The 54,459-nt window shown below is 68.5% G+C and carries 61 protein-coding genes and 1 tRNA gene (1 of these 62 only partly in view); 39 read left to right on the forward strand and 23 right to left on the reverse strand.

What is annotated here, in order from left to right:
* The 5 genes from fabF to BLR21_RS13755 form a co-directional block, all read right to left on the reverse strand.
* Window positions 1-302, reverse strand: the beginning of a protein-coding gene (gene fabF / locus BLR21_RS13735; RefSeq protein ID WP_090006231.1) for a beta-ketoacyl-ACP synthase II. It extends 934 nt beyond the left edge of the window; 302 of the gene's 1,236 nt are visible here — the first part of the coding sequence; its start codon is at window positions 300-302; its stop codon lies beyond the left edge, outside the window.
* Window positions 299-535, reverse strand: coding sequence for an acyl carrier protein (locus tag BLR21_RS13740; protein WP_030474507.1), 237 nt, complete (start codon window positions 533-535; stop codon window positions 299-301). The genes fabF and BLR21_RS13740 overlap by 4 nt, the downstream gene beginning before the upstream one ends.
* Before the next feature lie 46 nt (window positions 536-581).
* Window positions 582-1,559 carry a beta-ketoacyl-ACP synthase III gene (locus BLR21_RS13745; RefSeq protein WP_090006232.1) on the reverse strand — a complete coding sequence of 326 codons (978 nt, stop codon included), beginning with the start codon at window positions 1,557-1,559 and terminating at the stop codon, window positions 582-584.
* Window positions 1,556-2,485, reverse strand: a complete 930-nt coding sequence (locus BLR21_RS13750) for an ACP S-malonyltransferase (protein WP_090006233.1) — start codon at window positions 2,483-2,485, stop codon at window positions 1,556-1,558. Before BLR21_RS13750 ends, BLR21_RS13745 begins: the two co-directional genes overlap by 4 nt.
* A gap of 194 nt (window positions 2,486-2,679) precedes the next feature.
* The gene (locus BLR21_RS13755; RefSeq protein WP_090006234.1) at window positions 2,680-3,879 is read right to left on the reverse strand and encodes a PucR family transcriptional regulator; all 1,200 of its coding nucleotides are present in this window, start codon (window positions 3,877-3,879) and stop codon (window positions 2,680-2,682) included.
* Between the two features lie 121 nt (window positions 3,880-4,000).
* Between BLR21_RS13755 and BLR21_RS13760 the strand changes: the two genes are divergently transcribed.
* From BLR21_RS13760 to BLR21_RS13770, 3 genes are all read left to right on the forward strand, one after another.
* Window positions 4,001-5,557: an alpha/beta hydrolase gene (locus BLR21_RS13760; protein WP_256334673.1), complete on the forward strand. Its 1,557-nt coding sequence runs from the start codon at window positions 4,001-4,003 to the stop codon at window positions 5,555-5,557.
* A gap of 205 nt (window positions 5,558-5,762) precedes the next feature.
* A complete protein-coding gene (locus tag BLR21_RS13765) occupies window positions 5,763-6,533 on the forward strand; it encodes a mechanosensitive ion channel family protein (protein ID WP_090006236.1) in 771 nt (256 codons plus the stop codon).
* A gap of 155 nt (window positions 6,534-6,688) precedes the next feature.
* Window positions 6,689-7,732 carry a glucose-1-phosphate thymidylyltransferase gene (locus BLR21_RS13770; RefSeq protein ID WP_090006237.1) on the forward strand — a complete coding sequence of 348 codons (1,044 nt, stop codon included), beginning with the start codon at window positions 6,689-6,691 and terminating at the stop codon, window positions 7,730-7,732.
* On the opposite strand, the gene BLR21_RS13775 is transcribed toward BLR21_RS13770, so the two are convergent.
* Together BLR21_RS13775 and BLR21_RS13780 are read right to left on the reverse strand one after the other, a co-directional pair.
* Window positions 7,729-8,769 (reverse strand): winged helix DNA-binding domain-containing protein, encoded by a 1,041-nt coding sequence (locus tag BLR21_RS13775; protein ID WP_090006238.1) that lies wholly within the window; start codon window positions 8,767-8,769, stop codon window positions 7,729-7,731. The two genes, BLR21_RS13770 and BLR21_RS13775, sit on opposite strands and share 4 nt — an antisense overlap.
* 9 nt (window positions 8,770-8,778) lie before the next feature.
* On the reverse strand, window positions 8,779-9,867 hold the full coding sequence (locus BLR21_RS13780; protein ID WP_090006239.1) for a phytase: 1,089 nt from the start codon (window positions 9,865-9,867) through the stop codon (window positions 8,779-8,781).
* 55 nt (window positions 9,868-9,922) lie between these two features.
* Between BLR21_RS13780 and pnuC the strand changes: the two genes are divergently transcribed.
* From pnuC to BLR21_RS13795, 3 genes are all read left to right on the forward strand, one after another.
* Window positions 9,923-10,546 (forward strand): nicotinamide riboside transporter PnuC, encoded by a 624-nt coding sequence (pnuC, locus tag BLR21_RS13785; RefSeq protein ID WP_090006240.1) that lies wholly within the window; start codon window positions 9,923-9,925, stop codon window positions 10,544-10,546.
* Entirely contained in the window at window positions 10,543-11,715 is a 1,173-nt protein-coding gene (locus BLR21_RS13790) for a M14 family zinc carboxypeptidase (RefSeq protein ID WP_090006241.1), read from the forward strand. The genes pnuC and BLR21_RS13790 overlap by 4 nt, the downstream gene beginning before the upstream one ends.
* A 164-nt stretch (window positions 11,716-11,879) precedes the next feature.
* Window positions 11,880-12,650: a GNAT family N-acetyltransferase gene (locus BLR21_RS13795; RefSeq protein ID WP_218130868.1), complete on the forward strand. Its 771-nt coding sequence runs from the start codon at window positions 11,880-11,882 to the stop codon at window positions 12,648-12,650.
* A 6-nt stretch (window positions 12,651-12,656) separates the two neighbouring features.
* On the opposite strand, the gene BLR21_RS13800 is transcribed toward BLR21_RS13795, so the two are convergent.
* Both BLR21_RS13800 and aceE read right to left on the reverse strand, forming a co-directional pair.
* A complete protein-coding gene (locus BLR21_RS13800) occupies window positions 12,657-13,115 on the reverse strand; it encodes a hypothetical protein (protein WP_143027714.1) in 459 nt (152 codons plus the stop codon).
* 190 nt (window positions 13,116-13,305) lie between these two features.
* The gene (gene aceE / locus BLR21_RS13805) at window positions 13,306-16,065 is read right to left on the reverse strand and encodes a pyruvate dehydrogenase (acetyl-transferring), homodimeric type (protein WP_090006243.1); all 2,760 of its coding nucleotides are present in this window, start codon (window positions 16,063-16,065) and stop codon (window positions 13,306-13,308) included.
* 319 nt (window positions 16,066-16,384) lie between these two features.
* On the opposite strand from aceE, the gene BLR21_RS13810 reads away from it, so the two are divergent.
* The 8 genes from BLR21_RS13810 to BLR21_RS13845 all read left to right on the forward strand — a co-directional run bounded on the left by BLR21_RS13810 (window position 16,385) and on the right by BLR21_RS13845 (window position 21,207).
* The gene (locus BLR21_RS13810; protein WP_030474520.1) at window positions 16,385-16,816 is read left to right on the forward strand and encodes a DUF3052 domain-containing protein; all 432 of its coding nucleotides are present in this window, start codon (window positions 16,385-16,387) and stop codon (window positions 16,814-16,816) included.
* Window positions 16,817-16,892: 76 nt separating this feature from the next.
* Window positions 16,893-17,357, forward strand: a complete 465-nt coding sequence (locus BLR21_RS13815; protein WP_090006244.1) for a peroxiredoxin — start codon at window positions 16,893-16,895, stop codon at window positions 17,355-17,357.
* 37 nt (window positions 17,358-17,394) lie between these two features.
* A tRNA-Val gene (locus BLR21_RS13820) sits at window positions 17,395-17,466 on the forward strand.
* 210 nt (window positions 17,467-17,676) lie between these two features.
* Window positions 17,677-18,039: a hypothetical protein gene (locus BLR21_RS13825; protein WP_090006245.1), complete on the forward strand. Its 363-nt coding sequence runs from the start codon at window positions 17,677-17,679 to the stop codon at window positions 18,037-18,039.
* A 48-nt stretch (window positions 18,040-18,087) separates the two neighbouring features.
* The gene (locus tag BLR21_RS13830) at window positions 18,088-19,290 is read left to right on the forward strand and encodes a cytochrome P450 (RefSeq protein WP_090006246.1); all 1,203 of its coding nucleotides are present in this window, start codon (window positions 18,088-18,090) and stop codon (window positions 19,288-19,290) included.
* A gap of 13 nt (window positions 19,291-19,303) precedes the next feature.
* Window positions 19,304-19,789, forward strand: coding sequence for a GNAT family N-acetyltransferase (locus BLR21_RS13835; RefSeq protein WP_090006247.1), 486 nt, complete (start codon window positions 19,304-19,306; stop codon window positions 19,787-19,789).
* Between the two features lie 86 nt (window positions 19,790-19,875).
* The gene (locus BLR21_RS13840; protein WP_143027715.1) at window positions 19,876-20,169 is read left to right on the forward strand and encodes a hypothetical protein; all 294 of its coding nucleotides are present in this window, start codon (window positions 19,876-19,878) and stop codon (window positions 20,167-20,169) included.
* Window positions 20,170-20,178: 9 nt separating this feature from the next.
* Window positions 20,179-21,207, forward strand: coding sequence for a saccharopine dehydrogenase family protein (locus BLR21_RS13845; RefSeq protein WP_090006249.1), 1,029 nt, complete (start codon window positions 20,179-20,181; stop codon window positions 21,205-21,207).
* On the opposite strand, the gene BLR21_RS13850 is transcribed toward BLR21_RS13845, so the two are convergent.
* Complete coding sequence (locus tag BLR21_RS13850; RefSeq protein ID WP_030474527.1) at window positions 21,197-21,403, reverse strand: CsbD family protein; 207 nt, start codon at window positions 21,401-21,403, stop codon at window positions 21,197-21,199. The two genes, BLR21_RS13845 and BLR21_RS13850, sit on opposite strands and share 11 nt — an antisense overlap.
* A 188-nt stretch (window positions 21,404-21,591) precedes the next feature.
* Here BLR21_RS13850 and BLR21_RS13855 point away from each other — a divergent pair, with 188 nt between their 5' ends.
* Genes BLR21_RS13855 through BLR21_RS13895 form a run of 9 tightly spaced genes read left to right on the forward strand, consistent with a single transcriptional unit; the run spans window position 21,592 to window position 25,372 of the window.
* The gene (locus BLR21_RS13855; RefSeq protein WP_090006250.1) at window positions 21,592-22,149 is read left to right on the forward strand and encodes an RNA polymerase sigma factor; all 558 of its coding nucleotides are present in this window, start codon (window positions 21,592-21,594) and stop codon (window positions 22,147-22,149) included.
* On the forward strand, window positions 22,140-22,682 hold the full coding sequence (locus BLR21_RS13860) for an anti-sigma factor (RefSeq protein WP_090006251.1): 543 nt from the start codon (window positions 22,140-22,142) through the stop codon (window positions 22,680-22,682). The genes BLR21_RS13855 and BLR21_RS13860 overlap by 10 nt, the downstream gene beginning before the upstream one ends.
* A 4-nt stretch (window positions 22,683-22,686) precedes the next feature.
* Window positions 22,687-23,034, forward strand: a complete 348-nt coding sequence (locus BLR21_RS13865) for an Asp23/Gls24 family envelope stress response protein (protein ID WP_030474530.1) — start codon at window positions 22,687-22,689, stop codon at window positions 23,032-23,034.
* Window positions 23,035-23,036: 2 nt separating this feature from the next.
* The gene (locus BLR21_RS13870; RefSeq protein ID WP_245816392.1) at window positions 23,037-23,321 is read left to right on the forward strand and encodes a hypothetical protein; all 285 of its coding nucleotides are present in this window, start codon (window positions 23,037-23,039) and stop codon (window positions 23,319-23,321) included.
* A 57-nt stretch (window positions 23,322-23,378) separates the two neighbouring features.
* A complete protein-coding gene (locus BLR21_RS13875; protein WP_090006252.1) occupies window positions 23,379-23,819 on the forward strand; it encodes an Asp23/Gls24 family envelope stress response protein in 441 nt (146 codons plus the stop codon).
* Window positions 23,820-23,830: 11 nt separating this feature from the next.
* A complete protein-coding gene (locus BLR21_RS42485; RefSeq protein WP_090006253.1) occupies window positions 23,831-24,007 on the forward strand; it encodes a hypothetical protein in 177 nt (58 codons plus the stop codon).
* Between the two features lie 2 nt (window positions 24,008-24,009).
* Window positions 24,010-24,321, forward strand: a complete 312-nt coding sequence (locus BLR21_RS13885; protein WP_090006254.1) for an Asp23/Gls24 family envelope stress response protein — start codon at window positions 24,010-24,012, stop codon at window positions 24,319-24,321.
* Entirely contained in the window at window positions 24,318-24,836 is a 519-nt protein-coding gene (locus BLR21_RS13890; protein ID WP_090006255.1) for a DUF6286 domain-containing protein, read from the forward strand. The genes BLR21_RS13885 and BLR21_RS13890 overlap by 4 nt, the downstream gene beginning before the upstream one ends.
* On the forward strand, window positions 24,833-25,372 hold the full coding sequence (locus BLR21_RS13895) for a hypothetical protein (protein ID WP_090006256.1): 540 nt from the start codon (window positions 24,833-24,835) through the stop codon (window positions 25,370-25,372). The genes BLR21_RS13890 and BLR21_RS13895 overlap by 4 nt, the downstream gene beginning before the upstream one ends.
* A 125-nt stretch (window positions 25,373-25,497) precedes the next feature.
* On the opposite strand, the gene lipA is transcribed toward BLR21_RS13895, so the two are convergent.
* The 3 genes from lipA to BLR21_RS13910 all read right to left on the reverse strand — a co-directional run bounded on the left by lipA (window position 25,498) and on the right by BLR21_RS13910 (window position 27,915).
* Window positions 25,498-26,499, reverse strand: coding sequence for a lipoyl synthase (gene lipA / locus BLR21_RS13900; RefSeq protein WP_090006257.1), 1,002 nt, complete (start codon window positions 26,497-26,499; stop codon window positions 25,498-25,500).
* A 220-nt stretch (window positions 26,500-26,719) separates the two neighbouring features.
* Window positions 26,720-27,610 (reverse strand): oxidoreductase, encoded by an 891-nt coding sequence (locus BLR21_RS13905; RefSeq protein WP_090006258.1) that lies wholly within the window; start codon window positions 27,608-27,610, stop codon window positions 26,720-26,722.
* Window positions 27,607-27,915, reverse strand: coding sequence for a hypothetical protein (locus tag BLR21_RS13910; RefSeq protein WP_051768591.1), 309 nt, complete (start codon window positions 27,913-27,915; stop codon window positions 27,607-27,609). Before BLR21_RS13910 ends, BLR21_RS13905 begins: the two co-directional genes overlap by 4 nt.
* An 89-nt stretch (window positions 27,916-28,004) precedes the next feature.
* Between BLR21_RS13910 and BLR21_RS13915 the strand changes: the two genes are divergently transcribed.
* The 3 genes from BLR21_RS13915 to BLR21_RS13925 all read left to right on the forward strand — a co-directional run bounded on the left by BLR21_RS13915 (window position 28,005) and on the right by BLR21_RS13925 (window position 30,225).
* A complete protein-coding gene (locus tag BLR21_RS13915; RefSeq protein ID WP_090006259.1) occupies window positions 28,005-28,595 on the forward strand; it encodes a TetR/AcrR family transcriptional regulator in 591 nt (196 codons plus the stop codon).
* 67 nt (window positions 28,596-28,662) lie between these two features.
* Window positions 28,663-29,346, forward strand: a complete 684-nt coding sequence (locus BLR21_RS13920; protein ID WP_143027716.1) for an SDR family NAD(P)-dependent oxidoreductase — start codon at window positions 28,663-28,665, stop codon at window positions 29,344-29,346.
* A 273-nt stretch (window positions 29,347-29,619) separates the two neighbouring features.
* On the forward strand, window positions 29,620-30,225 hold the full coding sequence (locus tag BLR21_RS13925) for a response regulator transcription factor (RefSeq protein ID WP_030474540.1): 606 nt from the start codon (window positions 29,620-29,622) through the stop codon (window positions 30,223-30,225).
* Window positions 30,226-30,443: 218 nt separating this feature from the next.
* Here BLR21_RS13925 and BLR21_RS13930 read toward each other — a convergent pair whose 3' ends face one another.
* A complete protein-coding gene (locus BLR21_RS13930) occupies window positions 30,444-31,541 on the reverse strand; it encodes a sensor histidine kinase (RefSeq protein ID WP_090006261.1) in 1,098 nt (365 codons plus the stop codon).
* Window positions 31,542-31,970: 429 nt separating this feature from the next.
* Between BLR21_RS13930 and BLR21_RS13935 the strand changes: the two genes are divergently transcribed.
* From BLR21_RS13935 to ilvN, 3 genes are read left to right on the forward strand one after another with little or no spacing between them, the layout of a single operon-like run.
* Entirely contained in the window at window positions 31,971-32,786 is an 816-nt protein-coding gene (locus BLR21_RS13935; RefSeq protein ID WP_030474542.1) for an AfsR/SARP family transcriptional regulator, read from the forward strand.
* Window positions 32,787-32,805: 19 nt separating this feature from the next.
* Window positions 32,806-34,512 carry an acetolactate synthase large subunit gene (locus tag BLR21_RS13940; protein WP_256334674.1) on the forward strand — a complete coding sequence of 569 codons (1,707 nt, stop codon included), beginning with the start codon at window positions 32,806-32,808 and terminating at the stop codon, window positions 34,510-34,512.
* The gene (gene ilvN / locus BLR21_RS13945; protein WP_090006263.1) at window positions 34,512-34,778 is read left to right on the forward strand and encodes an acetolactate synthase small subunit; all 267 of its coding nucleotides are present in this window, start codon (window positions 34,512-34,514) and stop codon (window positions 34,776-34,778) included. The genes BLR21_RS13940 and ilvN overlap by 1 nt, the downstream gene beginning before the upstream one ends.
* Before the next feature lie 77 nt (window positions 34,779-34,855).
* Here the strand turns inward: ilvN and BLR21_RS13950 are convergent, their stop codons facing one another.
* Entirely contained in the window at window positions 34,856-35,338 is a 483-nt protein-coding gene (locus tag BLR21_RS13950) for an SRPBCC domain-containing protein (protein WP_051768599.1), read from the reverse strand.
* 161 nt (window positions 35,339-35,499) lie between these two features.
* On the opposite strand from BLR21_RS13950, the gene BLR21_RS13955 reads away from it, so the two are divergent.
* From BLR21_RS13955 to BLR21_RS13965, 3 genes are all read left to right on the forward strand, one after another.
* On the forward strand, window positions 35,500-35,925 hold the full coding sequence (locus BLR21_RS13955) for a nuclear transport factor 2 family protein (RefSeq protein ID WP_036013177.1): 426 nt from the start codon (window positions 35,500-35,502) through the stop codon (window positions 35,923-35,925).
* 21 nt (window positions 35,926-35,946) lie between these two features.
* Window positions 35,947-37,026 carry an acyl-CoA dehydrogenase family protein gene (locus BLR21_RS13960; RefSeq protein WP_090006264.1) on the forward strand — a complete coding sequence of 360 codons (1,080 nt, stop codon included), beginning with the start codon at window positions 35,947-35,949 and terminating at the stop codon, window positions 37,024-37,026.
* 246 nt (window positions 37,027-37,272) lie between these two features.
* On the forward strand, window positions 37,273-39,021 hold the full coding sequence (locus BLR21_RS13965; protein WP_090006265.1) for an MFS transporter: 1,749 nt from the start codon (window positions 37,273-37,275) through the stop codon (window positions 39,019-39,021).
* A 115-nt stretch (window positions 39,022-39,136) separates the two neighbouring features.
* Here the strand turns inward: BLR21_RS13965 and BLR21_RS13970 are convergent, their stop codons facing one another.
* Window positions 39,137-39,610, reverse strand: coding sequence for a hypothetical protein (locus BLR21_RS13970; RefSeq protein ID WP_090006266.1), 474 nt, complete (start codon window positions 39,608-39,610; stop codon window positions 39,137-39,139).
* A gap of 143 nt (window positions 39,611-39,753) precedes the next feature.
* Here BLR21_RS13970 and BLR21_RS13975 point away from each other — a divergent pair, with 143 nt between their 5' ends.
* On the forward strand, window positions 39,754-41,232 hold the full coding sequence (locus BLR21_RS13975; RefSeq protein WP_090006267.1) for an amino acid adenylation domain-containing protein: 1,479 nt from the start codon (window positions 39,754-39,756) through the stop codon (window positions 41,230-41,232).
* Window positions 41,233-41,280: 48 nt separating this feature from the next.
* On the opposite strand, the gene BLR21_RS13980 is transcribed toward BLR21_RS13975, so the two are convergent.
* Both BLR21_RS13980 and BLR21_RS42490 read right to left on the reverse strand, forming a co-directional pair.
* Window positions 41,281-42,321 (reverse strand): ketoacyl-ACP synthase III family protein, encoded by a 1,041-nt coding sequence (locus BLR21_RS13980; RefSeq protein WP_030474551.1) that lies wholly within the window; start codon window positions 42,319-42,321, stop codon window positions 41,281-41,283.
* Between the two features lie 9 nt (window positions 42,322-42,330).
* A complete protein-coding gene (locus BLR21_RS42490; protein WP_030474552.1) occupies window positions 42,331-42,576 on the reverse strand; it encodes an acyl carrier protein in 246 nt (81 codons plus the stop codon).
* 151 nt (window positions 42,577-42,727) lie between these two features.
* Between BLR21_RS42490 and BLR21_RS13990 the strand changes: the two genes are divergently transcribed.
* Window positions 42,728-43,180, forward strand: coding sequence for a hypothetical protein (locus BLR21_RS13990; protein WP_176929623.1), 453 nt, complete (start codon window positions 42,728-42,730; stop codon window positions 43,178-43,180).
* A gap of 63 nt (window positions 43,181-43,243) precedes the next feature.
* On the opposite strand, the gene BLR21_RS13995 is transcribed toward BLR21_RS13990, so the two are convergent.
* Window positions 43,244-44,080: an NAD(P)H-binding protein gene (locus tag BLR21_RS13995; protein WP_090006270.1), complete on the reverse strand. Its 837-nt coding sequence runs from the start codon at window positions 44,078-44,080 to the stop codon at window positions 43,244-43,246.
* A 143-nt stretch (window positions 44,081-44,223) separates the two neighbouring features.
* On the opposite strand from BLR21_RS13995, the gene BLR21_RS14000 reads away from it, so the two are divergent.
* The gene (locus tag BLR21_RS14000) at window positions 44,224-45,432 is read left to right on the forward strand and encodes a cytochrome P450 (RefSeq protein ID WP_176929624.1); all 1,209 of its coding nucleotides are present in this window, start codon (window positions 44,224-44,226) and stop codon (window positions 45,430-45,432) included.
* 47 nt (window positions 45,433-45,479) lie between these two features.
* Here the strand turns inward: BLR21_RS14000 and BLR21_RS14005 are convergent, their stop codons facing one another.
* Together BLR21_RS14005 and BLR21_RS14010 are read right to left on the reverse strand one after the other, a co-directional pair.
* Window positions 45,480-46,886, reverse strand: a complete 1,407-nt coding sequence (locus BLR21_RS14005; RefSeq protein ID WP_090006272.1) for an MFS transporter — start codon at window positions 46,884-46,886, stop codon at window positions 45,480-45,482.
* Complete coding sequence (locus tag BLR21_RS14010; RefSeq protein ID WP_090006273.1) at window positions 46,883-48,007, reverse strand: epoxide hydrolase family protein; 1,125 nt, start codon at window positions 48,005-48,007, stop codon at window positions 46,883-46,885. Before BLR21_RS14010 ends, BLR21_RS14005 begins: the two co-directional genes overlap by 4 nt.
* A 122-nt stretch (window positions 48,008-48,129) precedes the next feature.
* On the opposite strand from BLR21_RS14010, the gene BLR21_RS14015 reads away from it, so the two are divergent.
* A complete protein-coding gene (locus BLR21_RS14015) occupies window positions 48,130-49,344 on the forward strand; it encodes a cytochrome P450 (protein WP_143027717.1) in 1,215 nt (404 codons plus the stop codon).
* Window positions 49,345-49,358: 14 nt separating this feature from the next.
* Window positions 49,359-50,372, forward strand: a complete 1,014-nt coding sequence (locus BLR21_RS14020; protein WP_090006275.1) for an MDR family NADP-dependent oxidoreductase — start codon at window positions 49,359-49,361, stop codon at window positions 50,370-50,372.
* Between the two features lie 47 nt (window positions 50,373-50,419).
* On the opposite strand, the gene BLR21_RS14025 is transcribed toward BLR21_RS14020, so the two are convergent.
* Window positions 50,420-50,749, reverse strand: coding sequence for a hypothetical protein (locus tag BLR21_RS14025; RefSeq protein ID WP_143027718.1), 330 nt, complete (start codon window positions 50,747-50,749; stop codon window positions 50,420-50,422).
* A 99-nt stretch (window positions 50,750-50,848) separates the two neighbouring features.
* On the opposite strand from BLR21_RS14025, the gene BLR21_RS14030 reads away from it, so the two are divergent.
* Both BLR21_RS14030 and BLR21_RS14035 read left to right on the forward strand, forming a co-directional pair.
* On the forward strand, window positions 50,849-51,607 hold the full coding sequence (locus BLR21_RS14030) for an SDR family NAD(P)-dependent oxidoreductase (protein ID WP_030474561.1): 759 nt from the start codon (window positions 50,849-50,851) through the stop codon (window positions 51,605-51,607).
* Window positions 51,608-51,637: 30 nt separating this feature from the next.
* Window positions 51,638-52,870: a cytochrome P450 gene (locus tag BLR21_RS14035; protein WP_030474562.1), complete on the forward strand. Its 1,233-nt coding sequence runs from the start codon at window positions 51,638-51,640 to the stop codon at window positions 52,868-52,870.
* Between the two features lie 51 nt (window positions 52,871-52,921).
* On the opposite strand, the gene BLR21_RS14040 is transcribed toward BLR21_RS14035, so the two are convergent.
* Window positions 52,922-54,340, reverse strand: a complete 1,419-nt coding sequence (locus tag BLR21_RS14040; protein ID WP_176929625.1) for an alpha/beta fold hydrolase — start codon at window positions 54,338-54,340, stop codon at window positions 52,922-52,924.
* Window positions 54,341-54,459 lie beyond the last annotated feature (119 nt).

Genomic DNA, 54,459 nt, shown 5'->3' on the forward strand with positions numbered 1-54,459 from the left:
TGGCGGTCGACGGTGTCGTCGTCGTGGCCCGCGTCGGACCACGCCTGGCGGGACGCGACGATGGCGACCTGCTCGGAGCGGTCCAGGCGGCGTGCCTCTACTCGGGGGAGCACCTCGGTCGGGTCCACCACGAGCTGCGACGCGATCTTGACCGGCAGGTCGTACTTCTCGACCCAGTCGTGGGTCATGGGGCGAACCCCGCTCTTGCCGGCCAGAAGGGCGTCCCAGGTGGACGTGACATCACCACCGAGCGGGGTGGTGGCACCCAGCCCGGTGATGACGACCTCGATGCCCGAAGTCACTTGTTGCTGGTGATGTAGTTCACCGCGTCACCAACGGTCTTGAGGTTGGCCAGCTCGTCGTCCGGGATCTTCACGCCGAACTTGTCCTCCGCCTGGACGGCGATCTCGACCATCGACAGCGAGTCGATGTCGAGGTCGTCCACGAAGGACTTGTCAGCGGTGACGTCGTCGGCGGCAACGCCGGCGACCTCTTCGACGATCTCGGCAAGGCCGGACAGGACGTTCTCGCTCACTGAAGTTCCCTTTCGATTGAAACGATGGAAAAACTCTGGGTGGTACTCATGGGCACCGGACCACCTGTCCCGCGTAGGACAGGCCCGCGCCGAAACCGACCATCAGCACCACGTCTCCGGAGGAGATCTCGCCCGCCGACCGCATGTGGTCCAGCGCCATGGGGATCGAGGCCGAGGAGGTGTTGCCGGATTCGACGATGTCTCGAGCGACCTTCAGGTCCTCGCGCGCACCATTCTTGCGCAGGCGCTTGGCGATCGCCTCGATGATCCTGAGGTTCGCCTGGTGCGGGGCGAAAACGTCCACATCGGACAGTTCGACCCCTGCGAGTTCGGCTGCGCGGATCGCGACCGGCGCGACCTGCGTGGTCGCCCACCGGAAGACCGTCTGGCCCTCCTGGTGGATGAACGAGTCGCGGTCGTCGATCCTGATGACCTCGGACATCGAGCCGTCCGAGCCCCAGGCGACGGGGCCGATCTCGTTCGTGTCGCCGGCGCCGACCACGACGGCACCCGCGCCGTCCGCGAAGATGATCGCGGTCGAGCGGTCGTCCTGGTGGGTCCAGTCGGTGAGCTTCTCCGCGCCGATGACGAGGAAGTTGCGCACCGAGCCGCCGCGGACGATGTCCGCCGCGGTCGCGACGGCGTAGCAGAAGCCCGCGCACGCGGCGTTCAGGTCGAACGCGGCCGCGGCCTGGATGCCGATCCTGGTGGCGACCTGAGCTGCGGCGTTCGGGATGGTCGACGGCATGGTGCACGTCGCCACGATCACGCCGCCGATGTCGGCGGGCGTGAGGCCCGCGTCCTCGATCGCCTTGGTGCCCGCGATGACGGACATGTCGACGACGCCCTCGTCCTTCGCCGCCACCCGCCGGTTGACGATGCCGACCCGCTCGCGGATCCACTCGTCCGAGGTGTCCATGCGCTGGGCGAGGTCGTGGTTGCTCACCACGGTCTCGGGCTGGTAGCTGCCGAGTCCGAGGATGCGGCTCCCCGCGACTGCCTGCGGGGCCCGGAAGGTCGTCACTGAGTGGCTCCCACGGCGTCGAAGAGCTCCGTGACCTTCTCCAGCTGGTCGGGCGTCTTCAGGGCGAGGGTCGCGGTGCCCTTCATCGCACGCTTGGCGAGACCCGTCAGCACGCCGGCGGGCGGCAGCTCGATCGAGCCGGCGATGCCCTTCTCGACGAAGGTGGCCTGGCAGAGGTCCCAGCGAACGGGGCTCGTGACCTGGGAGACCAGGCGCCGCAGCACCTCGGCGCCCTCGGTGACGACCTGACCGTCCTTGTTGGACACCAGCGGCAGCGACGGGTCGTGCGTGGCGACTTCGGCGGCACGTGCGCGCACCGCGTCTTCCGCGGGCGCCATGTACCTGGTGTGGAACGCGCCCGCGACCGCGAGCTTGCGGATCTTCGCCGGGCCCGGCGGGTTCGCCGCGAGCTCGTCGAGCGCGGGGTGCGGACCGGCCGCGACGATCTGGCCCGCGCCGTTGCGGTTGGCGGGCACGAGACCGAGCTCCTCCAGGCGGGCGAGCACCTCCGGCTCGTCGCCGCCGAGTACCGCGGCCATGCCGGTCGGCTCCAGGGCGCACGCCTGTGCCATCGCGGCACCGCGCACGGCGGCCAGCGCGACGGCGTCGTCGGCGCTGATGACGCCCGCGACCGCGGCGGCGGCGAGTTCGCCGACCGAGTGACCGCCGACGATCACGGCGGAGGGCAGTTCGACGCGGCGGCGCAGCTCACCGAACGCGAGTACGGCGAGAGCCACGACGAGTGGCTGGGTGATCGCGGTGTCGACGATCTCGTCGGCCTCCGCGGTGGTGCCGAGACGCACCAGGTCCAGGCCCGTGATCTCCGACCACGTGCGCACCTGCTTCTCGGCCCCCTCCAGTTCGAGCCAGGGGGCGAGCATGCCGGGCGTCTGGGACCCTTGTCCGGGCGCGAGGAGTGCGATCACGTCGATTACTAAAGCTGGTGAACCCACCGGTACCCCATGCTGGGAAGAACGAAGTACTGCGATCGTATTTGTAGAGACCCTACAAAAGTGTCGGTCAGGGGAACGCTCCGCGACGTAAGCCCAGCTCAGGGCGGTGGAGGGTCGTTTGGCCCTCACCCTAACGGATGTGTGCGAAGTCCGTCACAGGCCGCTCGCTACCACAGGCCACGGGACCGCGCCAGGCGTCCTACAGACAATGCGACGCGAAGCACAAGTGCGTCTCGAGCGTCATGTGCATTTCTTCCCGTCATTTCCTGAACACGCCGAAGGCGATATCTGACCGTGTTCGGGTGCACGAAGAGTCTTTTCGCGCACGTCTCCAGCACGCCACCGACCTCCAGGAAGGCGTCCACGGTCTCCAGCAGCGCGCCGCCCGCGTCCTCCAGCGGCCGGGCGACCCTGTCGACGAGCTGCCACTCGGCCTCCGGATCGCCGGCCAGCGCCCGTTCCGGCAGCAGGTCGAGCGAGCGGACGGGGCGCGGGGCGGCGGGCCAGCCCACCACGGCACGCAGCCCGCTCAGCGCGTCGCTCGCACTGCGATGGGCCTCGGCGAGGCTGGCCACGGTGGGCCCTGCCACGACCGGGCCCTCGCCGAACCCCTCGGAGATGCGGCCCAGCACGTCCTCGCCGGTCTCCGTCGGGCCGCCGAGCACGACCACCAGCCGTGAGCCCTGCACGGACAGCAGCACCGGACGGCCCGCGCGGGCCGCCTTGCTGCGCACCGAGTAGATGATCGCGGGCGGGTCCTCGCCGCCGGGTTTGCCGACCAGGACCGTCGCCTCCAGCGCCGGGTCCCAGCCGAGCGCGGCGGCACGGGACAGCAGCGACTCCTCCGGGTCGCCACGCACGACACCGTCCACGACCAGCGCTTCCAGCCGCGCGTCCCAGGCACCGCGCGCCTCGGCGGCCGCCGCGTAGGAGGTGGCGGCCGAGAAGGCGATCTCCCGCCCGTACCGCAGCACGCCCTCCATCAGCAGCGCGCGCTCCGCCTCGTTCGCCGCCATCAGCGGCATCTGCTCCTCGAACAGCTCCAGCGCTATCCGGACCAGCTCGACGGTCTGGCGCAGGCTGACCCAGCGGGAGATGTCCTTGGGGGCACTGCGGAACGCGTCCGCGGTCAGCCGGATCGCCTGCTGCCGGTCGTGCAGCCACTCCACGAACCCGGCCACGCCGTTCTGGATCAGCAGCAGGACGCTCGCACGCTGGTCGGCGGGCATCCGCGCGAACCACGGCAGGCGCCGCTCCATCTCGGCCACGCTGGCGGTCGCGAGCGAGCCCGATGCGCGTTCGATCTTGCGCATGGTGCGGGCGGAGAGCGTCGGCGGGTGCTCCTCCTTCGCCTTGCTGCTGGTCATACCCGCAGCTTAGGCGTTCGGGCGGACATCACCGGGATGGGTGACAGAACCCATGTACCTGATTGAACCGCCATACCTTCGGGCAGCAGAGGTCATGTTCGTCCGGCGCGGAGGTTTCGTCTTGCGTAGGTTCCCGGCACTCGCCCTAGGGGTCGTCGCTCTGCTGACCACGAGCACGACCGCCTCCGCTGATCCACCCGATCCGCTCGCCGAGTTCCACTCCCAGGCGGTCACCTGGGCGCCGTGCGAGGGAAAGCTCGCCGAGCTGGAATGCGCGACGCTCCTCGCGCCGCTCGACTACGCCAAACCGGCCGGCGACAGGATCAACCTGACGATCAGCCGCAAGAAGGCCGTGGCGGCCGATCGCCGTCGTGGCGTGCTGTTCACCAATCCGGGTGGACCTGGTGGGTCAGGTCTCGGACTGCCGCTGTTCCTCGGGAAGTCCGAACTCGCCCAGGTCCACGACGTGATCGGCATCGACCCGCGTGGCGTCGGCGGTTCGACGGCGCTGAACTGCCGCACCGTGCCCGCGATCGCCGCGCCGGAGTCGCGGCCCGCGGACAGCGAGTTCGGCAAGTGGGCGGCCGAGGCACGCGAGGCCGAGGAGGCCTGCCAGAAGTCCGGTGGCGGGATCCGGCCGTTCATCAGCACCGCGAACACCGCGCGGGACATGGACGTCGTGCGCGCCGTGCTGGGCGAGCAGAAGATCAACTACCTGGGTTACTCGTACGGCACGTACCTGGGCGCGGTGTACGGGACGTTGTTCCCGAGCCGGCTCGACCGCAGCGTGCTCGACTCGGCCGTGCACCCGGAGTGGATCTGGCACGAGCAGTTCCGCCAGCAGGCCGTCGCCTACCGCAAGGACGTCGAGATGTGGGCGTCGTGGGTGGGGGAGCGCAACGAGAAGTTCGGGCTGGGCAAGTCGCGTGACGAGGTGCTGGCCGAGGTCGAGAAGGTCGCCGCGAAGCTGCACGCGATGCCGGTCGGCGAGCACAACCGCTCCTCCTTCGACGGCGCGATGGGCGTCGGTGCCCGCTACCGTCCACTGTGGTCGGACCTGGCGTCGATCGTGACGAAGCTGCGGTCGGGGGAGACGCCGGCGAACGCCGAAGGCGCCAAGGCCGGGCAGGTGCTCGCGAGGACCGGTCTGAACGAACTGCGGTCGGGCGTCTTCGACACCGTCACCTGCGAGTCGGACTGGCCGACCGACCTGCACAACTACTACGAGGACATGCGGATGTTCCGCGAGCGCTACCCGTACGGCTTCGGCATCGTCCGGGCCGCGCCCATGACCTGCACGTTCCGCTCGTTCACGCCGCCGGAGCCGCCGGTCAGGATCGTGCGCAACGGCTACCCGATCGGCGTCGTCGTGCAGTCCGAGGGTGACACGCAGACCCAGTACGCGAGCGGGCCGGCGATGGCGCAGCGGCTCGGGCACAACCTCATCACCGTCACCGACGAGGGCAAGCACGGCCTCTACAACGGTGGCAACAAGTGCGTCGACGACAGGGTCAACCGGTACCTGGTCGACGGGGCGCTGCCCGGCAGCAGTTCCGAGTGCACCGGCGACCCCCGGCCCGAGGTGCCGAAGGACGGCCAGGGAGGCGCCGCGCCGACGTTGTCACCGGAGGGCATCCAGGCCTATCTGGACGGCCGCGGCTTCTCCGCAAGGCCCTAGAAATGTGGAAGCGCCCACCACAGAGCGTGGCGGGCGCTTCCCTCTCCCCGGTCCCCACCGGTAGTTCCACTCTGGACTGTATTGCGACGAATATCCACGTCAGCCACCCTTTCGTGTAGCAGTGTCGAAGTTGTGGAGCGGTGTGATCCACGAAACGATCAGCGCGTCTGATCTTCACTCACCGCAACTTGTTCAAGGAGGGCCCGTGGGCTCGCAAATCACCGAGGGCCTGGGCCAGGCGTGGGCGATGGTCGCCACGTTCGTGCCGAAGCTGCTCGGCTTCCTGGTCGTTCTGGTCATTGGCTGGTTCATCGCCAAGGCACTCGCCAAGGGTGTTCAGTTCCTCCTCAAGCGCGTCGGCTTCGAGAAGCTCGTCGACAAGTCGGGCCTCAACGGCGCGATGCGGCAGTCGTCGATGGACGCGTCCGGTCTGATCTCCAAGATCGTGTACTACTTCGTGCTGCTCATCGCGCTGCAGCTGGCGTTCGGCGTCTTCGGCGCCTCGAACCCGGTCAGCACGTTGCTCAACGAGGTCATCGCGTACCTGCCGCGCATCGTCGTGGCGATCATTCTCGTGATCGTCGCGTCGGCCATCGGCACCGCGCTCAAGGGTCTCGTCACCGGTGCGCTGGGCCAGCGCTCGTACACGAAGCTCATGGGCAACATCACCTACGGCTTCGTGATGGCGCTCGGCATCATCGCGGCGCTCAACCAGCTGGGCATCGCGATCTCGGTGACCATGCCGGTCCTGATCGCCGTGCTCGCCACCATCGCCGGCGTGATCGTCATCGGTGTGGGTGGCGGCCTGATCCGCCCGATGCAGGCGCGCTGGGAGGGCTGGCTGGCCCGCGCACAGGAGGAGGCGCAGACCCAGTCGCCGATGCCTCGTGCGTCGCAGGAGATGCCGCAGACCGTGGGCGGCCGGATGGGTGACATGACGACCCCTCCGTCGGGCACCCCGATGTCTGACAAGTAGATTTTGGGAAAGTAGTCCTACCTCGTAGGAAGGGGCGCTGCGCGAACATCTCGCGCAGCGCCCCTTCTTCGTGTTCTGACAGTTCTCCAGTTCCGGTCCAGTGCCCGCACGCAGCCTCGTGTCCACCCGAACTGTTCCGTCGCGGTGGAGGACCTATGAAAGCCCTTGTGCTGTCCGCGGGCGTACGCCCGGCCGGATACTCGCTGCCTCGGCAGATCGTCCCCATCGCGAACAAGCCGGTGCTCGAGTACGTCGTGGAGAACCTGCGGGACGTCGGCATCACCGACATCGGCATCGTCGTCGGCGATGGTGCGCAGGAGATCTCCGAGCTGTTCGGCGACGGCTCGTACCTCGGGGTTTCCCTCACCTACATCCAGCAGGACACGGCTCTGGGCCTGGCGCACTGCGTGCGGATCGCCCGGCCGTTCCTGGGTGACGACGACTTCGTGATGTACATGGGCGACAACGTGCTGGTCGAGGGCATCGGCCAGATCGCCGACGAGTTCGCGCGGCTGCGGCCGTCCGCCCAGGTGCTCGTGGACAAGGTGGAGAACCCGCGGCTGTACGGCGTCGCGGAGGTGGACGAGAACTCGCGCGTGACGCGGTTGGTCGAGCACCCGCAGGAGCCGCGCAGCGATCTCGCGATGATCGGCGTCTACTTCTTCACGTCCGCGATCCACGCCGCCGTCGACGCGATCGAACCGTCGTGGCGCGGCGAGTTCGAGATCACCGACGCGCTGCAGTGGCTGGTGACGCACGAACGTGACGTGCGGGCGCGGATGTACTCGGGGTTCTGGAAGGACACCGGGAAGGTCGAGGACGTGCTGGAGTGCAACCGCGAGCTGCTGATGGGGCTGCGGACGGACATCCAGGGCATCGTCGACGACGAGTCGCGGCTGATCGGTGACGTCGTGGTCGAGGAGGGTGCGCGCGTGGTGCGGTCGTGCATCGTCGGGCCCGCGATCATCGGCGCTGGGACGCTGGTCCAGGAGTCGATCATCGGGCCGTACACGTCGATCGGCGCGGACTGCCGGATCGTCGATTCCGGGCTGGCCGACTCGATCGTGCTGAACGAGGCCACCGTGCACAACGTGTCCGGGATCGAGACGTCGCTGATCGGGCGCCGGGCCCGCGTCGGCTCCGCGCGCCAGCTCCGGCTGGTCGTCGGCGACGGCGCGCACGTCGAGGTCGCCGCCTAACCTCGAACCCAGTCCTGAAGGCGGTCGCACTCCTCGGCGACCGCCTTCTGCCTGCTCCTCGGTTGCGCGTCGATGTACTCGACGGAGATGGTGCGCTCCTTGGAGATGGACCAAGTGGCGACCACGTAGCCGTCGACGAGGACCGTGGGCTTGCCGCCGATGACGACGCCGAGCCGGTCGTCCGCGATGACCCTCCTGCGGTCGGCGTGGGCGAGCAGGATGTTGTCGAACTCGGGCAGAAGCCGCACCGGGACAGGGGTTTCCGGGCCGGGGCGCGGGGCGTCGGGGAGGTCGAAGAGCTCCTTGCCCGCCTCGTTGCGGAACGTCACGAGCCGCGGCCGCAGTGCCGCGAACGTCTCGGCGAGCCTGGTGAGGCCGGACCACTGCTGGGCGTCCATCACGGTGGCCGGGCCGAAGGCCCCGAGGTAGCGCAGGACGAGCTCTTCCTTGTCCATGGCGTTCTGGGGTTGGCCCAGCCAGTTCTCGACGGTCGTGCAGACGGCCCTGCCGCTGCTGTGCCACAGGCCGCGCGGCGGAAGCTGGACGAGGGCGAGCTTGTTGCGCAGGGCGTTGCCGAGGACGGTGTGCTCGCGGTCTGGCCAGCGTTCCTTGAGCTGCCTGCCCGCGTCCGCGGTGCCCTGCGGGGTCTCGTCGAGGATCTTGCGGCCCGCCTCGGCGATCTCGTCGAAGTCGAGGCCCTTCAGGCGGGCGGCGAACGGCCCGCTCTGCAGTTCGCGGTCGAGCTTGAGCTGGGTGTGGGGCCGCAGGCCGAGCGCGTCCCGTGCGCTGACCAGGTGGATCGTGCCGCGCATCAGGAGCATGCGGACGGCTTCGCGGTTGGTCAGGAGGTCTTCGAGCTCCTTCGGCTGGAAGTTCCGGAGGCGAGTCCAGAGGCCGACGTAGGGCGACTTCGGTTCCTGCGCCTGGATGCCGAAGAGGTGCTCGATGGTGGCGAGCGCGCTCATGTCGGCGCGCTCGCGCAGCAGCTGGCGTTCGATCAGTGCTCTGTTGAGCTGGTCCTGGCTGAGCGTCCCCATCGGGACAGACTAGAACCTGAAGAACGCGAATCCGGTGCCGTTCGGGCGTTCTCCGTCGTGGACGACCAGGAGATTGAGCTTGCCCAGCACGATGTCGGCGCCGTCGGAGTGCTCGACGTCAGCGACCTTGAAGTCCTGCAGCGGCTTCATGTCCGCCGTGCGGTACGCGACGAACCGCGAGTCACCCTGGCTGGACGCGAGCAACACGCCGTCCGCGATCGTGAGGCCCTCGGCGTCCGCTTCGAGCCACCTGCCGCCGAAGCCGGGGTTCGGGCCGTCCGGTTCGCACTCCTCGGTCTCGGGGTTGTACTTCTGCGGCGCGCCCCACGTGCGGACCTTGTCGACGAGCTGCGGCTTACCGAAGCCGTTGGAGCGCAACGGGATCCGCCAGATGCCGACCTCCTCCTGGGCGGCGTAGAGGGTGTTCGTGCGTTCGTCGATCACCATGCCCTCGACCTGCGGGCCCTCGCCGGGCTCGCCGCACACGGTCCAGCTCTTGCCGTCCGGCAGGGTGAAGGTGCTCGGAAGGTCCAGAGTGGACACCTTCCTGGTGTCGTACCGGGCACCCTTCACGACCTGGAGGAGCGCGATGCTGGTCTCGTTGCGGCGACTGGTGACGACGACGTCCTTGCCGCCGACGTGCCCGGCTGCCAGGCCGTAGACGGTGTGCTGGTCGTCGACCTCGGCCTCGGATTTGGAGAACACCGGCTTGGTGGCGGGGTTCGTGACGTCCCGCGCGCCGCGTTCGTCCACTTGGAACACCCGGATGCGGTCACGGCCGCGGTCGCTGACGAACGCCAGGTCGCCGTGCACGTCGACGTTGTTGAAGCGGCCGGGCTTCGCGTCGGGCGTCGGCGGCAGCGGTGCCGGGTAAACGCCGATCGTGCGGCCGTTCAGGTCGAACGCCGCCAGGCCGCCTTCCTTCAGCGTGCCCAGGACCACACTGCGTTCGGTGTTGCGCGGGTTCACCCAGATGGCAGGGTCGTCCGCGTCGGCGGGCTCCTCGAACGTCTGCGTGATGACCGTCGGTGTGATGACGGGCGTCGCGGGAGCGGTGAGGAACAAAGGCACGAGCGCCAGTGCTAAGGAAGATGACATGGTGGGACCGTAGGAAACACCGGTGTACTGCGACTGAACCGCGGGGGAACAAACCGTGTGGTACGAGTGGGGACTGACGATCTTCGGCCAGAAGATCGCGTACACGGAGCTGGCCGGGCAGGTGCTGGCGCTCGCGGTCGTGTTCCTGGCGCAGCGCCGTTCACTCCTGACCTGGCCCGTCCAGCTGGTCTCGGTCGCACTGCTCTTCACCGTCTACCTGTCGGCACACCTGGGCGGCCTGGCCACCAGGCAGGTCGCCGTCGGTGCGATCGCCGTCTACGGCTGGTACGCGTGGGTGCGCCGCCGTGACCCGGTCTTCGGCGTGGTGGTGCGCAAGGGTTCCCGGCGCGAACGGCTCGCGATCGCCGGTGCCTTCGTCGTCGGCACCGTCGCGTTCGCGCTGGTGCTGGACGCGCTGGACGCCTCGTGGGCGCCGTGGCCGGACGCCGCGATCTTCATCGGCACGATCCTGGCCTTCGCGTTGCAAGGCCTCGGGCTGGTGGAGTTCTGGCTGGTGTGGCTGGTGGTCGACGCCGTCGGCGTGCCGCTGCAGATCCAGTCGGGCCTGTACTTCAGCGCGTTCGTCTACGTGATCTTCGCGGGCCTGGTCATCCACGGTTTCGTCGACTGGAACCGCACCGCCCGCCGGTTGACACAGGCGGCAAAGTCTCCCCTATGAGGGGACTGTTGATCGCTCTGCTGACCGCTGTCTCGTCGCTGGCAGCCGTTCCGGCCGTCGCCGCGCCCGCGCCGCGAACCGGATTCGAGCTCACCGGCAAGTGGACCACCGAGTCCGAGGAACAGGCCTACCTGCGCGCCACGGGCCTGCCTGTTTCCCAGATCGGGACGACCGCCCAAGGCCGTCCCATCCAGCTCGTGCGCGTGGGCTCCCGCTCCGCGCGCACGGTGGTTCTCTACATCTGCTCCCAGCACGGCGACGAACCCGCCGGCCGCGAGGCGTGCCTGATCCGCATGCGCTCCCTGCCGCGTTCGTCCGGCGTGACCTACCTCTTCGTGCCGAACGCCAATCCGGACGGCCGCGTCGCGAACACCCGCGGCAACTCCGCCGGCCTCGACATCAACCGAGACCACCTGCTACTCCGCACCGCCGAGGCACGCGCGATGGCCTCCGTGATCCGCGACTGGCAGCCCGACGTCATCCACGACCTGCACGAGTTCGGTCCTTCCGAGCCCTACTACGTGAAGGACGTCCTCTGGCTGTGGCCGCGCAACCTCAACGTCGCTGACGGCGTGCATTCGCTCTCGGAGACCCTGTCCCGCTCCTACGTGCGGCCGTCCGTCGAGGCCGCTGGGCGCACCTCCGGCGTGTACGGCATCTACGTCGACCCGGTGACCGGCGAGCCCATCCGCCAGGTCGCGGGCGACGGTCAGGAACGCATCCTGCGCAACACGGGCGGGTTGAAGCACGGTATGGGCCTGTTGCTCGAGACCAACGTCGACAACACACCGCTCTTCCGCGTCGACTCGCACCTGAAGGCGCTGGACGGCACGCAGTCGTTCGTCGGCTCGAACCGCTCGGCGATCGAAGCCGCCACCGCTGCCTCCCGCGCGGTCCGGTCCGGCCCGGTGTACTTCGGTGGCGCCGACAACCAGGCCCCGGATCCCTCGGACGTGGTGACCACCCCGCCGTGCGGTTACGTGCTGACCGGGGCCCAGTACCGCGAGGTGCAGGACGAACTGGCCCTGCACGGCGTCAGGTCCCAGTACCTCCGGGGCGGCGACCGCATCGTGCCGCTGAAGCAGGAGGCCCGCGCCCTGGTCCCGCTGCTGCTGGACGCCCGAGCCGACGGCCCCCTCCTGCACGCCCGACCAGTCGCCCAGTGCTGACCCAACTGATATATCGGTCGCTTTGACCAGCGCCTTAGCAATGACACTTTGGACTTCGTCCGCAAAAGACTCATTGCTAAGGCCCGTCGGGGCGTCGGCAACTGATATATCGGCGGACTGATATATCGGTCGCGGCCCCCTTCCGCACCTGATCCGATGGCGGCATGAACGACGACCTGCCGGCCCGGATGGAGATCAACCTCGCCGAGCACGCCTGCCACCTCCACCGTCACTTGCCGGGCGCGACCGTCACCGAGACGAGTGATCTGCTGATCGCGGACAGTGGCCTGCCGGACGACACGTTCAACATCGTCGCCAGGGCCCGCTTCGGCGCCGACGCCGCCGAACGCGTCGCGCGGACCGTGAGCGAGATCGCGGCGATCGGACGGCCGTTCTCGTGGTGGGCCGGCCCCGGCTCGACGGGCCTGGGCGAGGTGCTGACCGCCGCCGGCCTGACCCCGTCCGAGACCGAGACGGGCATGTGGCTCGACCTGGGCGGCAAGGTGCCCGGGGCGTCCGCCGAAGGTCTCGACATCCAGCCCGTCCGCACGCCGGACCAGTTGGCTGACTACGCCGCGGTGCTGTCCGCGAACTGGGACCCGCCCGCCGCCACGGTCCGCGAGTTCTACGCCGCCGCGGCGGTCCCTGCGCTGACCAGCCGAGCCCGCTACCTCGTCGGGTACGTGGCGGGCCGGCCGGTCTGCACGGCCGAGGTGTTCATGCACGCCGGAGTCGCGGGCATCTACAACATCACGACGCTCGCCACCGACCGTCGGCGCGGCTACGGCAGCGCTGTCACGGTCGCCGCGCTGCACGTCGCGCGTGCGGATGGCTTCCGGACCGCTGTCCTGCAGGCGTCCGCGGACGGCGAACCCGTCTATCGGCGCCTCGGGTTCGCCGCCTGCGGTCAGTTCACGGAGTACGCCCTGGGCTGAGAGGTGCTACGGGCGCCAGAACTCGCGCTCCGGGATGGCGTCCCTGGTGACGTTCACACCGGGGCTGCACGTCGCCTCCGGGGCCTGCGACTGGCAGACCTGGATCTTGAGACGGTCGAAGCCCCCGACCTTGTCGGGATCCCCGATGGGGAAGTTGAAGGGCACGTTCTCCCCCGGCGACGCGGTCCGGGTGTCGCTGTCGATCTTCGTGGCGCCGGCGTAGGCGGTGAAGACCACCGTCGTGGAGTTGACGCCGCCGAAGTCCTCGACGTAGCCCCTGAGGGTGCTGGTGCGGTTGCCCCAGGTGATCGCGCCGACGCTCACCCCGGCCTCGAACTTGTCGGACACGTCCCAGGTGTCGTTGGGCCACGCGCTCGCCTGGGCCTGGCCCGTCACGACGAACGGCAGCGCCAGCGCGACCGCGACGGCCGCCCCCGCGACCCGCCTGGTCAGTGATGCGTTCATGATCTGCTCCCCTTCGATCAACACTCCGATGCGTGGAGTGACAGGGAAAGCACGCTCCGGCAGTGGCGTCGGATGCCCGCGGGCATCCGGGATCACTCGGATGCAGCAACGAACGGACTGAGGGGCCGTCCCGCGCGGTGGCGGAACGGCCCCTCAGATCGCCTCACGGCGTCTCGACCGGCTGCGGTGACTACGCCAGACCAGCGTCCGACGTCGACGGCCCAGCGGCCTGCACGTCGTCGATGCGGTACTTGCGAGCCGCCTCGACGACCTTGGACTGCTCGACCTCGCCGCGCCGGGCCAGGGCGGCCAGCGTGGCGACGACGACGGACTCCGCGTCCACCAGGAAGTGGCGGCGGGCGGCCTGGCGGGTGTCGGAGAAGCCGAAGCCGTCCGTGCCCAGGGTCGTCATGTCGGTCGGGACGTACGGGCGGATCAGGTCCGGGATCGCCGACGCCCAGTCGGACACGGCGACGACCGGGCCCTGCACGTCCTTGAGCACCTGCGTCACGTACGGCACGCGCGGCTCGGCGTCCGGGTGCAGCAGGTTGTGGCGGTCGGTGTCGACGGCGTCGCGGCGCAGCTCCGAGTACGACGTCGCGGACCACACGTCCACCGATACGCCCCACTCTTCGGCCAGCATCTGCTGCGCCTTGAGAGCCCAGGGAAGGCCCACACCGGAGCCGAAGATCTGGGCACGGGGGCCACCGGTCTGCGGGCCGTCCTGGTACTTGTAGAGGCCCCGCAGGAGGCCTTCCACGTCCAGGCCCTCCGGCTCGGCCGGCTGCACGTACGGCTCGTTGTAGACCGTCATGTAGTAGAAGATGTTCTCGGCGTTCTCGCCGTACATCCTGCGCAGACCGTCCTTGACGATGTGCGCCACCTCGAAGGACCACGCCGGGTCGTACGAGATCACGGCGGGGTTCGTGTGCGCGAGCAGCAGCGAGTGGCCGTCGGCGTGCTGGAGACCCTCACCGGTCAGCGTGGTGCGGCCCGCGGTGGCACCCAGCACGAAGCCGCGCGCCATCTGGTCCGCCGCCGCCCACAGGCCGTCGCCCGTGCGCTGGAAGCCGAACATCGAGTAGAAGATGTAGATCGGGATCATCGGCTCGCCCTGCGTGGCGTAGGACGTGCCGACCGCCGTGAACGACGCCGTGGAACCCGCCTCGTTGATGCCCTCGTGCAGGATCTGGCCCTGCTCGGACTCCTTGTAGGCGAGCATCAGGTTGGCGTCCACCGAGGTGTACGCCTGGCCGTTCGGGTTGTAGATCTTCTGCGTCGGGAACATGGAGTCCATGCCGAACGTCCGTGCCTCGTCCGGGATGATCGGCACGATGCGCGGGCCGATCTCCGGGTCCTTCGCGAGGTCGCGGACGAGCCGGACGAACGCCATCGTCGTGGCGACCTCCTGCTTGCCGGAGCCGCGCTTGATGCCGTCGTAGACCTTGTCGCCCGGCAGCACGAGCGCCTTGGACTTCGTGCGGCGCTCGGGCAGGAAACCACCCAGCTGACGGCGGCGCTCCAGCATGTACTGGATCTCCTGGTTGTCCTGCCCGGGGTGGTAGTACGGCGGCAGGTACGGGTCCTTCTCGAGCACCTCGTCGGAGATCGGGATGCGCAGGCTGTCCCGGAAGCCCTTGAGGTCGTCCAGGGTCATCTTCTTCATCTGGTGCGTCGCGTTGCGTGCCGCGAAGTGCTTGCCGAGCGAGTAGCCCTTGATCGTCTTGGCGAGGATCACGGTCGGCTGGCCGACGGTCTCGGTCGCCGCCTTGTAGGCCGCGTAGACCTTGCGGTAGTCGTGGCCACCGCGCTTGAGGTTCCACACCTCGTCGTCGGTCATCGGGTCGACGAGCGCCTTCGTCCGCGGGTCGCGGCCGAAGAAGTGCTCCTTGATGTACGCGCCGTCGTTCGCCTTGTACGTCTGGTAGTCGCCGTCGGGCGTGTTGTTCATCAGGTTGACGAGAGCACCGTCACGGTCGGCGTGCAGCAGCGCGTCCCACTCGCGGCCCCAGACGACCTTGATGACGTTCCAGCCGGCGCCCCGGAAGAACGACTCCAGCTCCTGGATGATCTTACCGTTGCCGCGGACCGGGCCGTCGAGGCGCTGCAGGTTGCAGTTGACCACGAACGTCAGGTTGTCGAGCTGCTCGTTCGCCGCGAGCTGCAGCAGGCCGCGCGACTCGGGCTCGTCCATCTCGCCGTCGCCGAGGAACGCCCACACGTGCTGGTCGGACGTGTCCTTGATGCCGCGGTCACGCAGGTAGCGGTTGAACCGCGCCTGGTAGATCGCGTTCATCGGGCCGATGCCCATGGAGACCGTGGGGAACTCCCAGAAGTCCGGCATGAGGCGCGGGTGCGGGTACGACGGCAGGCCGCCACCCGGACCGGCGTGCGAGTACTCCTGGCGGAAGCCGTCGAGCTGGTGCTCGCTCAGCCGGCCCTCGAGGAACGCGCGGGCGTACACACCGGGCGAGGCGTGCCCCTGGATGAAGATCTGGTCGCCGCCACCGGGGTGGTTCTTGCCGCGGAAGAAGTGGTTGAAGCCGACCTCGTAGAGCGACGCGCTGGACGCGTACGTCGAAATGTGTCCACCGACACCCACGCCGGGCCGCTGCGCGCGGTGCACCGTCATCGCGGCGTTCCAGCGGATCCACGCACGGTAACGACGCTCCACCTCCTCGTCACCGGGGAACCACGGCTCCCGCTCGGTGGGGATGGTGTTGACGTAGTCGGTGCTGATCAGCGACGGCATGCCGACCTGGTTCTCACCAGCGCGTTCGAGCAGACGCAGCATCAGATAACGAGCCCGCTGCTGACCGCCGCCCTTGAGCACCTCGTCGAACGACTCGAGCCATTCCGAGGTCTCTTCGGGGTCGATGTCCGGCAGGTGCGCTGCCAGACCGTCGCGAATGACACGCACCCGCTCGGGGCCGGTGTTCTGCGGGCTCAAGGTGTCTCCTCGGCTTCGTTGGCGGTACTCGCGCTGGCCCGGAAACCGTGCCACGCACCCCTATCGTTGTCCTTGCGCGACGACTTCGTCATGGCTACCGGTCGGTAGTTCTGGATCGTGTCGCTCACGCGCGCGCGATAAGAGGTATGTAGAGCGTGCCTCATGCCAGTGCGGAGATCTGCACAGGGGTGCCTGTTACGGCGTGTCACGTGGTCAACAGTTGCGCCGGAGGTAGCTGACAGTGTTCGCTAGCCCGAGTAACGGACTCTGGCGGCAGTCTTAGGGCTGTCGCTCTTGCGTAGTTGGAGGAGTGAAAACCGTGGTCGCCGCGGAAGACGCCGGCAAGATCGGCGTCGCCGAGAAGCTCGGGATCGAATCGGGCATGGTCGTCCAAGAACTCGGCTGGGACGAGGACGTTGACGACGCCTTGCGTGCCGCTGTCGAGGAACAGAGCGGGGGCGACCTCCTCGACGAGGATGCCGACGAGACGGTGAGCGTCGTGCTGCTCTGGTGGCGGGAGGACGACGGCGACCTGGTCGACGCCCTGCTCGAAGCCACCGGTGTGCTCGCCGAGGACGGCGTGATCTGGGTTCTCACCCCGAAGACCGGCCGCCCCGGCCATGTGGAGCCGAGCGACGTCGCCGAAGCGGTTCCGACCGCCGGCCTGTCGCAGACCTCCAACATCAGCGTGGGCGAGGACTGGGCGGGCATCCGCCTGGTGTGGCCGAAGTCGGCCAAGGCCAAGCGCTGATCTCTCGTTGACATAGGGTTGAACCACGGGCGCTCACCCGCCCGTGGTCCTGTGTCGCACCGGAGGGGTTTGTCTCATGGCGGTCGAGGTCGGTTCGGAGGCCCCGGACTTCACGCTCAACGACTACAACAAGCAGCCCGTGACGTTGTCGTCGTTTCGCGGCTCTCAGGCCGTGTTGCTGGTGTTCTACCCGTTCGCCTTCAGTGGCACGTGCCAGGGCGAGCTCTGCCAGCTGCGTGACGAACTGGCGACCTACGAGGACGAGAACGTCCAGGTGCTGGGCGTCTCCGTGGACTCGCCGTTCGCGCTGAAGGCGTGGGCGAACCAGGAGGGCTACCAGTTCCCGCTGCTGTCCGACTTCTGGCCGCACGGAGCCGTCGCGCAGTCCTACGGCGTGTTCAACGAGGCCGTCGGCATGGCGCTGCGGGGCACGTTCCTGGTCGACGTCTCCGGCGTCGTGCGCTTCGCCGAGGTGAACGCGCCCGGTCAGGCCCGCGATCAGGACGCCTGGAAGAAGGCCGTAGCCTCTCTCAAGGCATGATGTAGCTGTACCCCTGCGCTTCGCGGCGCCGGGGTTGGGGCGTGTAGCTCAGCGGAAGAGCACTCGGCTTACACCCGAGCGGTCGCAGGTTCGAACCCTGTCGCGCCCACGGCCTCAGGCCGACCCTGCTCAGTGGCTGCGCCACTTTCGCCGGGTCGGCCGTCGTGATGTTGGGGGGCCGAGCCCCCCAAACCCCCACGGTGCGGCTGGTCCCGACCCAGCGTGGCTGGTGTGAAATGCGCCCGTAGTGGTGGTTGCCGTACCTTGTTCGAGTTCGTCGGGGACGTTTGGACCCGCCAGCTCCGGAGGACGTCCACCTGTGAGACGCAAGGCCAACGCCGCGAAGCCCGACACCACCACCGTCACGCAGGAGCAGGTCAAGCTGCTCGCCCTGGTGGAACAGGGAGGCGTGCACCGCGGCGCCACCAGCTGGTACGTGGAGCACCGGCCCGCCAAGCAGTGGGACGCGGACGACCTGGAGATCATGCGGCTCCGGGACTGGATCACCTGGGAACAGCGCGTGGGCCACGGTATGGCCGCGCCCGTCGACATCACCGCGCAGGGGCGGGCCGCGCTCCGGCACCACCTGCCCGAGTGGGTGCTCGGGCGGAAGGCCATCGCCGCGGAGCCGCCTCGGTTGCCCTCCGTCGAGACGGTCAGGGCGTTGGACGCGCTGCGGTAGCCCGGTAGAACGGTCTTAGTCGAATCCAAACGGAGGCGGAGACCGGCCATGTCGAAACTGTTGACCGGCGGCGACTTGCGCGCACGTGACCACCACCGGATCGAGGACGACGCACGCGAAGAGGGTCCGCTGCATCCCGTGACGTTGCCCAACGGCGTGAGGATGCAGGTGGTCACGGTTGGGCTGGAGCTGACCCGCCAGCTGCTCGCTGACCAGCGGCTCTCCAAGGACAGCGCGAAGCTGCAACGCGAGATCAAGCGGCAGCTCGCCGAACGCGGGAGCACGCAGGAGAACCTTGCCGGGTTGTTCGGGCCGAGCATGCTCAACAGCGACAATCCGCAGCACGCCCGGCTCAGGGCGCTCGCGGTGAAGGCGTTCAACGGCAAGGCGGTGCAGCAGCTCGCGCCTCGTATCGAGGAGATCAGCGCGGAACTGATCGCCGGGCTTCCCGAGAACGAGGAGATCGACCTCGTCGCGCAGCTGGCCGTGCCGATGCCCATGCACATCATCGGTGAGGTCCTCGGGCTGCCGGCAGGAGATCGCGCGCACGTCCGCACGTTGATCGAGACGATGATGTGCATGGAACCCGAGGTGTCGCAACCGGCGAGCGATGAGCTGGGTGGCTACTTCCACGCGCTGCTCACCGGCAATGGTCTGGATCCGCGGTCGCTGTTCGGTGTGCTGGCCACGGCTGCCGACGACGATGGTGACCACCTCAGTCACGACGAACTGATGGCGATGGCGTTCTTGCTGGTGGTCGCCGGTCATGAGACGTCGGCGGGCCTCATCGCGAACGTTGTGCACGACGCGTTGGACAATGGGCTGTGGCACAAGGTCGCTGAAGATCCCGAACTGGTGCCACGGCTCGTGGAAGAGACACTGCGGCACAACTCGCCTGTCCGCAGCGCCACGCACCGCATCGCCACCGAACCGGTCGAGATCGGTGGCACGACCATCCCCGGGAACACGCTGTTGCTGATCAACCTCGGAGCCGCCGGACGCTGCCCGCAGGCACACGAGAAGGCCGGCGAGTACCGGCTGGACCGCGCGACGACCGGCCACGCGACGTTCGGGCACGGCCCGCACTTCTGCCTCGGGTCGGCGCTGGCCCGCCTGGAGACCGAAACCGTGCTGCGGCACCTGACGAGCCGGTTCCCGCGCACCACCTACGCGGGCGGCGAGCGGCCCGAGGTGACGCACAACGACATCATGGCCAGCCTCAAATCGCTACCGGTCGTGCTCAGGCGCTGACAGGCTGGCCGGTATGGAGATCATTCAAGGGGGACCCGAGCACGTCGATACGGCCGCGTTGCTCTGGGCCCATGCGGTCGCCGAGAGGGACGGCTACGACGAGGTTCCGTCGCTCGAACTGGCGCGGCCGGGCGTGGAGAGCGCTCTCGCGAAGGAGCCCTCGCTGTTGCTGCTCGCCCAGGAAGGTGGCCGGGCCGTGGGTTTCCTCGCCGGAGGTCCACAAGAGACGAACACCGCCTTCGTCAACTACGTCGGCGTGCACCCGGACGCGTGGGGCAAGGGCGTCGGTGAGGCGTTGCTGCGGGCGCTGCCCGAAGTGTTGATCAGGAATGGATACGAGAAGGCGGAGTTGATGGTCTACGTCGACAACGTCCGGGGCGTACGGCTCTACGAACGCCTCGGGTGGATCAAGGTCGGCGACCCTGTACCGCATCCGCGTTCCGGCCGGGTGGAGCAGCGTTACGCGTTCTCGCCCGCATCGTGGGAACCAGGGATGTGAGGGCGTTTAGCGGGGGATTAGGGGATCAACCCCAATGCGTCTGACCAGGGCTATCCCCAAGTCCATTTGAGACGTAACTTTTGCTCATGTCAGTGCGCACGTTCGCCGTGGTGGTCGGTCTCGCGTTCTTGCTCGGTGGGGGTGCGATTCTGTTCGTGATGCTGGCCGTCGAGGCGCCGAGCGGGGCACTGATCCCGTGCGGCAACAGCCTGGGCATCGGGTTCGAGGAACCCGCGGCGTCCGCGGCCGGTCCGGCCTATGTGGACATCTGCGCCGACCTGCGGCACCGCCGGCTGCTGTGGGGGTTGCCGGTGATCGGGCTCGGCGCGTTGCTGCTGATCGGCTCTTTGGTCGGTTCCCGGCGGGCTACTCGCCGGTAAGGTCGCGGCATGACGTGGATGGTCTACGGCGCCAACGGCTACACCGGACGTCTCATCGCCGAACTCGCGGTCCAGCGCGGGGAGCGGCCGATCCTCGCCGGCCGCTCGCTCGAGAAGGTCGAGCCGATCGCCGCCGCGCTCGGGCTGGAGCACCGTGCGTTCGGCCTGGACCAGGCGCGGACGAACCTCGAGGACGTCGACGCGGTCGTGCACTGCGCGGGACCGTTCTCGCGCACGTCCGGCGCGATGGTCGACGCCTGCCTGAAGACCCGCACCCACTACCTCGACATCACCGGTGAGATCGACGTCTTCGAGTCAATCGGGCTGAGGGACGACGACGCGCGCAAGGCGGGCATCGTGCTGTTGCCCGGTGCGGGGTTCGATGTCGTGCCGACGGACTGCCTCGCCGCGATCCTGAAGAACGCCCTGCCGTCCGCCACGCACCTCGACCTCGCGTTTGTCGTCGGGGGAGGGGCGAGCGCGGGCACGACCAAGACCTCCGTCGAGGGCGCCGCGGTGGGCGGGCGGATCCGGGTGAACGGCGAACTGAGGAGCGTCCGCATCAGCCACCGCAGGCGCACCGCGTCCTTCCGGTCGGGGCCGCGCGAGGTCGGCAGCATCCCATGGGGCGATGTGAGCACCGCCTACCGCTCGACCGGCATCCCGAACATCACCACGTTCACCACCGTGCCGGGCCTGCTCGGTCAGTTGCAGCAGGTGTTCGCGCCCGTGCTGCGGACATCGCTCGTGCAGACCGTCGCGAAGACCGTCGCCGGCAAGGTCAAGGGCCCTGACGAACGCAAGCGCGCGAACACCAGGGCCGAGGTGTTCGGCGAGGCGTGGGACGCGCAGACGAGGGTCGAATGCGCGATCACCACCCCCAACGCCTACAGCCTCACCGCGGACTCCGTGCTCCGCGCCATCGCGAAGATCGACGGCGTGGCGCCCGGCTCGCACACGCCGTCCAGCGCGTTCGGCGCCGACTTCGTGCGCGAGCTCGACGGCGTCGTCGCGAGTGAGGTCCGCTTCACTTCTTGAGGTGCTTCGCGACGCTGTCGACGACTCCGCCGACAGCGTCCTTCACCTTCTCCACGCCGTCCTTCACGGCCGCCTTCGCCTGATCCGCGCGGCCCTCGCCGGCGAGCTGCTCGTCGCCGGTGACCTCCCCCGCGGTCTCCTTGGCCTTGCCGCCGAGGTCCTCCGCCTTGTTGCCGATCTTGTCCGACAGCGACATCGCGTCCTCCTGAGCTCGAGTTCGTCCTGACGCCTGTCCGATACCCGCCGACCCACCTTCGTCACGCCCACTGTCGGGTGAAAACCGGGTGAGTGTGATCACGAGCGGGAAATCAGGGAACCGCGTGACGTTCCGCGATCGAACGTGTCCATCAGGCGACGGAAGCAGATTCGGGCGGGGGTGTGCGCATGGGCGTGGCTGAGGCGGCCGCACTCGACGATGCCACGCTGGTGGCAAGGTCTCGTGACGGTGACATGCGTGCCTATGAGCAGCTTGTCCGTCGTTACCAGGGGCCGATGTACCGGCTGGCGTTGCGCATCGTGGGCAGCAGGGGCGACGCCGAGGACGCGGTGCAGGACGTGTTCCTGACCGCGTGGAGGCGGCTCGGGCAGCTCAACGACGACGGGGCGTTTCTCGGCTGGCTCTACCGCACGACCACCAACCAGTGCCTGAACGTGCTGCGCAAGCGCAAACCGCACGCCGACACCGAGCTCGACGAGCAGGAGTCGGCGGAACCGCGCACCCGGCCCGAACGTGCGGTGGAGGTGAACGCGCAGCTCGACGCGCTGCAAGCCGCACTGCGCGGTCTCACACCGGAACAGCGGGCGTGCTGGGTGCTGCGCGAGGTCCATGGCCGGTCTTACGAAGAGATCGCCGAGGCGATCGGCGCGACCCAGCAGTCGGTGCGCGGCAGGCTTGCGCGGGCACGGGCACAACTCGCGGAGGTGATGGCGCCGTGGCGGTGACGTCCGACTACGTCCTGCCATGCGGGCGGGACGTCGAAGAAGTCTGGGAGGCGATCGACCTCTCAGACGAGCACATGCGCTCGTGTCCGCACTGCGCGGCCGTGAGAGAGAGTCTTCTGGTGTTGCGCGCGGCCACGGACGAACTGGTCCGCGAAGAGGTCGAGCCACCATTCGACCTGGTCAGCCGTGTGATGGCCGCTGTTCGCGCCGATGTGCGGCGGTCCGATGTCGTGCCGTTGCCCGGTGACGGCCTGGCCCGGATCAGCACGCGCGCCGTCGCGGCGGTGCTGCGGTACGCGGCGGACGGCGTGGACGGCGTGCGAGCGCGCGCATGCCGTGTCGAGGAAGCGCCGGAGTCGACCGTGTCGGACCCGGTGATCGAGGTCGAGCTGAGCATCGCGATCACCGCGGGGCTCGTCACGCACCAGGCGTACGACGAGGTGCGGCGCCGGGTGCTGGCGGCGGCCTCCGCGCGGATCGGTGTGCGGCTCGCCCGCCTGGACCTCGTCGTGGCCGACGTTCTCGAAGGATGAGCGAGTGATCGAAACAGTCGTGTCCGCTCCGGCGGTGGCGGCGGTCGCGGTGCACGCGGCCGAGAGGGTCGCGGGCGTTCGGGTGCAGCCCGGCGTGGCGGGCCTGGTCAGTTCGGTGGTGCGTTCGGCGCGGCAGCAGATCAAGGGATTGCAGCCGGCGCCGGTGGAAGGCGTGCGGGTGCGGTGGTCCGGTGCCGTCGCGCTGCTGGAGGTGGACGTGGTGATCTCGGGCCAGGACCAGGCCGCGGCCGTGGCCCGCGCCGTGCAACGGTCGGTGCGCGCGCTCGTGCCGGAACTGACCGGTGTCGCGGTGGAGTCCGTGGTGGTCACGGTGGTGGACGTCGCATGGTGATCGTGACGGAGTTGTTGAAGGCACTGGAGAAGGTCGACGGACTGCGGCCCTCTGTGCCGGAGCCCGCGCGTTCCTGGATCTCCTGGGACGTCGACACCCTGGCCGTCGACGTCGAGGACGACCTGGTGTGCGTCCGGGTCGTCGCCACCCGGCTTCCGCTGGCACTCGCGGAGGCCGGTGCGGCACTGCGGTCCGTTCTCCTTGGCACGCAATGGGAAAGCGCCGTCGTGCGCATCGTCGTGACCGATGTGGACAAACGTGCCCTCGATCACCTGATCGGGTCGTGACGTTTCGGCCGCGGCCGCTGTCCATCTGGTGTGAACGCTTCGAAGGAAGGAATTGCGATGAGCACGCAGACCGTGGAGAAGATCGGTGTCGCAGGCGGGAAGCTGGTGACCGACAAGGGATCCACCACCATCGCGGACGTCGTGGTGCAGAAGGTCGCGGGCCTCGCGGCGCGGGAGATCCGTGGCGTGCACGCGCTGGGCGGCGGCGCGACCCGTGCGCTGAGCGCGTTGCGCGACCGCATCCCCGGTGCCACCGCGAGTGCGGGCCAGGGCGTGTCGGTCGAGGTCGGCGAGAAGCAGGCCGCCGTCGACCTGGAGCTCGTGGTCGAGTACGGCGTGCCGATCGCGGACCTCGCGAAGTCCGTGCGCACCAACGTGATCACCGCGATCGAGCAGATCACCGGCCTTGAGGTCGTCGAGGTCAACATCAACGTCAACGACGTGCACATCCCGAGCGACGCCGAGGGCGAAGAGCCCGAATCCGCTCGCGTGCAGTGAGAGGAAACGCCATGAGCACCACCGCACTGGGCCTGCTGACCGGGCTCACGCTCGGCCTGGCCGCCGCGTTCGGGGGCTTCAGCGCGTTCCTGCTCGTGCTCGTCTTCGGCGCGCTCGGCCTGATCGCGGGCCGGGTCGCCGAGGGCAAGCTCGACCTCGCGCAGTTGCTGGGCAGGGATCGGGACTGACGATGACGCTCACCGCACAGCCAGGGTTGACCACCGTCGCGGACCGCGCGGTGGGCCGCATCGCCGGGCGTGCCGCCATGGAGGTCCCGGACGTGCTCGACTGCGCCGTCACCGCGAGGGTGACCGGGGGAGTGGTGACGCTCGACGCGCGCCTCGACCTGCGTTACCCGGCGCCGGTCGCGTCGACCGCCGCTCGTGTGCGTGCACACCTCGTCGCACGGGTGGCCGCGCTCACCGGCCTGCAAGTCTCCGTGGTGGACGTGTCGGTCGGCGTGCTGCGCGCGGACGCGGTCGCGGTGCGGAGGGTCCGATGACCCGCCGCTCCCGCCGGGCCCTGCCCGCCACGCTCACGGCGCTCGTTCTGCTGGCCGCGTCGGCGCTGGTCGCGGTGTGCGCGATCCAGCTCGCGCTCGGCGAACGACCGTTGCTGCCCTACGACTCCCTCGTCGGCTCGTTGCACGACACGACGTGGTCCGCGCGGGAGGTGGCCGTGGCAGGTGGGGTCGTCGCGGCCATCGGACTGCTGCTGCTCCTCGTCGCGGTGGTGCCCGGAAAGGCACGGACCGCGGCACTGGACGAGCACACCGCCGTGTCGGTGCGCGGCCTGCGCAACGCTCTGCGGTCCGCCGCCCAGGTGGACGGCGTCGAGTCCGCAGCGGTGAAGGTGCGCCGCCGCCGGGTCCGCGCGGTCGTGCGCACCCGGCGCGCCGTGGTCGAAGGCCTCGGCGAGACCGTCCGCACCGCGCTGGAAAGCCGTGTCGGCGAGTTGGCCCTCGCCCGGCCGCCGCAGGTCGTGGTGCGGGTCAAGGCCCCCAGGAGTACGTCATGAACCGGATCTTGCTGGGCCTGCTGGGCTTCGTCCTGGTGGTCGCGGGTGGTTCCGCGATCGCCGTTCACCTGGGTCGCGTGCCCCAGGCGGACTGGAACGCCGCGTTGCTACCCGGCACGGCGTTGCCACCGGCGTGGGTGCTGTGGGTGGTCGCGGCCGCCGCGGTCGTCGTCGCGCTCGTGTGCCTGCGCTGGCTCGTCGCCCAGATCCCGCGCCGCAAGGTCGCGACCTGGCGCTGGGCCGACGAGGCCGGCGCCACCCGCATCACCACGTCGACGGCCGCCGCGCCGTTCGCCGAAGAGATCACCGCCTACCCCGGTGTGCGCAAGGTCGAGGCCGTGCTGGCCGGCCCGCACACCGCCCCGCGCCTGGCCCTCGTCGTCCGCGCCCACGGCGACGCCGATCTGCGGGGGATCCGCCGCCGCATCGACGACGAGGGCCTGCCCAGGCTCCGCGAGGCGCTCGGCACACCCGATCTCCAAGCCACCGTGGAGTTCCGGATGACGGCCTCCAAGGCCGCCGCCCGAGCACACTGATATATCGGTTATGCAAAAAACGTTTGCGGACGTCCGCAAACGTTTTTTGCATCCGGATGCAAAACAGCTGGTCACCCTGGGTGGGTGACCAGCTGATATATCGGTTGCTCCGCCGTTCACTCCGCCTAGCGCGGGGCGAGCAGGCTCGTGATCTCCTGCGACGCCGACACGGTCAGCAGGTGCTGGAGGCTCTCCGGGAGGTCCTCGCCACGCTTCTGCTTCGCCTGCGCGAAGAGGCGGCCGGCGCGGTAGGAGGAGCGGACGAGCGGGCCCGCCATCACGCCGAGGAAGCCGATCTCCTCGGCCGTCTCCTTGTGCTGGACGAACTCCTCGGGCTTCACCCAGCGCTCGACCGGGTGGTGCCGCGGCGACGGGCGCAGGTACTGGGTGATGGTGATGAGGTCGCAGCCCGCGTCGTGCAGGTCGCTGAGCGCCTCCGTGACCTCCTCGGGGGTCTCGCCCATGCCGAGGATCAGGTTCGACTTGGTGACCAGGCCGAACTCGCGGGCCTTGGTGATCACCTCGAGCGAGCGCTCGTAGCGGAACGCCGGGCGGATGCGCTTGAAGATCCGCGGGACGGTCTCCAGGTTGTGCGCGAGCACCTCGGGACGGGACTCGAAGACCTCGGCCAGCTGCTCCGGGACCGCGTTGAAGTCCGGGATCAGCAGCTCGACGCCCGTGCCGGGGTTCATCTCGTGGATCTGGCGAACGGTCTCGGCGTACAGCCATGCGCCGCCGTCCGCCAGGTCGTCACGGGCGACGCCGGTGACCGTGGAGTAGCGCAGGCCCATCGCCTGGACCGACTCGGCGACGCGGCGGGGTTCGTCGCGGTCGAGGTCGGCGGGCTTGCCCGTGTCGATCTGGCAGAAGTCGCAGCGCCTGGTGCACTGCTCGCCGCCGATCAGGAACGTGGCCTCGCGGTCTTCCCAGCACTCGTAGATGTTGGGACAGCCGGCCTCTTCGCAGACCGTGTGCAGGCCTTCGCGTTTGACCAGACCCTTGAGCTCTCGGTACTCGGGGCCCATCTTCGCCCGCGTCTTGATCCACGGGGGCTTCTTCTCGATTGGCGTCTCGCTGTTGCGGACCTCGAGCCGCAGCAGCTTCCGACCCTCAGGTACCACAGTCACGTCCTCACCCTACGCTGCGCGCTCAAGTGTCCGGGGTCACGCTCTCCCAGGTCAGGCTAAGTGCCGGAACCGGGCTCCCGGTGGAGCGCTCGTCGTTCACGATCTGTTGCCGACGCAGGTCACGTCGACCATGAACAACGCGGATGGGCTGGAGATGTTCCTGGCCCGGAGGTGACGACCGGCTCCGCCGTCGCCTTCCGGCGTGAGGGCGCCGACACCCCTACGGAAGATCTGGAGCGATTCCGGTCAGCTTGATCGTGAGTTCCCAGAGGCGGTTCGCGGCGAGATCGTCGCGAGCGGCGGCGGTCATCCGCGCGATGGTGGGATGGCCGCGGAAACCGTTGAAGCCGTCCGGACCGTAGTACTGGCCGCCACGCGCCTCCGCTGACGTCGCCGCGTAGAGCTGCGGCAGCGCGCCCATCTCAACGGACTGCGAGAACAGGTGGCTGATCTTGCCGCCGACCCGCAGGACCAGCGACTTGTGCGAGTCCGCCATGTTGTTGGTCAGCTCCGTGACCGTCAGGCCCGGATGAGCCGCGATCGACGTCACGTCCGGCGAACGACGTTCCAGCTCCCGCGCGAACAGGATGTTGGCGAGCTTCGACTGCCCGTACGAGCCGCGCAGGGTGTAGGGGCGGCGGTCGAAGTTCGGGTCCTCGAAGTCGATGTAGCCGTACTGGTGGGCAAGCGATGCCACGGTGACGACGCGTGCGCCAGGACGTTGCCTCAGCGCGGGCAGCAGCAGCCACGTCAGCGCGGCGTGGCCCAGGTGGTTGGTGCCGAACTGGCGCTCGAAGCCGTCCATGGTCCGGCCGTTCGGAACGGCCATGATGCCCGCGTTGTTGACGAGAACGTCGAGCGCCTCGACTTTTTCGGCCGCCGTGCGCACGGAGCTGAGGTCGGCGAGGTCGAGTTCGAGGACCTCGGCGGACCCGCGGACCGTCTGCCGTGCCGTTTCACCGCGTTGGACCGAGCGACAGCCCATGATCACGTGGGCCCCCTTCGCCGCGAGCACCTGGGCGGTGCGCAGGCCCAGACCGGAGTTCGCACCGGTCACCAGGACTGTGCGGCCGGTCTGGTCGGGGATGTCAGCTTCGGTCCAACGACTCATGGAGTCATTCCTACCGTCCGGTAACTGCCGAGCGATAGGTGTGCGTCGAGTACTGCTCGCAACACCGGCTCCTCGGCGGCGAGTTCGGCGGTGACGCGGTCCTCGTCCATGTGGCCGTCCAGCCTGGCGCTTTCCATGCGGGCGGTCAGCTTGTTCTGCCAGCGATGGTCGAGCGCCAGCAGCAGTTCGTGCAGCGAGCCGAAGACGTCCGGATCCACGATCAGCGGTGCGGACGGGTCGCGGCGGGCGTCGCTCAGGACGGCGTCGAGCGCGTCACGGCGGCGGTAGTGGTCTGCCCAGCCCATGTCTCGTACCCCCGGTTTCTCGCATACTGTCGGTATGACACGACCATACCACCGGTACGTACCGGCGGTATGTGAGATACGTTTCGTGCGTGCGAACACGACGCGCCGAGTACTCGGAGTCGACCAGGCAGGCGCTCGTCGACAGCGCAGTGCACCTGTTCACCAAGCGCGGCTACGCCGGCACCTCGCTCGACGAGGTCGTCAAACGCGCCCGCGTGACAAAGGGCGCGCTCTACCACCACTTCAGCGGCAAGCAGGCCCTGTTCGAGGCGGCCTTCACTCAGGTCGAGACCCAGTCGATCTCCTCGCTGACCGCGCTGATCACGGCGGACGGCGACGCGTGGGAGACCGCGGTGGGAGGCCTGCGCGCGTACGTCCGCAAGTGCCTGGAGCCGGAGTACCAGCGGATCATCGTCCATGAGGCGCCGGTGGTGATGGGCTGGGAACGCTGGCGTGAGGCAGAAGAGCAGTTCAGCTTCGGTCTGCTCCGCACGGCCGTGCAGTTGCTGGTGGACGCCGGCGAGATCGAGGAGGCTCCGGTCGAGATCATGGCCCGCCTGCTGTTCGGAGCACTGTCCGCGGGCGCCAGCACCATCGCGAGCTCGTCCGATCCGAAGCGCACCGGGCGCGAGGTCGAACGAGCGATCCTGCGTGTTCTGGAAGGTTTGCGCAAGAAGTAGTCGAGTTCGGCCCTAGCGGCCGGGCGCAACGTCGATCACCACGCGGACAACAGAGGTGGTCGGCATCATGATCGAACCTGTCAGCACGCGCCTGGGACTCGACGGCAAGATCGCAGTTGTCACGTCGGGAACGCACGGGCTCGGTCTCGCCATCGCGAGCAAGCTCTGCGACAACGGCGCCCACGTCATCCTCACGACCTCCGACGAGGACAACGTCGACCTGGAGCGCGCGAAGACCGTGCTCGCGGGCAAGCCCGGCTCGGTGACGGTCACCAAGCTCAACATCCACGACGAGCACTCGGTCCGGCTCCTGCTCGACCGGGTCAAGGAAGAGCGCGGCCAGCTGGACGTGTTCGTCCACCACGCCGTGTCGCCGGACCTCACGCCGTTGCTCAACATCGTGGAGCCGCTCGCCAAGGCGCTCGTCGACGGCGGTCGCGTGGTCATCGCCGGCTACACGGTGACACCGGTCCACGGCGTCATCCGGACACTGGCGCTGGAAATGGCTTGGTACAAGGTCGCGGTGAACGCCGTCGTCACCACTGTCGTCGACAACGGCCCGATGAACATCGACCCGGACCTGGTCGACCGGCTCGCGATCAAGAGCCCGTCAGGTCGCGTCACCGTGCCTCAGGACATCGCGAACGCCGTTGCGTTGCTCTGCACCGACGAAGCCGCGTGGATCCAGGGTCAGGTGATCACCGTCGACGGCGGTCTGGAACTGCTGGAGCGGTGGGGCGAGACGCGCTGAGTCGCGCACGCGCATGCAACAGAGCTCGCTCCAGGGGCCGAATCGCTTGTACCGCTTTGTGCTCGGGCACTGCTCGAGCCGCCCCGGTTCCCGATTCGGTCCCTGAGCTATCTGTAAGCGCGTGGTGACCCCAAGTCATCCGCCGATAACCCTTATTAATTGCTCCTAGCGCATCTGGAGTAACGCTCGGCGCAGCCGGACTCAATGCTTGTCCTGCATGGTCACCGAGTGTAAGACTCAAAATGGTGACCTGGGGGCAAGCAAGGGGGTCGGATGATCAGAGTCCTACTAGCCGAGGACGTGCAAATGGTCCGCGGTGCTTTGGTCGCCTTGTTGAATCTTGAACCGGACATTGAGGTCGTCGCGTCCGTGGCGACGGGTGACGAAATCATCTCCGCTGTGGAGAAGAACAAACCGGACGTAGCGGTGCTCGACATCGATCTGCCCGGTATGGACGGCCTTTCCGCCGCCACCGTGATCCACGACACCGCACCGGAGACGCGCACTCTCATTCTCACGAGCCTCGGCCGGCCGGGCACTCTGCGCCGCGCGCTGAACGCACGCGTCAACGGGTTCATTCTCAAGGATGCTCCGGTTGGAGAACTCGCTGACGCCATTCGCGGCGTGTCAATCGGCCGGCGCGTGATCGACTCGCAACTCGCGCTTTCCGCTTGGGACACCGACGAGTGCCCGCTGACGCCCCGTGAACTGGAAGTGCTGAGGCTCGCCTCGGACGGCGCGGACGCCATGGAGATAGCCACGACGCTGTTCCTGTCGGTCGGCACGGTCCGCAACTACCTGACGGCGGCGACGGCCAAGCTCGACGCCCGCAACCGGGTCGACGCGGTCCGCATCGCCCGCAAGTCCGGCTGGTTCTGACCTTCCTCCGGCCGCCCCGTCCTGATCTTCATTGAGCCCTTGCAATGACTCTTTTGACGACGAAGTCCAAAGAGTCATTGCTAGGGCCCAGGTCAGGCGGCGTGCGTGAAGATCGTCTTTGAGGTGAACGGCGAGAGCGAGGGCGCGCCGAAAGGTTCGTGAGAGGGCGAACTGAAGGCAATATATTGGTTGGGCGGCGGCTTCGGGGCCTGGGAGAACTAGGGCTTCGGGGCGGCGGCCGGGATGGCGGCGTGGACGTGGAACGAGCCGTCGCCCACGTGGCGGGCCGTGAAGGTGCCGCCGGCCGCCTTGACGCGTTCGGCCTGGTTGCGGACGCCGTTGCAGTCGGCTGAGACCGGGCGGCCCGCGGCGCCGTCGTTGATGACGTCGAGCAGGATCGTGGCGCCTCGCTGGTGCACGCCGATGGTGCAGGTGCTGGCGTCGCTGTGGCGCAGGACGTTCGTGACGGCCTCGCACAGGACGGCGGCCAGGACGGTTTCGACCGGCTCCGGGAGCGGGTCGTGTGCCAGTTCGACGCGGACGTCGATATTCGACGCCGCCAGCATCGCCTTGGCCGAGTCCGAGGTGTCCGCCAGGGACAGTGGGCGGTAGGCGCGCGCCAGGGAGCGCACGTCGGCCAGGGCGTGGTGGGTGATATCCAATATATCGGTGATGTGTTCCTGCATGAACTCCCAGCCGTGGTCCGGGCGGTCGGCGACGATCCGGTGGGCCAGTTCGCTCTTGAGCTTGATGGCGCTGAGGCTGTAGCCGAGCAGGTCGTGCAGGTCGCGGGCCACGCGGACGCGTTCGGCGGTCACGGCGGCGGTTGTGGTGACCGCGGTGTCCGGGGTGGTGGTCGCCGTAGCGTCCGGGGCAGGGGTTGGCTGGGGCTCGGGGGCGGCGGGCCAGTCGCGGTGGGTCGCGAAGCCCGTGGCCAGGCCCGCGAGGAGCAGGGCGGTGGCCGCGGTGGCTGTCATCGCCTCGCCGTGGACGGCCTGGGCGAGGCCGGTGGCGACCACGGTCAGGACGAAGACCGACCAGCCGAAAAGCGGGCGCAGGACCAGCAGGGCGTTGCCGGCCACGAGGCCCGCGACGCCCGCCCAGGAATGGCCGAAGAGGACGTAGGGCAGGACCAGCAGTGCCGCCTGGGCTGCCAGTGTGAGGTGCCGGCGCAGTGCGGTCAGAGGCCGGAAATACGACACTTGCAGCAGGACAAGTACCGCTAAATCAATGACCGACACCGCCAATTCGGTGACTTCGCCGGCGAGAAGTAGCGCGCGGGTCAGGTCGGTCAGGCAGACCGCGGCGAAGACCACGACGATGATCGTGCGGAATCTCGGTATCGCAGGCGAAGCATTCACGTGCCCCCCAAGAGCAACGGCTCCAGAGCAAGTCTGAGAGTCAACGCCGGTCAAAGACCTCGCACGGCGCGCGCCCAGGCCGAATACTAGACATGCGAGGGCAGTTCGGGACGGCAACTGAATCGGTTCAGAATGCGAAGTCGCATTGACTCGCCGCTCAATGTCACGCCAATGGACGAGTATTTATGAGTGGCGGTCACGGCTTGTGTTCGTGCGATTACCGGGCGGGACGGTTTGGGTTCGTCCGAGTATATGAATATCTCACGCCGGGCGCAGTAGTTCGCCATCCGAGAGTCATGGCCGCATACGTGGCGTTCGATAGCCCCGCTCAGGTGAACTTGGTGGCACGACCAAGTCGTCCGCCGCTGAGCAGGGGAGGCTCCAATGGAGATCAAGGTTCTTGGACCGCTGGAGGCACGGGAGAACGGCGTCTCGATCGCGCCGAGCGCGGTGAAGCCCAGGCAGGTGCTCTCGCTGCTCGGACTGCAGGCGGGACACGTCGTCACGGTTCCCACGTTGATCGAAGAGCTTTGGGGAATGACACCGCCACGCAGCGCACTTACGACTTTGCAGACGTACGTGCTGCAGGTCCGCCGGCGCATCGAGGCGGCCATGCCCGGGGAGGGTCCCGGTGTCGCGAAGAACGTTCTGGTGACCCGCTACGGCGGCTACATGCTGGACGTTCCGCCGGAGAGCGTCGACGTGCGCAGCTACGAGCGGCTCGCGAGTGCGGGTCAGCGCGCGTTCGAGATCGGCGACCTGGAGTCCGCCAGCAGGTTGCTGCGCAGCGCCGCCGAGGTGTGGCGTGGACCGGTGCTCGTGGACGTGCAGATCGGCGTCCGGCTCGGCATGGAGGTCACCCGGTTGCAGGAAAGCCGCCTCGGCGTGCTGGAGACCCGCATCGAGGCCGACCTGCAGCTGGGCAAGCACCAGTCGCTGCTGTCCGAACTGTCGGTGCTCACCGCGCAGCACCCGATGCACGAGAACCTGTGTGCGCAGTACATGCTCGCGCTCTACCGGGCGGGACGGCAGTGGAAGTCGCTGGAGGCGTACCAGTCGCTGCGCGACACGCTGATCGAGGAGCTGGGGCTTGAGCCGTCCGAAAGGCTGCGTCAGTTGCAGCGGGCGATCCTGAGCTCCGAGCCGTCGCTCGACAAGCCGTTGTCGCCTCGCCAGCTGGAGCGCCAGCTCGCGGGCTGAGATCCGTTCGGGAGCAACCGTGGATACCACCGGTGCAGGTGCGTTGATCAAGGCGCTCGAGGACGTCGGCTGCGAGGTGATCTTCGGGATGCCGGGAGGGGCGATCCTGCCCGCGTACGACCCGCTGTACGACTCGAAGATCCGGCACGTGCTGGTGCGGCACGAACAGGGCGCCGGGCACGCCGCCCAGGGGTACGCGCAGGCGACCGGACGGGTGGGCGTCTGCATGGCGACGTCGGGGCCGGGGGCCACGAACCTGGTGACGCCGCTCGCGGACGCCTACATGGACTCGGTGCCGATCGTGGCGATCACCGGCCAGGTCGCCAGGTCGATGATCGGGACGGACGCCTTCCAGGAGGCGGACATCCGCAGCATCACGCTGCCGATCACCAAGCACAGCTTCCAGGTGCACGACCCGGCCGACATCCCGCGGGTGATCGCCGAGGCGTTCACGCTCGCGTCCACGGGGCGGCCGGGCCCGGTGCTGGTGGACCTGCCCAAGGACGTGCTGGCCACCGCCACGACCTACACACCGCCGAAGCTCGCCACGCCGTCGCGTCCGGTGCTTTCGCCGGTCCAGGTCCGCAACGCCGCCCAGCTCATCGGTTCGTCGAAGCGGCCGGTGTTCTACGTCGGCGGCGGCGTGATCCGCAGCGGTGCGGCGCAGGAGCTCCGGAGACTCGCGGAGAAGACCGGGATCCCGGTCGTCACCACGCTCATGGCCCGCGGCGCGTTCCCTGACTCGCACCCGCTGCACCTGGGGATGCCCGGCATGCACGGCACGGTGCCCGCCGTCGCCGCACTGCAACGGGCCGACCTGCTGATCGCGCTCGGGACGCGGTTCGACGACCGGGTCACCGGTCTGCTGCCGGAGTTCGCCCCGCACGCCGCGGTGATCCACGCCGACATCGACCCCGCCGAGATCTCCAAGAACCGCAAGGCGGACGTCGGCATCGTCGGCGACTGCCGCGACGTCATGGCAGCGCTCTCAGCGGTCATAACGCGGAAAACCGATCTCACGGACTGGTGGAACTACCTCGGCGGCCTGCGTACGACCTACCCGCTCGGCTACGACTGGCCGGCGGACGGCATGCTCGCGCCGCAGTACGTGATCGAACGCATCAGCAAGCTCACCGGTCCCGAGGCCATCTACACCGCGGGTGTCGGCCAGCACCAGATGTGGGCGGCGCAGTACGTGAAATACGAACGCCCCGGCTCGTTCATCAACTCCGGTGGCGCGGGCACGATGGGCTTCGCGGTGCCGGCGGCGATGGGCGCGCAGGCCGGCGCACCGGACCGCACGGTGTGGGCCATCGACGGCGACGGCTGCTTCCAGATGACCAACCAGGAGCTCGCGACCTGCGCAGCCGAGGGCATCCCGATCAAGGTCGCGATCATCAACAACGGCAACCTGGGCATGGTCCGCCAGTGGCAGACCCTGTTCTACGAGGGCCGGTACTCCAACACCCGGCTCGGCACGCACGAGCGCCACCCCGACTTCGTGAAGCTGGCCGACGCGCTCGGCTGCGTCGGGCTGCGGTGCGCGAGCCAGTCCGAAGTGGACGGAACCATCCTGGAGGCGATGGCGGTCCGCGACCGGCCCGTCGTCGTCGACTTCGTGGTGGGGCAGGACGCCCAGGTCTGGCCGATGGTCGCCGCGGGCACGGGCAACGACGAGATCATGGCCGCACGGGGCATCCGGCCCCTGTTCGACGAGGAAGAGTGATGACCAGACATTCGCTTTCCCTGTTGCTGCGCAACGAACCCGGCGCGCTGGCGCGGATCGTCGTGCTGTTCTCCAGCCGGGGCGTCGACGTCGAGTCGCTGAGTCTCGCACCGGCCGAACAGGGTGACCTGTCCCGCCTCGACGTCGTCGTCGACCTGCAGGCGGGCCGCACCGTCGTCCAGCTGATCAAGCAGCTCGGGCGGATCGTGGACGTCAAGAACGTCGTCGACCGCACGCACGACGAGGTGCTCGAACTCGGAGCTTAGGAACCAAAGAAGAATCGGCCGCCCCGGAGGCTTGGGGCGGCCGATTCTCTGTTTGCCTGAGGAACTTCCGGGGTTGCTCAGGCAGCCTTCGGGATGTGCTTCTCGATGACGCGCGCGTACGTCTCCAGCGTCTCGCCCGGTGACGGGCCGTCGAGCGCCTTGTGGATGCCCTCGGCGATGTCGCCGTGGCGGTGCAGGTCGGCGTGGGTCAGCGTGACCTTCGTCGTGGTCGGGCCGACGACCTCGAAGTCCACCTTGATGAACGAGGCCTTCTCGTCGTCGAAGATCGGCTGCCAGTAGGGGCCGACCCGCCACGTCATCACGAGCCGCTTCGGCGGGTCCCACTCGGTGATGGTGCCCCAGGCGATCTCCTCGCCGTCCGCACCGCGCTCGAAGTAGCGCCCGCCGACGAACGGTTCGATCGTGATGGCCTGCCGGTCCTTGACGAACACGTGCGACTCCGGCCACCACTCGATCGGCTTCGACGCGAAGATCGCGAACGCCTGCTCGATCGTCGCCTCGACCGTCACCGACTTGGCGACATCGGGAGTTGAGGCCATGTGGCCCTCCTCGCGAATAGAAAGGGAGATGTCTCGCAAGACCGTGCCCGGCTTGTCTCAACGCCACCTGGAACCGCGGTCGAACCAGGACGGCTCGACCGGATGTCCAGTGGCCGCACCCATATTCGCGGGTAGCGAAACCGGCAGACCGAGGAGTTGTCGTGTCCCCTGTCAATGTTGCGGTCCACATCGAGGTCCAGACGTTCTACGCCCAGCAGATGCGGCTGCTCGACGCGCTGGACGTGGAGGGCTACGCCCAGACGTTCACCGAGGACGGGGTCACCGACCACGCCCACCGGAGCGAGAAGGTCGAGGGCCGGGCGGCCCTGATCGCCGGCGCCAGCGCCGCGCTGCCCCGCTACAAGGGCGTCGCCGTGCGGCACTGGAACGACCACTACCTGATCGAAGAGGTCGATGAGAACACCCTGAACGTCAGCTACGCGTCGCTCGTCACCCGCACGACCGCCGAGGGCGTGGTCAGCTTCGAGCCGACCTTCTCCATCGAGGACGTGCTCGTGCGCATCGACGGGAAGCTCTACACCAAGTCCCGCACGATTCACCGCGACCTGCCTGTTCAGGCTGCGTGACGTTCATCAGGAGGTGACGAGGTGACTGCTCAATACACCGGGCTGGCCGCAGCCGCGGAGAAGGTGAAGCTGATCGCCGCGGAACACGCGGCCGAGGCCGACGCCACCCGCAGGCTGGCTCCCGAGGTCGTGGAGGCACTGCGCGAAGCCGGGTTCGCGCGGCACTTCGTCGCAGCCGGGCGCGGTGGCTCGGAAGGGACCTTCGCGGAACTGACCGAGGCCGTCCTCACCGTGGGTCAGGGCTGTTCGGCCACGGCGTGGTGCGCGTCGCTGGCGGCGTTCTCGTCGCGGTTCGCGGGGCTGCTGCCCGAACAGGGCCACGACGAGATCTGGGCGTCCGGCCCCGACACGTTCGTCGTGACCGGCCTGCCGCCCATGGGCAAGGGCACCGAAGTGGACGGCGGGCACCGGCTCAGCGGCCGGTGGACCTACGTCAGCGGCGTGGACTTCGCCGACTGGGCGTTGCTGTGCGGCATGGTCGGCGAGGAGGGTCGCTTCTTCGCGGTGCCCCGCAACGACTTCACCGTCCTCGAGACGTGGGACAGCGTCGGCATGAAGGCCACCAGCAGCCATTCGGTCGTGCTGGACGACGTCTTCGTGCCGTCCCACCTGTCGTTCGCCCGGACGGCTCTCCTCACCGGTACCAGCTGGTCGCCGGTGCCGAGCCACAACGTCCCGTTCCAGGCGGTCGGCGGCCTCACGTTCGCCGCTCCGGCCGTCGGTGCGGCGATGGGGGCACTTGACGCGTGCGTTGCGGTGCTGTCGGGGAAGAAGCAGACCGTGACGTCCGCGCTCGACCTGGTCCGCGCGTCGGGTCAGGTCGAGTCGGCGAGACTGCTCGTGCAGCAGAACGCCAAGGTGCTCGACGACCGCGAGTTCACCCCGGCCGCGATGGCGCGCAACGAGCGCAACGGCGCCTACGCGGCCGAGGTCCTGGTCGACGCGGTCGGCGGCCTGGTGCGGGCCGCCGGCACCAGCGGACTCGCGGAAGGTGCTGCGCTGCAACGGTTCTGGCGTGACGTGGTGAGCTGCTCCAGCCACGTCGCGCTGCGGTACGAGACCGCGTCCGTGCGCACCTATCCGGCGTCGCTGTACGGCTGACCCGGATTCGACAGGCCCTGGTGCCCACCTCCCCGGCACCAGGGCCTTCGGCATGCGCCCGAAACGCTCCGCCGCGACCTGACCGGGACTCAAGCGGAGGGGATCACCCTGAAGGTCATCGACCGGCAGTCGTCTTTCAGGCAGGAGGTGGGACCTCGTTCAACTCGACCGGCATTCCGCCACACCGAGTAGTCCTGAGCCATCGCCTGTCGTGCGCAGCGAAATCAAGTCCTCTGAGGAGAAATCGTGACCTCCACCAACACCAACCACGACCTGGAGTCGCCGTCGGCGACTGCCGGCGCGCAGGCGGCTCCGGTCGTTGACGCGCCGGCGGCCGATCCGCGTCGCTGGATCGCGTTCATCATCATGACCGTCGCGACGTTCATGGACATGCTGGACGGCAGCATCGTCAACGTCGCACTGCCCGCGATCCAGCACGGCATGGGCGCGAGCTTCGTGCAGCTGCAGTGGATCACCGCCGGTTACGTGTTCGCGTTCGCGCTCACACTGATCACCGGTGGCCGTCTCGGCGACATCTACGGGCGTCGCAAGATGTTCCAGCTCGGCGTGCTCGGCTTCATCGTCACGTCGTTCCTGTGCGGCATCGCCACCAACCCCGAGATGCTCGTGGCCTCCCGCCTCGCGCAGGGTCTCGCGGCCGGCCTGATGGTCCCGCAGGTCATGTCGATCATCCACGTCACCTTCCCCGACAAGGAGAAGGGCGCGGTCTTCGCCATCCAGGGCACCATCGGTGGTCTCGCGGCCACGATCGCACCGCTCGTCGGTGGCGTGCTCGTCGCCGCGAACATCTTCGACTGGGGCTGGCGGACGATCTTCCTGGTCAACGTCCCGATCGGCATCATCGGCTACGTCCTCGGCTGGAAGTACATCAACGAGTCGAAGGCGCCGAGCCGCATCAGGCTCGACCTGATCGGTGTCGTCATCGCGACCTTCAGCCTCACGGCCCTGCTGTTCCCGCTGACCTTCGGCCGTGAGATGGACTGGCCGGCGTGGGGCTTCGTGCTGATGGCCGCGTCCGTCGTCGGCTTCGTCGGCTTCGTCGCCTACGAGCGTGCCAAGCAGCGCAAGGACGGCATGCCGCTCGTGCCGCTGAGCCTGTTCAAGTCCCGCAGCTTCTCCGCGGCCCTCGCGCTGATGCTGGGCATGTTCAGCTTCACCGGCATGTTCATGCTGGCGCTCTACCTGTACCTGCAGGAGGGTCTGGGCTTCTCGCCGCTGCGGACCGGTGTCACGCTGCTGGCGTTCTGCATCGGTGCCTTCATCACCGCGTCGGCCTCGGTCATCGCGCTGGTGCCTAAGTTCGGCCGCGCCGTCCTGCAGGTCGGTGCCGTCGTGATCGCCGTCGGTGTCGCGGTGATGCTGCTGACGGTCAGCCCCGGCATCACCAGCTGGGGCCTGGTGCCCGGGCTGCTGCTGATCGGCCTCGGCTTCGGTATGACCGCCACCCCGATCGCGCTGTTCGCCCTGCAGGAGGTGCCGCACAAGGACGCGGGTGCGGCATCCGGCCTGATCAACACCAAGCAGCAGCTCGGTTTCGCGGTCGGTATCTCGATCGTGACCCTGGCGTTCTTCGCTCCGCTGGCCTCCAACGGCGCGGCCAACGCGGAGTCGCTGGCACCGCAGGTCCGCCAGGAACTGGTGGCCGCCGGTGTCGCGGACGCCAGGGCCACCGAGCTCGCGGGCGCCTTCCAGTCCTGTGCCGCCACCACGTTCGCCGGCAAGCCCGAGGCCGCGGCGTGCGCGGCGGTGCAGAACGACCCGCAGGCCAAGGCCATCGCCGACAAGTACTCGCACCAGGCCGCGGGCCAGTCCTTCACGGACGCGTTCCGCACCACGCTGTACGTCGGCTTCGGCTTCGCCGCCCTGGCGCTGCTGCTCGCCTCCTTCCTGCCTCGCTGGCTGAAGCAGGAGGAGTGGGGCGCGCCGGCCGAGGAAGCCTCTGAGGAGGGTTCCGAGGAGACCGCCAAGGCGTAGTTCCTCCCAGCTGGAAACCCCGAGGCCCCAGGCGATCCGCCGGGGCCTCGGTGCTTGTTCCCGGTACGTGAGAAGGCCCCTCGCGGACTGCGAGGGGCCTTCTGGGGGAGGAGGCTCAGATGCGGAACGCGGCGCCCTCGATGTCGACGGGGCCCTGCCACGGGGTGCCGTCGTTCATGTCGATGTAGGTGTGCGCCTTGGTGCTGAACTTCTTCTTGTTGGTGCTGATCTTGCCGAGGTGGCTCGCGTTGATCGAGCCGACCGGGTTGCCGTTCGCGTCGCGGTGGGCGTGGTGCGTGATCCAGAAGCTGAACTGGCCGTCCCTGGCCATTGTCCAGATTCCCCGGCCCTCGAGCTGGTCGGGGTAATCCGGCTTGGTCACGCAGTGCAGCTGGTAGTCGGCGGTGAAGTCGCAGAACAGCGGCGTGAGCAGCGGCGGTTCCTCGATGTGGATGGTGACCGTGAGGTCCCAGCGGCCGACGAGCGCGTTCTCGTAGTTCGGCTTCGCGGTGGCACCAGCGGCGGCGACGACGGGGACTGCCAGCGCAACGGCGGCCACGGCGGCCAGTGCCTTCTTGCGGACGTTCATGGGGGATGCGCCTCCGATGAGGTGGGGCAGCGGACGCGCTGAGTGTTGTTCGAGCAGCTCAAACACCCCTGTAGCGCCAGTTGTGACCCGAGCTGGTTTCGAGGCGCGTTGCGGAGGATGGGCGAAATGAGAGGAGCTGGCGCATGTCTGCAACGGTGACCGACGCGTTCCGCTGCCGGGCGGCCAGAACGCCTGACGCGGTGGCGCTGTCGGCGGAACAGGGGTCCCTGAGCTATGCCGAGCTGGACAGGTGGTCGGACGCCCTGGCCGGTGAGCTCGTCGAGTCCGGAGTGCGGCCAGGGGACCGGGTGGCGGTGTGCCTGGAACGGTCGCCGCAGCTCGTCGTCGCGCTGCTGGGAGTGCTCAAGGCCGGCGCGGCGTACGTGCCGATCGACCCGGAGGACCCCGAGTCACGGGTCTCGATGATGCTCGCGGACGCCCAGGTGTCCCTTGTCGTGGGCCGGTTCTTCGCCGGTTACACCACGCTGAAGGTGCCCGCGCTCTCCGGCGGGTCCACAGTGGAGCTGCCGCGGGTCGCCCCGGAGGATGCCGCCTACCTGATGTTCACCTCGGGATCCACGGGCAGGCCGAAGGCCGTGACGGTGGAACACCGCAACATCGCGAACCTGGTCACCGATCCCAACTACGCCGAGATCACCGCCGACGACCGGATGTTGCAGCTCGCCACGGTCGCCTTCGACGCCGCCACGTTCGAGATCTGGGGCGCCCTGCTCAACGGCGCTCGCCTGGTCGTCGCGCCGCCCGGTGTGGTTCAGGCGGAAGAACTCGGTGATCTCCTGCGCGGCAACGAGGTCAGCATCCTGTTCCTCACCGCGGCACTCTTCCACCGGCAGATCGACGTCGACGTCCACGCGTTCAAGGGCCTGCACACGATCATGTCCGGTGGCGACGTGCTCTCCGTGCCGCACATCCGGCGGTTGCGGGAAGTGCTGCCGGAGCTGCAGATCATCAACTGCTACGGTCCCACCGAGGCCACCACGTTCGTCACCTGCCACCGCATCGGCGTGGACGAGGAGCTGGGCGGCGCCGTCCCGATCGGCAGCTGCGTGCAGAACTGCGACGTCGTCATCGTGGACGACGAGGGACGGCCGGCGCCGGTGGGCGAGCCGGGTGAGTTGTGGATCGGCGGCGCGCAGGTGGCGCGCGGCTACTGGAAGCGGCCGGACCTCACGGACGAGAAGTTCGTGCGCGGCGGCTGGAACGGTGAGCGCTACTACCGCACCGGAGACCGGGCGCGAAAGCGCGCTGACGGGGTCGTGGAGTTCCTCGGCCGGATCGACGACCAGTTCAAGCTGCGCGGGTTCCGGATCGAACCGGGTGAGGTCGAGAACGCGCTGACCGAGCACCCGCAGGTCCGCACCGCCGCGGTCAGCCTCCGCGCGCACCCCAGCGGTGACCGCAGGCTGATCGCGTGGGTCGTGAAGTCCGGTGAGGAACTGGACAAGCGGGCGCTGAAGGCCCACATGCGCGCGACGATGCCCGAGCACATGGTGCCGGCCGGGTTCGTCGTCGTGGACGAACTGCCGATCACGAACAACGGCAAGACCGACCGCAAGGCGCTGCCGGAACCGGACTGGAACTCGAAGTCGCTCTACATCTGAACCCATGCGAAAGAGGCGGGCTCGTGAGCCCGCCTCTTTCGCGTTCTTCTAGACCCAGGAGGGAACTTCGAGGATCTCGATCACGGCCGCGGTCCAGACGTACCCCGCGCCGGAGGACTGCAGGACGATCAGGTCGCCCGGCTGCGGGTCACGCTCGGCCAGCACGTGGTCGAGGCCCAGGGCGATGTCCGCGGTGCCGACCATGCTGTACTGCTTGGCCCAGTCGTACGTGGTGGAGGCGCGGTCGACGCCCAGCAGTCCGCAGATGCCGTGCGTGACGATGGTCTCCGCGAGCTGCTGGTGCAGGAAGAAGCGCGCGTCGGCGAGTTCGATCTCCGCCTCGTACAGCGCCATCTTGAGCGAGTGCCGCACTCCGCCGCCGATGCGCGAGATCATGTCGTCGAGGTCGACGTCGGCGTTCTGGAGGAAGTCCTCGACGCCGCTGTTGAGCTGCAGGGTCTGGCCGTCCGCGAACGGCCCCGTGGTCCACTCCTGATAGCCGCGCGACATCTGCTCGAGCGTCGAGTCGGCGTGCGAGTGGATCGAGCGGACTCGGGCGAAGCCGGAACGGTTCGACAGGACGAGCGCCCCCGCGCCGTCGCCGTTGACGTTCTGCTCCTCCGACGCCCACCGGTCGAAGTAGGGCAGGTGGAACGCGTCGCCCGCGGTCACCAGCGCCGCCGGCAGGTCCCGGTGCGAAGAGAGGTACGAGGCGGCCAGGTCCACCGCGGCCATGAGGCCGTTGCAGCCCTGCTTGACCTCGAAGGCCGGTCCGGTGCCGCCGACCGTGTTGGCCTGCACGTAACTCGCCGGCGTCCACAGGTCGAGTCCCTGGTGGGACAGGGAAGCGTGCACGGTCAGGCCGAAGTCGAGCGGGCTCAGGCCGGAGCGCTCCACCGCTTCCAGACCCGCCTTCGCCGCCATGACAGGGCCGGTCTCACCGGGAGCGGCGACCCGCAGCTCCCGATAGCCGTTCATGGCCTTCTTCTCTTCTGTGTACCGGCCGGCCGCGATGGCGTCGTCCACCGTCTCGACCTGCTCGGGCAGGTATGTGCCCACACCGGCGATGTACAGGTCATTCCATCGCATCTCGAACTCCTAGGCTGCCTGGTCCAGGTGCTTGGCGACGGCGCGCGCCGTCGGGTCCTCGTAGAAGCTGCGCAACGGGACGCGGATGCCGTACCGCTCGTGGACCTGCTTGACCAGCTTCGACGCAAGCAGCGAATGGCCTCCCAGATCGAAGAAGTGGTCGTCAGGCTCGATCCCCGGTACCCCGAGCACCTCCCCGAACAGGTCGCAGAGCTCTGTCTCGCGTTCGGCCACGGCGTCCTCCTGCCAGCTCATGAGTAACGAGAACTTTGCGTTACCCGGGTCGAGATGAGCTTGGGCCGCAACGGAAAACCGCGCGTTCGAGCCGTTCTGGAGCCGGGGCCGAGGACGATCGTCCACGGTTGCGCGCGTCCGTCGCACGCAACCCGGATTGGGAGCCACACAGATGCAGACGTTCACTCCGAAACGTTCGGCCTTCTTCGCGCGCACAGGGGCCATCACCGCCGTGGTCCTGCTTGCCTTGTCCGGCACGGTGACCGCGGCGCACGCGACCTGCACACCGCTCGGCACGTGGACCGGGTACGTGACCCGCACGGACGGCGACCACCCGACCAAGCTGCAGTTCAAGGCCAACGGCAAGGTGTTCGTCACCAACGAGCAGAACACGACCACGCAGGGCAGCTGGTGGCCGACCGGTGTGAACAAGTTCCACTACCAGTTCCGCGGGGAGAAGGTCTACGACGAGAACGGCGCCTACTTCGCCTATGTCGACTTCGACCAGGACGCCGTCCAAAGTGGACCGGACAACTTCACCAGCTCGGGCCCGTCCACGTTCTTCCTCGCGGACGGCACGAACCTGGGCACGTCCACCATCACGTTCACGATGGCTCGCGGGTAGCGCGCGCACGGACGGAGCCGGGACGGGTCCGCCGCCCTCATCCCGGCTCCGGAACCGTGCGGGTCACACCAGGAACGACGCGTGCTCTTCCACCCACTGGCGGAACGTGCGGCCCGGCTTGCCGGTGATCCGCTCCGCCGTGGCACTGGTGTCCGCGACGACGCCGACCGCGGCCTCCCACTGGTTGAGCAGCGAGGTCAGGACGGGCGGCGGCACGAAGTTGCTCATCTGCGCCTCGCCCTCCTCCCGCGTCAGCCCGTTGATCACGAGCTTGCGGCCGAGCACCTCGCCGACGATCTCCAGCTCCTGGCGGAACGTCAGCGACTCGGGACCGGTGAGGTCGACGATCTCGTCCCGCAGCTTCTTCTCCGTCAACGCGACCACGGCCACGTCGGCGATGTCGTCCTCGTGCACCGGGGCCACCTGAGCCTCGGGGAAGACCTGGTCGATCGTGTCGCCCTGCTGCAGCGAGTAGCTCCAGCCGAACGCGTTGCTCATGAAAGCGCCGGGCCGCAGGATCGTGTAGTTCAGCCCGGAGCCGACCACCGCCTCCTCGACGAGCAGGTGGTGGTGCGCCAGCGGGTCCTGGTCCGCGCCCGGCAGGCCGACGGTGTTCGACGACAGCAGCACGACGTGCTCGACGCCGGCCTTCTCGGCCTCGTCGAGGAACTTCACGATGCCGTCCGGCTCGGCGTAGAGCAGCACCTTGGAGACGCCGGCGAGGGCCGGGACGAACGTCTCCGGGTCGTTGAGGTCGAGCGCGACGGTCTCCACACCTTCTGGGACGTCGAGTTCCGCGGGATTTCGGCCGGACGCGCGCAGGCTGTGACCCGCCGCGTAAAGCCGCTGAAGCACGCGACGGCCCACGTTGCCGCGCGCCCCGGTGACGAGGATGGTCATGTGGATCTCCCGAACTGGGGTGGTTCGCCTGGATGGCCGATCACGCTCAGCGTTCACCCGGTCACTCGAACGGCACTAGATCGGGCTTCAGGTCAGGGCTCCTAACCTGCGGAAACACTGTCCATACTGGCAAGGAGCGCACGGTGGTTTCCTTTCCCGTTCCCGGATCCAGCTATCGCGGTCCGGCGCCGGAGTTCGCCGGGTTCCGCGCGTCGAGTCCCGTCGTGCGCCTGCCCGCGAACGGCGGCGGTCACTGCTGGATCGCCACGACTCAGGACTCGGTCCGCGTTGTGCTCGACGACGTGCGGTTCTCCCGTGCGGCGTCTTACGAACCGGCGGCGCCGACCTTTCCCGGACTGTTCCAGGCGCCGCCCGGAATGATCATCTCGCTCGACCCGCCCGCGCACACCCGGCTGCGCGACCTCGCCTCGCAGGCATTCTCGGTCGACCGCATCGAGTCCATGCGACCGAGAATCCAGCAGCTCGTGACAGAGTTGCTGGACCAGGCCGGCGAAGAAGCGCTGGAGGGACCGGTCGACCTGCTCGGCAGGTTCACGTTCCCCCTGGCCGTCATCGCGATCAGCGACCTGTTGGGTGTGCCCGCCGGCGACCGCGACACGTTCGCACGGCTGATCCGCGAGTTCGCCGCCGTCGACGCGCCGGAACTGGCGGCCGCGGCGGGTGAGCAGCTCGGCGAGTTCATGGCCGGGCTGGTGTTCGGGAAGATGGCCGCGCCCGGCGACGACGTGCTGTCGGCGCTGACCGAGGCGCGAATCGGTGACGACAGGCTGGAGGTCGGCGAACTCATCGGCCTCGGCTACACGTTGCTGGGTGCCGGCGGCGACTCCACGGCCTGCCACCTGGCCAGCTCGGTCCTGACGCTGCTCGGGCATCACCGCGATGTCTGGGTACGGCTGGGGGAGCGGCCGGAGGAGGTGCCGGCGGCGGTCGAGGAGCTGCTGCGGTGGATCACGTTGTCCACCAACGACACGACCGGTCTGCCGCGGATCGCGACGGAGGACGTGACGCTGTTCGGGGTCACGATCCCCAAGGGTGACGCGGTGTTCGTGTCGACCAACTCGGCGAACCGGGACGAGACCTTGTTCACCGACCCCGACACCCTTGACTTCACGCGGACCGACAACGCGCACCTCGCGTTCGGGTACGGCATCCACCGGTGCCTCGGTGCCCCGCTCGCAAGGATCGAGCTGACCACGGCGTTCGAGGAACTGACCCGGCGCTTCCCGGCCGCGCGGCTCGCCGTCGCCGAAGAAGACCTGGAATGGCAGCAGGCCGACATGAACCACCGGCTCGTGGCGTTGCCGGTCGACCTGCACGGTAAGGGTTTCTGAAAAAGCAGAAGGCCCCCGGAGCAACCGGGGGCCTTCTGCTGTGCGGACTACTTCTTGCGGGGCACGGCGAGTGCGGCCAGCGCGCCGCAGAACGTGAAGACGGCGGCGCCGAACAACGCGAGCCCGTAACCGGAACCGAGCGAGTGCCGCAGCGGTTCGCCCTGAGCCAGCAACGAGTCCGCGCGGGCCGACGACATCGTCGCGAGGACGACCAGGCCGATCGCGCTGCCCATCTGGCGGATCGTGTTGAGCAGACCGGACGCGAGGCCCGCCTGCTCGCGCGGCACACCGGACGTGGCGGCGTTGGTGGTCGCGTTGAGCACCGCTCCCATTCCCAGGCCCAGCAACGTGGTCGGGACCAGGATCGAGCCCAGGTACGTCGAGCTCTCGTCCGCTGTGGACACCCACAGGAGGCCGGCCGTCCCCATGAGCAGGCCGCCGATCAGCACCGGCCGCGGGCCGATCTTCGGGACAATCCGCGCCACACCGAACCCGCCCAGCGCGATGCCGATCGACAACGGCAGGTAGCCGACGCCGGTGGCGAGCGCGCTGAAGCCCATCACCTGCTGCAGCACCAGCGTGAGGAAGTAGAAGGTGCTGAACAGGGCCGCGATCGCGAAGAACGCCACGATGTTCGTCGCCGTCACCGCGCGGTTGCGGAAGATGCCGAGCGGCATCAGCGGGTGGTCCGACACCGTCTGCTGGCGCAGGAAGAACGCGAACAGGACCACGGCCAGCGTCAGCGAACCGGCGACCTGCCAGGAACCCCAGCCCAGTTCGTGCGACTGCGCGATGCCGTAGACCAGCGCCATCAGGCCGATCGTCACGGTGAACGCGCCGGGGACGTCGAGGGCCCTGCGGCCGCCGTTGCTCGGGGTCTCCGGCACGGCACCGCGGATCATGGCCACCAGCGCGATGCCGAGCGGCACGTTGATCAGCAGCACCCAGCGCCAGCCGAGGGACTCGGTGACGATGCCGCCGAGCAGCACGCCGGCCGCCCCGCCGACGCCGGACACCGCACTCCACCAACCGAAAGCCTTCGCGCGGGCGGTCGGATCGCGGAACGTGGTGCCGAGCACCGTCAGCGACGCCGGTGCCATCACGGCCGCGCCCAGGCCCTGGAACCCGCGGGCCGCGATCAGGGCGCCGGGCGAGGTCGCCATGCCACCGACCGCGCTCGCGACCGTGAACAGGGCGGCACCGAAGAGGAACACCCGGCGCTGCCCGAAGAGGTCGGCGAGCCGGCCGCCCAGCAGCAGGAAGCCGCACACCGCGATCGTGTACGCGCTGTTGACCCACTGCAGGTCGTGCCGCTCGAACTTCAGCTCCTCGAAGATCGAGGGCAGCGCGACGTTCATGACCGACGCGTCCAGCACGTTCATGAACTGGGCCAGGCAGCAGACGGCCAGTACGAGGCCGAGTTTGCTGCCCGGCTTACTGAGCGTGGCCGTCACGGCCGCACCAGGCGGAAGAACGTCCGCAGCTCCTCGACGAGGACGGCGGGGTTCTCCAGCGCGGGGAAGTGGCCGCCGGACGGCATTTCCCTCCAGTAGCGCAGGTCGGTGAACCGGTGTTCGGCCCACGCCTTGGGCATCCGCGCGTCGGCGGGGAACACCGAGAAGCCGGTCGGCACACTGACTTGAGTGAGCGGGGACTTGTTGTAGCTCTCCCAGTACAACCGGCCCGACGACGCGGCCGTGGCGGTGAACCAGCACACCGAGACCATGTCGAGGATCCGGTCACGCGAGATGATCTTCTCGGCGTCGCCGTCGTGGTCGCTCCACGACCAGTACTTCTCGCCGGCCCAGCCCAGCTGGCCGACGGGGGAGTCGGTCAGCCCGTACGCCAGCGACTGCGGCTTGGTGTTCATCACCGCCGCGTACGCGGACTCCTTGGCGGCAAACTCCTTGAGCGCACCGAGACCCTTGTAGTCCTCCTGCGTCAGCTGGACTTCGGCCTCGGGGGCGGAGGCGAACGGCATGACGAGGTGGATCGCCTCGACGTGGTCCGGCGCGATGTGGCCGAGAATGCCCGTGATGAACGAGCCCCAGTCGTTGCCGTGCGCGTAGAACCTGTCGTAGCCGGCGCGGCCCATCAGCGTGACGAACGACTGGGCGATGCGTTCCAGCGTCCAGCCGGTTCCGGTCGGCTTGTCGCTGAAACCGTAGCCGGGCAACGAGGGCGCGACGACGTGGAACGCGTCGGCCGGGTCCGGCGGGTTGGTCAGCGGCTCGATGACGTCGAGGAACTCCGCGACCGAACCGGGCCAGCCGTGCGTGAGCAGCAACGGCTTCGCGCGGGGGTGCGGCGACCTCGCGTGCAGGAAGTGGATGCCGACACCGTCGATCTCGGTCTTGAACTGGGGGATGGCATTGAGACGGGCTTCGGTGGCGCGCCAGTCGTAGCCGCCTCCCCAGTACTCGGCCAGGTCCTTGGCATAGGCCAGGGGCATGCCCTGCGACCAGTCGTCCACGGTCTCCGCGTCCGGCCACCTGGTCGCTGCCAGCCGCCGGGTGAGGTCCGCCAGTTCGGAGTCGGGAACCTCGACCCGGAACGGCACGAGTGCAGTGTCCATGGCGCGAAGGTAGGTACGGGGGCTCAAATCCCGGTCGACATTCAGGTTTCGAGCCGCCTTCGAGGTGCGCGTAGCAAGGTTCGGCGCGAGGCCAGGCCGAAGTAATCCCGGAGGTGTTCTGCGTGCTGCCCCTTGAACTGGACGAGGAGTTCCCGTTCACCGGCTCCTCCTATCGCGGCCCGGACCCCAAGTACGACCGGTTGCGGGCCGAGTGCCCGGTGGCGAAGGTGCCCACCAACTCCGGCACGCCGACCTGGGTGATCACCAAGTACGAGGACGTCCGCGCCGGGCTCGCCGACTCCAGGTTGAGCCGCGCGTTGACGTGCGTCGAGGGTGCTCCCCAGGTCGGCGGCGCCATGACCACCACGCCCGAGATGATCATCTCACTGGACGGCTCCGAGCACTCGCGACTGCGCAAGCTGGTCATGGGCGCGTTCACGGTCCGCAAGGTCGAGGCGATGCGCGCGGGAGTGCAGAAGGTGGCCGACGAGCTGCTCGACGCCATCGAGCTCAAGGGCGCACCGGTCAACCTCGTCGAAGCGCTTTGTGTTCCGCTGCCGCTCACGATCATCGGTGACCTGCTCGGCGTGCCGACCGACGACCTGAAGATCTTCGAGACGGACGCGCGGGCGTTCGCGACGTTCGACGAGAACGACCCCGAGGCGCCGATGCGGGCGTTCGGGCGGCTCGCCGGGTACGTCATGGGCCTGATCGCGCAGAAGCGCGAGAAGCCCGGCCAGGACATGCTGTCCGACCTGATCTCCGCGCGGGACAACGACGACAAGCTGAGCGAGCAGGAGCTGGTGACGTTCGCGTTCACCCTCATCGGCGCCGGCTTCGACACCGCCGCGAACCAGATCTCCAACTCGGTGCTCGCGTTGCTGCACGACCACCCGGACACGTGGCGGCGGCTTGTCGCCGACCCGTCGCTGATCCCCGCGGCCGTAGAAGAACTTCTGCGGCACGTCAATCTCTTCGCCACCGACACCACGGGTTTCCACCGCGTCGCGGCGGAGGACCTGGAGCTCGGCGGGCAGCAGATCGCCAAGGGCGACGCGGTGTTCTTCGTGCTGTCCTCGGCGAACCGCGACGAGGACGTCTTCGAGAACCCGCAGCAGCTCGACATCGACCGCGCCTCGAACCCGCACATCGCGTTCGGGCACGGCGTGCACTACTGCCTCGGCAAGCAGCTGGGGCGCATGGAGATGGCGATCGCCATCGAAGGTCTGACCCGCCGTTTCCCGGACCTCCGGCTCGCGGTGCCCTACGAGGACCTGTCGTGGCACCAGGGCGAAATCAACCACTCACTCGTAAGCCTCCCCGTCACCTGGGGATAGACAGAAGGAGAGCCATGAGCATCCCCGAGAAGCAGTGGGAGGTCAGGCTCGCCAAGCACGTCGAGGACGACCTGACCCTCGAGCACTTCGACGTCGTCGAGGTGGCCGTTCCCGAGACCGGTGACGGTGAGGTGCTGGTGCGCGTCGACTACGTGTCGGTGGCCGCCGCCTTCAAGGAGTTCATGAGGTCCGACTGCCAGATCCCCGGTGTGCCGCCGTGGAAGGTCGGCGAGCCGGCCGGTGCCGGCGGTGTGGGCACCGTGGTCAGGTCGAACAGTCCCGACCTGGAGGTCGGGGACCTGGTGCAGTCGTTCGGGCCGTGGCAGGAGTACTGGTCCGGGCCGGCGCAGCAGTTCATCAAGCAGAACCCGCACTACGTGCCTTCGCCGGTCTACTTCCTGTCCCAGGGGCCGACGGCCTACTACGGCATGGCGACCATCGCGCAGGCGGGCGAGGGTGACGTCGTGTTCGTCACCGGTGCCGCCGGTGGCGTCGGGTCGCTCGCCGGGCAGATCGCGAAGGCCCGTGGCGCCAAGGTGATCGGCTCGGCCGGCAGCCAGGAGAAGGTCGACTGGCTGGTGCACGAGCTCGGGTTCGACGCCGCGTTCAACTACAAGGACGGCCCCGTGGCCGACCGGCTGCGCGAGCTCGCTCCCGACGGCATCAGCGTGTTCTTCGACAACGTGGGCGGCGAGCAGTTCGAGGCCGCGATCCAGGCGGCCCGCCCGCACGCCCGCTTCGCGTTGTGCGGTGCGCTCGCCAACCAGAACGACGGCACGGCCGAGCACCCGCGGATCGACCTGATGACGGCGATCACGAAGCACCTGGAGATCCGCCCGTTCGCCTGCTACCACCTGCCGGAGCAGATCCAGGACTGGGTCGTCCACTTCGGACAGTGGTTGCAGGAGGGGAAGTTCGTCTTCCCGCACACCATCGTCGACGAGGGTGGGGTCAGGACCGCGCCGCGGGCGCTGCTGTCGCTGTTGGCGGGCAAGTACACCGGCAACGTGACGGTCAAGTGCTCCTGACACGCGTGTCGTAGAAGGGGGCGCCTTTTCCGGCGCCCCCTTCGAGGTCATCCGAGCCTTCGTGCCGTGATCCGGATCGCGGCCTCGCGTGCTGTCGTGCCGTTCGCGAGGCGCACCACCGCGTTGCCGTTGCTGACGAACTCGTCGCCGCGCAGCACGGCGTCCTGCTCGATCTCGATCGTGCCTGGTGCTTCGGTCAGTTCCTCCTGGATCCGGTAGCTGAACGTGTCGGGCCCCGTCTGGGTCCACGTCCCGGCTCCCCTGCCGCCCACGACCAGCGCCGCTGTGCCGTCGCGCGCGAACTCGAACTCGCTCTCCGTGTCGCCGCCGGGCCTGCCGACCCGTGCGCGCCACCTGCCCACCGCAAGAATTCCCATGCTCCCCAGGGTTTCCGTCCCAGCTAGACCTGGACTCAAGGGTCAACCAGCAGGGTTGACGGTGACTGCCCTACCGAGTGGAAAGAAGCTGGAGGCGTCATGTCGGACGCACCATTTGCCGGACAGCAGGTCGTCGTGACGGGTGGGGGAACCGGCATCGGCCGCGCGGCGGCGCTGGCGTTCGCCGACCTCGGCGCCGCGAACGTGATCATTACCGGCCGCCGGGAGAACCGGCTCACCGAGGTCGTCGCACTGCACCCCGCGATCACCGCCGTCGTCGCCGACGTGACGACGGACGAAGGCGCGCAGAAGGTCGTCGACGCCGTGAAACTGGGCGGCGGCAAGGTGGACGTGCTGGTGCACAACGCCGGCATCTTCCGTTTCACGCCGGTCGCCGGTTTCGACCTCGCGACCGCGCGCGACGTGCTGGAGACCAACCTGGTCGGCCCGCTGGTGCTGACCGCCAAGCTGCTGCCGCAGCTGACTTCGCCGGGCGGCAGCATCGTGTTCGTCTCCAGCAACGCCGGGCACATCGCGGTGCCGGGCGGTGGCGTGTACGGCGCCAGCAAGGCGGCCGTGGACAGCCTCGTGCGCAGCTGGGCCCTCGAACTGGCCCCGCAGGGCATCCGCGTCAACGCGGTCGCCCCTGCCGCGGTGCGCACGGAGGTCTACTCGGCCAACGGTCTGAGCCCCGAGGAGGTCGAGGGCTACTTCGGCTTCCAGGCCTCGCAGACGCCGCTGGGGCGCACCGGCGAGGTCGACGACGTCGTTCCGTGGATCACCCGCTTCGCCGAGCCCGCGAGCTCGTGGGTCACCGGTCAAGTCATCACCCTCGATGGCGGCGCTGACCTGGCGTGAGCCAACTTCTCGACTAGGAGGAAGACCCAGATGACCAGCAGCGCCACCGAGCCAGGTGTGGACACGTTCCCGTACAAGCGCACATGCCCGTTCACGCCGCCCGCGCAGTACACCGAGATGGCCGAGGAGGACGTCGTCGAGGTGACGCTGACCGGTTCCGGTCTGCGGATCTGGACGATCAGCGGCTACCACACGATCAAGCAGCTCCTGACGGACCCGCGGATCAGCGCGTCGCGCAAGCACGACAACTTCCCGTTCTACTTCATCGCGCCGCCGGAGTTCCGCACCGAGACGTCGTTCATCGGCTACGACAACCCGGAGCACACCAAGACCCGGCGCAAGGCGGCCGTGACGTTCACCAACCGCCAGGTGAAGCGGCTGCGCCCGCGCATCCAGGAGATCGTCGACGAGTACATCGACAAGATCCTCACGATGACGCCGCCGATCGACTTCCACCGCGAGTTCTCCCTCGCCGTGCCGATGACCGTCATCTGCGAGCTGCTCGGCATCCCGCAGGACGAGCACGACTTCTTCATCGAGCACGGCACGTGTCTCCTGGGTGGACACTCGACGCCCGAGCAGCGCCAGGCCGCGATCGTCGAGGTGAACGCGTACGTCGACAAGCTGATCACGTTGAAGGAGAAGGAGCCCGGCGAGGACCTCCTCAGCCGCGCGATGGCGGAGTACGCCGCGTCCGGTGAGGAGTACACGCGCCGCGACCTGTTCAACATGATCCGCCTGCTGATGAACGGCGGCCACGAGACCACGGCCTCGATGCTGTCGCTGGGCACCGCCGCGCTGCTGGAGAACCCCGACCAGCTCAAGCTGCTGCTGGACGACCCGGAGGGCATGATCGAGCCCGCCGTCGAGGAGCTCGTGCGCCTCGCGACCATCGGTGACACCGCCATCCCGCGCGTCGCGCTGGAGGACATCGAGATCGGCGGCAAGACCATCAAGGCCGGCGACGGCATCCTGTGCCTGGGGCTCAACGGCAACCGCGACCCGGAGATCTTCCCGGAGCCGGAGAAGCTGATCCTGGAGCGCGGCACCCGCAAGCACCTCGGGTTCGGGCACGGCCTGCACCACTGCATCGGTGCCGACCTCGCGCGCCTGGAGATGCAGCTGGTGTGGTCGACGCTGTTCCAGCGCATTCCGTCGCTGCGGCTCGCGAAGCCGTTCCTGGAGATCCCGCGCAAGGAGGGCGCCGTGATCTACGGCCTCTGGGAGCTGCCGGTCACGTGGGACATCCCCGCGGAGGACTGAGACGCGAAAGGGGCCCCGCACTTCGGTGCGGGGCCCCTTTGTGTTGTGCTGTCAGTCTTTCGGGATGTCCGGGCGCTTGACGTGCCCCGGAACGGTGACGCGGGCCTGCGCCGGCAGCACACCGTCGACGAGGTAGTCGTCGACCAGCGAGTCGAGAACCTCGTTGCCCGCCAACCCGTACACCTCGTGGTCGCCGGAGTCCTCGATGAGGACGAGCGGGTGGTCGAGCAGCGCGGCCAGCTCGATGCCGCCCTCGACGCGGTCCATCGGGTCGCCGTCCGCCTGCACCACGAGGCCCTTGGGGTAACCCGGCTGCGCGAGCTTCGTCGGCGGCTCCAGGCTCTCGAACGTCCGGAACGCGCCGACCCAAGGTTGGGCCCGCAGCACGCCGTAGCCGTACGGGTGCTGGGCGCGGTGCTTGCGGACGTCGGCGTAGTAGACCTCGAGGTCCTGCGGCCAGTAGGTCTCCAGCGTGATGGCCTCCAGCACGCCGACCCGCAGGTCGCCCTCCTGGTCCTGCGGCCGCCACGTGGCCTGCCCGACGATCAGCGTCCGCGCCTTCTCGTAGTTGGCGTCCTGCAACGTGGTGCGGAGGTCGCCGATGAGGTAGCCCAGCGAGTCCCACTGAGCCCGGTCCGTCGACCGCGTGCCGACCGCGCCGTCGAGCAGCGTGCGGAGCTGGACCTGGTCGCCGTCGTCGAGCTTCTCGACGACGGCCTCGATCTCCGCGATGACGGCCTCGGAGGTGGTGCCGAGGTGGAAGTGCCCGTCGCGTTCCGCGGTCCACTCCGCCCACAGCGCGACGTTGCGGTAGACCGCCTCCGCCTGCGTGACGAACTGCTCCCGCCAGGTCCACTGTGGATTGATGCACGAGTCGAGGACCGTGCGGTCGAGGTTCTCCGGGAACATCGTGCCGTAGACGGCGCCGACGTACGTGCCGTACGCGTACCCGACGAACGAGATCTTCTCCTCGCCCAGCACGACCCGGATCAGGTCCATGTCACGGGCGGTGTTGCGGGTTGTGATGTGCGGGCGCAGCTCACCGCCGCCCCGCTGGCAGCCGAGCTCGCGCAGCCGCATGTCCTCGGCCAGCTGCTCGAACAACGAGTCCGGCGGCCGGGAGTCGAAGGGCGCCTTGGGAATCGTCACCTCGCTGTACAGCTTGGTGGACTCGCCGTAGCCACGCGGGTCGAACCCGATGAGGTCGTACGCGGTCCGTACCCGCCTGCCGAGGCGCTTGATCAGCCCGAGGCCGTCGCCGCCGTCACCACCGGGCCCGCCGTTGACGGCCAGCAGGACGCCGCGGCGCCGGGCCGGGTCCGTGGCCTTGAGACGGGCGAGCGCGATGGTGAGCTTGGGACCGTCCGGGTCGGAATAGTCGCGTGGCACGACGACCGTCGCGCGTTCAAGGCCGTCCTCGAACGGCGGTGACCAGTTCACCTGCTGGTCGTAGAACTCCTTGAGGGGCACGGTGGAACCTCCGCGGGTGGGTGTACGCCGACACCGCAGAGTCGCAAGGCGGGCTCGAATGCCAGCGGAGCAACGCGGGCAAGACGCTCAAGGTGGTCTCCACCACGTGCAAAGCGCTG

The sequence above is a fragment of the Lentzea albidocapillata subsp. violacea genome, assembly GCF_900100275.1.
GTDB classification, from domain to species: Bacteria; Actinomycetota; Actinomycetes; order Mycobacteriales; family Pseudonocardiaceae; genus Lentzea; species Lentzea violacea.

Excerpts from the sequence above, each read along its gene's own strand:
- BLR21_RS13755 (WP_090006234.1), bottom strand. The coding sequence starts at position 3,879 with ATGACCAGCAGCAAGGCGAAGGAGGAGCACCCGCCGACGCTCTCCGCC.
- BLR21_RS13770 (WP_090006237.1), top strand. The coding sequence starts at position 6,689 with ATGAAAGCCCTTGTGCTGTCCGCGGGCGTACGCCCGGCCGGATACTCG.
- BLR21_RS13775 (WP_090006238.1), bottom strand. The coding sequence starts at position 8,769 with ATGGGGACGCTCAGCCAGGACCAGCTCAACAGAGCACTGATCGAACGC.
- BLR21_RS13780 (WP_090006239.1), bottom strand. The coding sequence starts at position 9,867 with ATGTCATCTTCCTTAGCACTGGCGCTCGTGCCTTTGTTCCTCACCGCT.
- BLR21_RS13790 (WP_090006241.1), top strand. The coding sequence starts at position 10,543 with ATGAGGGGACTGTTGATCGCTCTGCTGACCGCTGTCTCGTCGCTGGCA.
- BLR21_RS13795 (WP_218130868.1), top strand. The coding sequence starts at position 11,880 with ATGAACGACGACCTGCCGGCCCGGATGGAGATCAACCTCGCCGAGCAC.
- BLR21_RS13800 (WP_143027714.1), bottom strand. The coding sequence starts at position 13,115 with ATGAACGCATCACTGACCAGGCGGGTCGCGGGGGCGGCCGTCGCGGTC.
- BLR21_RS13815 (WP_090006244.1), top strand. The coding sequence starts at position 16,893 with ATGGCGGTCGAGGTCGGTTCGGAGGCCCCGGACTTCACGCTCAACGAC.
- BLR21_RS13830 (WP_090006246.1), top strand. The coding sequence starts at position 18,088 with ATGTCGAAACTGTTGACCGGCGGCGACTTGCGCGCACGTGACCACCAC.
- BLR21_RS13835 (WP_090006247.1), top strand. The coding sequence starts at position 19,304 with ATGGAGATCATTCAAGGGGGACCCGAGCACGTCGATACGGCCGCGTTG.
- BLR21_RS13840 (WP_143027715.1), top strand. The coding sequence starts at position 19,876 with ATGTCAGTGCGCACGTTCGCCGTGGTGGTCGGTCTCGCGTTCTTGCTC.
- BLR21_RS13845 (WP_090006249.1), top strand. The coding sequence starts at position 20,179 with ATGACGTGGATGGTCTACGGCGCCAACGGCTACACCGGACGTCTCATC.
- BLR21_RS13850 (WP_030474527.1), bottom strand. The coding sequence starts at position 21,403 with ATGTCGCTGTCGGACAAGATCGGCAACAAGGCGGAGGACCTCGGCGGC.
- BLR21_RS13855 (WP_090006250.1), top strand. The coding sequence starts at position 21,592 with ATGGGCGTGGCTGAGGCGGCCGCACTCGACGATGCCACGCTGGTGGCA.
- BLR21_RS13875 (WP_090006252.1), top strand. The coding sequence starts at position 23,379 with ATGAGCACGCAGACCGTGGAGAAGATCGGTGTCGCAGGCGGGAAGCTG.
- BLR21_RS42485 (WP_090006253.1), top strand. The coding sequence starts at position 23,831 with ATGAGCACCACCGCACTGGGCCTGCTGACCGGGCTCACGCTCGGCCTG.
- BLR21_RS13885 (WP_090006254.1), top strand. The coding sequence starts at position 24,010 with ATGACGCTCACCGCACAGCCAGGGTTGACCACCGTCGCGGACCGCGCG.
- BLR21_RS13890 (WP_090006255.1), top strand. The coding sequence starts at position 24,318 with ATGACCCGCCGCTCCCGCCGGGCCCTGCCCGCCACGCTCACGGCGCTC.
- BLR21_RS13895 (WP_090006256.1), top strand. The coding sequence starts at position 24,833 with ATGAACCGGATCTTGCTGGGCCTGCTGGGCTTCGTCCTGGTGGTCGCG.
- BLR21_RS13905 (WP_090006258.1), bottom strand. The coding sequence starts at position 27,610 with ATGAGTCGTTGGACCGAAGCTGACATCCCCGACCAGACCGGCCGCACA.
- BLR21_RS13910 (WP_051768591.1), bottom strand. The coding sequence starts at position 27,915 with ATGGGCTGGGCAGACCACTACCGCCGCCGTGACGCGCTCGACGCCGTC.
- BLR21_RS13920 (WP_143027716.1), top strand. The coding sequence starts at position 28,663 with ATGATCGAACCTGTCAGCACGCGCCTGGGACTCGACGGCAAGATCGCA.
- BLR21_RS13925 (WP_030474540.1), top strand. The coding sequence starts at position 29,620 with ATGATCAGAGTCCTACTAGCCGAGGACGTGCAAATGGTCCGCGGTGCT.
- BLR21_RS13935 (WP_030474542.1), top strand. The coding sequence starts at position 31,971 with ATGGAGATCAAGGTTCTTGGACCGCTGGAGGCACGGGAGAACGGCGTC.
- ilvN (WP_090006263.1), top strand. The coding sequence starts at position 34,512 with ATGACCAGACATTCGCTTTCCCTGTTGCTGCGCAACGAACCCGGCGCG.
- BLR21_RS13950 (WP_051768599.1), bottom strand. The coding sequence starts at position 35,338 with ATGGCCTCAACTCCCGATGTCGCCAAGTCGGTGACGGTCGAGGCGACG.
- BLR21_RS13970 (WP_090006266.1), bottom strand. The coding sequence starts at position 39,610 with ATGAACGTCCGCAAGAAGGCACTGGCCGCCGTGGCCGCCGTTGCGCTG.
- BLR21_RS13975 (WP_090006267.1), top strand. The coding sequence starts at position 39,754 with ATGTCTGCAACGGTGACCGACGCGTTCCGCTGCCGGGCGGCCAGAACG.
- BLR21_RS13980 (WP_030474551.1), bottom strand. The coding sequence starts at position 42,321 with ATGCGATGGAATGACCTGTACATCGCCGGTGTGGGCACATACCTGCCC.
- BLR21_RS42490 (WP_030474552.1), bottom strand. The coding sequence starts at position 42,576 with ATGAGCTGGCAGGAGGACGCCGTGGCCGAACGCGAGACAGAGCTCTGC.
- BLR21_RS13990 (WP_176929623.1), top strand. The coding sequence starts at position 42,728 with ATGCAGACGTTCACTCCGAAACGTTCGGCCTTCTTCGCGCGCACAGGG.
- BLR21_RS13995 (WP_090006270.1), bottom strand. The coding sequence starts at position 44,080 with ATGACCATCCTCGTCACCGGGGCGCGCGGCAACGTGGGCCGTCGCGTG.
- BLR21_RS14010 (WP_090006273.1), bottom strand. The coding sequence starts at position 48,007 with ATGGACACTGCACTCGTGCCGTTCCGGGTCGAGGTTCCCGACTCCGAA.
- BLR21_RS14020 (WP_090006275.1), top strand. The coding sequence starts at position 49,359 with ATGAGCATCCCCGAGAAGCAGTGGGAGGTCAGGCTCGCCAAGCACGTC.
- BLR21_RS14025 (WP_143027718.1), bottom strand. The coding sequence starts at position 50,749 with ATGGGAATTCTTGCGGTGGGCAGGTGGCGCGCACGGGTCGGCAGGCCC.
- BLR21_RS14030 (WP_030474561.1), top strand. The coding sequence starts at position 50,849 with ATGTCGGACGCACCATTTGCCGGACAGCAGGTCGTCGTGACGGGTGGG.
- BLR21_RS14035 (WP_030474562.1), top strand. The coding sequence starts at position 51,638 with ATGACCAGCAGCGCCACCGAGCCAGGTGTGGACACGTTCCCGTACAAG.